44 protein-coding genes and 1 pseudogene are annotated in these 53,386 nt (G+C 70.3%); 18 read left to right on the top strand and 27 right to left on the bottom strand.

The features are described from left to right. The 5 genes from CS062_RS14685 to CS062_RS14665 form a co-directional block, all read left to right on the top strand. Window positions 1-540: efflux RND transporter periplasmic adaptor subunit (locus CS062_RS14685; protein WP_143742351.1), on the top strand; the 540-nt coding region annotated here is incomplete at its 5' end. Then, on the top strand, window positions 533-3,673 hold the full coding sequence (locus CS062_RS14680; protein ID WP_099862359.1) for an efflux RND transporter permease subunit: 3,141 nt from the start codon (window positions 533-535) through the stop codon (window positions 3,671-3,673). The genes CS062_RS14685 and CS062_RS14680, both read left to right, overlap by 8 nt. Then, window positions 3,670-5,346, top strand: a complete 1,677-nt coding sequence (locus CS062_RS14675; RefSeq protein ID WP_099862358.1) for a TolC family protein — start codon at window positions 3,670-3,672, stop codon at window positions 5,344-5,346. Before CS062_RS14680 ends, CS062_RS14675 begins: the two co-directional genes overlap by 4 nt. Window positions 5,347-5,399: 53 nt before the next feature. Beyond that, window positions 5,400-6,080: a response regulator transcription factor gene (locus CS062_RS14670; protein ID WP_099862357.1), complete on the top strand. Its 681-nt coding sequence runs from the start codon at window positions 5,400-5,402 to the stop codon at window positions 6,078-6,080. Continuing rightward, entirely contained in the window at window positions 6,073-7,578 is a 1,506-nt protein-coding gene (locus CS062_RS14665) for a sensor histidine kinase (protein ID WP_099862356.1), read from the top strand. The genes CS062_RS14670 and CS062_RS14665 overlap by 8 nt, the downstream gene beginning before the upstream one ends. Window positions 7,579-7,600: 22 nt before the next feature. On the opposite strand, the gene CS062_RS14660 is transcribed toward CS062_RS14665, so the two are convergent. The 9 genes from CS062_RS14660 to CS062_RS14620 form a co-directional block, all read right to left on the bottom strand. Then, a complete protein-coding gene (locus CS062_RS14660; RefSeq protein ID WP_099862355.1) occupies window positions 7,601-7,951 on the bottom strand; it encodes a GFA family protein in 351 nt (116 codons plus the stop codon). 62 nt (window positions 7,952-8,013) lie between these two features. Further along, window positions 8,014-8,793, bottom strand: coding sequence for an HDOD domain-containing protein (locus CS062_RS14655; RefSeq protein ID WP_158238793.1), 780 nt, complete (start codon window positions 8,791-8,793; stop codon window positions 8,014-8,016). A gap of 123 nt (window positions 8,794-8,916) precedes the next feature. After that, window positions 8,917-9,669, bottom strand: a complete 753-nt coding sequence (locus CS062_RS14650) for a Crp/Fnr family transcriptional regulator (RefSeq protein WP_099862353.1) — start codon at window positions 9,667-9,669, stop codon at window positions 8,917-8,919. Window positions 9,670-9,793: 124 nt separating this feature from the next. Continuing rightward, window positions 9,794-11,203, bottom strand: coding sequence for a glycerate kinase type-2 family protein (locus tag CS062_RS14645; protein WP_099862352.1), 1,410 nt, complete (start codon window positions 11,201-11,203; stop codon window positions 9,794-9,796). Window positions 11,204-11,229: 26 nt separating this feature from the next. Continuing rightward, entirely contained in the window at window positions 11,230-12,132 is a 903-nt protein-coding gene (gene glxR / locus CS062_RS14640) for a 2-hydroxy-3-oxopropionate reductase (RefSeq protein WP_099862351.1), read from the bottom strand. Window positions 12,133-12,145: 13 nt separating this feature from the next. Beyond that, complete coding sequence (gene garL, locus CS062_RS14635; protein ID WP_099862350.1) at window positions 12,146-12,931, bottom strand: 2-dehydro-3-deoxyglucarate aldolase; 786 nt, start codon at window positions 12,929-12,931, stop codon at window positions 12,146-12,148. Window positions 12,932-12,953: 22 nt separating this feature from the next. Beyond that, a complete protein-coding gene (locus tag CS062_RS14630; protein WP_099862349.1) occupies window positions 12,954-13,967 on the bottom strand; it encodes a Bug family tripartite tricarboxylate transporter substrate binding protein in 1,014 nt (337 codons plus the stop codon). A 34-nt stretch (window positions 13,968-14,001) separates the two neighbouring features. Then, the gene (locus CS062_RS14625; protein WP_099862363.1) at window positions 14,002-15,288 is read right to left on the bottom strand and encodes an enolase C-terminal domain-like protein; all 1,287 of its coding nucleotides are present in this window, start codon (window positions 15,286-15,288) and stop codon (window positions 14,002-14,004) included. Between the two features lie 97 nt (window positions 15,289-15,385). Continuing rightward, on the bottom strand, window positions 15,386-16,384 hold the full coding sequence (locus tag CS062_RS14620) for a Bug family tripartite tricarboxylate transporter substrate binding protein (protein WP_099862348.1): 999 nt from the start codon (window positions 16,382-16,384) through the stop codon (window positions 15,386-15,388). A gap of 291 nt (window positions 16,385-16,675) precedes the next feature. On the opposite strand from CS062_RS14620, the gene CS062_RS14615 reads away from it, so the two are divergent. Both CS062_RS14615 and CS062_RS14610 read left to right on the top strand, forming a co-directional pair. Further along, window positions 16,676-16,978, top strand: coding sequence for a DUF4258 domain-containing protein (locus CS062_RS14615; RefSeq protein WP_099862347.1), 303 nt, complete (start codon window positions 16,676-16,678; stop codon window positions 16,976-16,978). 8 nt (window positions 16,979-16,986) lie between these two features. After that, window positions 16,987-17,469: a hypothetical protein gene (locus CS062_RS14610; RefSeq protein WP_099862346.1), complete on the top strand. Its 483-nt coding sequence runs from the start codon at window positions 16,987-16,989 to the stop codon at window positions 17,467-17,469. A gap of 17 nt (window positions 17,470-17,486) precedes the next feature. Here the strand turns inward: CS062_RS14610 and CS062_RS14605 are convergent, their stop codons facing one another. The 10 genes from CS062_RS14605 to kduI form a co-directional block, all read right to left on the bottom strand. Then, window positions 17,487-18,233, bottom strand: coding sequence for a FadR/GntR family transcriptional regulator (locus tag CS062_RS14605; RefSeq protein WP_099862345.1), 747 nt, complete (start codon window positions 18,231-18,233; stop codon window positions 17,487-17,489). A gap of 124 nt (window positions 18,234-18,357) precedes the next feature. Beyond that, the gene (gene kdgR, locus CS062_RS14600) at window positions 18,358-19,161 is read right to left on the bottom strand and encodes a DNA-binding transcriptional regulator KdgR (protein ID WP_099862344.1); all 804 of its coding nucleotides are present in this window, start codon (window positions 19,159-19,161) and stop codon (window positions 18,358-18,360) included. 29 nt (window positions 19,162-19,190) lie between these two features. Further along, the gene (locus tag CS062_RS14595) at window positions 19,191-21,506 is read right to left on the bottom strand and encodes a pectinesterase family protein (RefSeq protein ID WP_099862343.1); all 2,316 of its coding nucleotides are present in this window, start codon (window positions 21,504-21,506) and stop codon (window positions 19,191-19,193) included. After that, a complete protein-coding gene (locus tag CS062_RS14590; protein ID WP_099862342.1) occupies window positions 21,503-22,654 on the bottom strand; it encodes an oligogalacturonate lyase family protein in 1,152 nt (383 codons plus the stop codon). The genes CS062_RS14595 and CS062_RS14590 overlap by 4 nt, the downstream gene beginning before the upstream one ends. A gap of 27 nt (window positions 22,655-22,681) precedes the next feature. Then, window positions 22,682-24,025 (bottom strand): ABC transporter substrate-binding protein, encoded by a 1,344-nt coding sequence (locus CS062_RS14585; protein WP_099862341.1) that lies wholly within the window; start codon window positions 24,023-24,025, stop codon window positions 22,682-22,684. Then, complete coding sequence (locus tag CS062_RS14580; protein WP_099862340.1) at window positions 24,022-25,182, bottom strand: ABC transporter ATP-binding protein; 1,161 nt, start codon at window positions 25,180-25,182, stop codon at window positions 24,022-24,024. The genes CS062_RS14585 and CS062_RS14580 overlap by 4 nt, the downstream gene beginning before the upstream one ends. 13 nt (window positions 25,183-25,195) lie before the next feature. Continuing rightward, window positions 25,196-26,239: a carbohydrate ABC transporter permease gene (locus tag CS062_RS14575; RefSeq protein ID WP_199174247.1), complete on the bottom strand. Its 1,044-nt coding sequence runs from the start codon at window positions 26,237-26,239 to the stop codon at window positions 25,196-25,198. Then, window positions 26,236-27,123: a carbohydrate ABC transporter permease gene (locus CS062_RS14570; RefSeq protein ID WP_099862339.1), complete on the bottom strand. Its 888-nt coding sequence runs from the start codon at window positions 27,121-27,123 to the stop codon at window positions 26,236-26,238. Before CS062_RS14570 ends, CS062_RS14575 begins: the two co-directional genes overlap by 4 nt. A gap of 97 nt (window positions 27,124-27,220) precedes the next feature. After that, entirely contained in the window at window positions 27,221-27,991 is a 771-nt protein-coding gene (gene kduD / locus CS062_RS14565) for a 2-dehydro-3-deoxy-D-gluconate 5-dehydrogenase KduD (RefSeq protein WP_259373110.1), read from the bottom strand. 36 nt (window positions 27,992-28,027) lie between these two features. Beyond that, window positions 28,028-28,864, bottom strand: coding sequence for a 5-dehydro-4-deoxy-D-glucuronate isomerase (gene kduI / locus CS062_RS14560; RefSeq protein ID WP_099862338.1), 837 nt, complete (start codon window positions 28,862-28,864; stop codon window positions 28,028-28,030). 216 nt (window positions 28,865-29,080) lie between these two features. Between kduI and CS062_RS14555 the strand changes: the two genes are divergently transcribed. From CS062_RS14555 to CS062_RS14540, 4 genes are all read left to right on the top strand, one after another. Beyond that, window positions 29,081-29,413, top strand: a complete 333-nt coding sequence (locus tag CS062_RS14555; protein WP_099862337.1) for a cupin domain-containing protein — start codon at window positions 29,081-29,083, stop codon at window positions 29,411-29,413. Window positions 29,414-29,607: 194 nt separating this feature from the next. Then, on the top strand, window positions 29,608-32,637 hold the full coding sequence (locus CS062_RS14550; RefSeq protein ID WP_099862336.1) for a TonB-dependent receptor: 3,030 nt from the start codon (window positions 29,608-29,610) through the stop codon (window positions 32,635-32,637). 98 nt (window positions 32,638-32,735) lie between these two features. After that, window positions 32,736-33,533: a rhamnogalacturonan acetylesterase gene (locus tag CS062_RS14545; protein WP_099862335.1), complete on the top strand. Its 798-nt coding sequence runs from the start codon at window positions 32,736-32,738 to the stop codon at window positions 33,531-33,533. Between the two features lie 30 nt (window positions 33,534-33,563). After that, window positions 33,564-34,499, top strand: coding sequence for a sugar kinase (locus CS062_RS14540; RefSeq protein WP_099862334.1), 936 nt, complete (start codon window positions 33,564-33,566; stop codon window positions 34,497-34,499). 36 nt (window positions 34,500-34,535) lie between these two features. Here the strand turns inward: CS062_RS14540 and CS062_RS14535 are convergent, their stop codons facing one another. The 3 genes from CS062_RS14535 to uraH all read right to left on the bottom strand — a co-directional run bounded on the left by CS062_RS14535 (window position 34,536) and on the right by uraH (window position 37,112). Further along, window positions 34,536-35,786, bottom strand: a complete 1,251-nt coding sequence (locus CS062_RS14535; RefSeq protein WP_099862333.1) for a urate hydroxylase PuuD — start codon at window positions 35,784-35,786, stop codon at window positions 34,536-34,538. A 118-nt stretch (window positions 35,787-35,904) separates the two neighbouring features. Next, window positions 35,905-36,750 carry a xanthine dehydrogenase accessory protein XdhC gene (xdhC, locus tag CS062_RS14530; protein WP_099862332.1) on the bottom strand — a complete coding sequence of 282 codons (846 nt, stop codon included), beginning with the start codon at window positions 36,748-36,750 and terminating at the stop codon, window positions 35,905-35,907. Window positions 36,751-36,758: 8 nt separating this feature from the next. Next, on the bottom strand, window positions 36,759-37,112 hold the full coding sequence (gene uraH / locus CS062_RS14525) for a hydroxyisourate hydrolase (protein ID WP_099862331.1): 354 nt from the start codon (window positions 37,110-37,112) through the stop codon (window positions 36,759-36,761). Between the two features lie 71 nt (window positions 37,113-37,183). Here uraH and CS062_RS14520 point away from each other — a divergent pair, with 71 nt between their 5' ends. From CS062_RS14520 to CS062_RS14495, 6 genes are all read left to right on the top strand, one after another. Further along, window positions 37,184-37,867, top strand: coding sequence for a GntR family transcriptional regulator (locus tag CS062_RS14520; RefSeq protein WP_099862330.1), 684 nt, complete (start codon window positions 37,184-37,186; stop codon window positions 37,865-37,867). Window positions 37,868-37,880: 13 nt separating this feature from the next. Then, complete coding sequence (gene puuE / locus CS062_RS14515) at window positions 37,881-38,837, top strand: allantoinase PuuE (protein ID WP_099862329.1); 957 nt, start codon at window positions 37,881-37,883, stop codon at window positions 38,835-38,837. Between the two features lie 33 nt (window positions 38,838-38,870). Further along, entirely contained in the window at window positions 38,871-40,685 is a 1,815-nt protein-coding gene (gene uraD, locus CS062_RS14510; RefSeq protein ID WP_099862328.1) for a 2-oxo-4-hydroxy-4-carboxy-5-ureidoimidazoline decarboxylase, read from the top strand. A gap of 93 nt (window positions 40,686-40,778) precedes the next feature. After that, window positions 40,779-42,029, top strand: a complete 1,251-nt coding sequence (locus tag CS062_RS14505; RefSeq protein ID WP_099862327.1) for a M20 family metallopeptidase — start codon at window positions 40,779-40,781, stop codon at window positions 42,027-42,029. A 216-nt stretch (window positions 42,030-42,245) separates the two neighbouring features. Next, window positions 42,246-42,644, top strand: a complete 399-nt coding sequence (locus CS062_RS14500) for a DUF2946 domain-containing protein (RefSeq protein ID WP_099862326.1) — start codon at window positions 42,246-42,248, stop codon at window positions 42,642-42,644. A 139-nt stretch (window positions 42,645-42,783) separates the two neighbouring features. Then, complete coding sequence (locus tag CS062_RS14495; protein WP_368372857.1) at window positions 42,784-45,138, top strand: TonB-dependent receptor; 2,355 nt, start codon at window positions 42,784-42,786, stop codon at window positions 45,136-45,138. On the opposite strand, the gene CS062_RS14490 is transcribed toward CS062_RS14495, so the two are convergent. Then, window positions 45,135-45,425, bottom strand: a complete 291-nt coding sequence (locus CS062_RS14490; RefSeq protein ID WP_158238792.1) for a type II toxin-antitoxin system RelE/ParE family toxin — start codon at window positions 45,423-45,425, stop codon at window positions 45,135-45,137. The genes CS062_RS14495 and CS062_RS14490 overlap by 4 nt on opposite strands. Then, entirely contained in the window at window positions 45,422-45,763 is a 342-nt protein-coding gene (locus CS062_RS26220; RefSeq protein WP_158238791.1) for a hypothetical protein, read from the bottom strand. The genes CS062_RS14490 and CS062_RS26220 overlap by 4 nt, the downstream gene beginning before the upstream one ends. Before the next feature lie 305 nt (window positions 45,764-46,068). Here CS062_RS26220 and CS062_RS14485 point away from each other — a divergent pair, with 305 nt between their 5' ends. After that, entirely contained in the window at window positions 46,069-48,267 is a 2,199-nt protein-coding gene (locus tag CS062_RS14485; protein ID WP_099862324.1) for a prolyl oligopeptidase family serine peptidase, read from the top strand. Between the two features lie 525 nt (window positions 48,268-48,792). On the opposite strand, the gene CS062_RS14480 is transcribed toward CS062_RS14485, so the two are convergent. The 3 genes and pseudogenes from CS062_RS14480 to CS062_RS26215 all read right to left on the bottom strand — a co-directional run. After that, entirely contained in the window at window positions 48,793-51,225 is a 2,433-nt protein-coding gene (locus tag CS062_RS14480; RefSeq protein WP_099862323.1) for a membrane-bound PQQ-dependent dehydrogenase, glucose/quinate/shikimate family, read from the bottom strand. A 161-nt stretch (window positions 51,226-51,386) separates the two neighbouring features. Further along, window positions 51,387-52,700, bottom strand: coding sequence for a class I SAM-dependent methyltransferase (locus CS062_RS14475; protein ID WP_099862322.1), 1,314 nt, complete (start codon window positions 52,698-52,700; stop codon window positions 51,387-51,389). A 25-nt stretch (window positions 52,701-52,725) separates the two neighbouring features. Further along, window positions 52,726-53,386 (bottom strand): annotated as a pseudogene (locus CS062_RS26215) (hypothetical protein); the annotation flags it as partial.

The following is a 53,386-nucleotide window of genomic DNA, read 5'->3' as shown; positions in this document are numbered from 1 at the left end:
GTCCGCGCGCCGCTCGCCGGACGGGTCATCGAGATGGGCGCCGCGCCGGGCGGCTACTGGAACGACGTCAATGCGCCGCTGATGACGATCGCGGACCTGAGCCGGGTCTCGGTGACCGCCGCCGTGCCGGAGAAGGACCTGGCGCGGATCTTCGTCGGGCAATCGGCGCAGGTCGTGCTGAACGCTTATCCCGACGATCCGCGCGCCGGCACGGTGCGCTACATCGGCGAAGTGCTCGACCCCGACACCCGCACCGTCAAGGTCCGCCTGATCCTGGACAACGCCGACGGCCGCCTGCGGCCCGGCATGTTCGTGAAGCTGCGCTTCGCCGGGCCCTCGCACCCGGCGCCGGTGGTGCCCGCGTCGGCGCTGCTGCAGGACGGCCTGTTCACCCGGGTCTTCGTCGAGCGCGCGCCGGGCCGTTATGTCGCCCGCGAAGTGACGGTCGGCGCCGCGATGGGCGACGAGGTGGAGATCGTCTCGGGCCTGCGGCCCGGCGAACGCGTGGTCGTGCGCGACGGGGTGCTCCTCCATGATTGAGCGCCTCGTCACCCTGTGCTTCGACCGCCGCGGCATCGTCTGGCTGGTCTTCGTCTTCGCCGCGCTCTACGGCGTCCACAGCTTCCGGCAGTTGCCCATCGAGGCCTATCCGGACATCGCCGACGTGACCTCGCAGATCGTCACCCAGGTCGACGGCCTGGCCGCCGAGGAGGTCGAGCAGCAGATCACCGTCCCGATCGAGCGCGCCCTGCTCGGCACGCCCGGCATGCAGGTGCTGCGCACCCGCAGCCTGTTCGGGCTGTCGCTGGTGACCGTGGTCTTTCAGGACGGGGTCGACGGCTACTGGTCGCGCGAGCGGCTGCAGGAGCGCCTGGCCGAGCTCTCGCTGCCCTACGGCGCGCGGCCGGGACTGGACCCCTACACCTCGCCCACCGGCGAGATCTACCGCTACACGCTGGAGAGCCCGACGCGCGGCCTGCGCGAGCTGTCCGAGCTGCAGACCTGGACCGTCATTCCGCGGCTGAAGAAGGTCGGCGGCGTCGTGGACGTCACCAACTTCGGCGGGCTGACCACCCAGTTCATGCTGTCGCTGGATCCCGCGCGGCTGACGCAGTACGGCCTGACGCTCGGCCAGGTCGTGGAGGCGCTGAACGCCAACAACAGCAGCGGTGGCGGCAGCGTGATCGACCGCGGCGAGCAGTCCTATGTCGTGCGCGGCGTCGGCCTGCTGCGCTCGCTGCAGGACATGGGCAACGTGGTGGTGAAGACGGCCGCCGGCGTGCCGGTGCTGGTCAAGGACCTCGGCGAACTGCGCCTGGGCGAGGTCGAGCGCCGCGGCATCCTGGGCAAGGACACCACCGCCGACACGATCGAGGGCATCGTGCTGCTGCTCAAGGAGGCCAACCCGTCGCGCACGCTCGAGGGTCTGCACGCGGCCGTCGACGAGCTCAACACGTCGCTGCTGCCGGGCGACGTCAAGGTCGTGCCTTACCTTGACCGCGCCACGCTGATCGAGGCGACGGCGCACACCGTCGGCCACACGATGGTGGAAGGCATGGTCGTGGTCACGCTGGTGCTGCTGCTGTTCCTGGGCAGCCCGCGCGCGGCGCTGGTGGTGGCGGTCACCATCCCGCTCGCGCTGCTGGCGGCCTTCATCTTCATGCACCACGCCCATGTGCCGGCCAACCTGCTGTCGCTGGGCGCGATCGACTTCGGCATCCTGGTGGACGGCGCCGTCGTGGTCGTCGAGCACCTGCTGCGCCGGCGCGAGCAGACGGCCGACCGGGCGCTGACGCCGCGCGACGCGGTCACTGCGACCTTGCAGGTGGCGCGGCCGATCTTCTTCGGCATGGCGGTGATCGCCGCGGCCTACCTGCCGCTGTTCGCCTTCGAGCGCATCGAATACAAGCTCTTCAGCCCGATGGCCTACGCCGTCGGCGCGGCGCTGGTGGGCGCGCTGCTGGTGGCGCTGACGCTGACGCCGGCGCTGGCCTGGCTGGCTTTCCGGCGGCCGCGCCCGGCCTTCCGCAACCGGCCGCTGGAGGCGCTGCAGGCCCGGTATGCCGCCTTCCTCGCGCGGGCGGTCGGCCGTGGTCGCTGGCTGGCCGTGGCGGTGGTGACGTCGGCCCTGGCGCTCGCGGCGCTGGCGGGCACGATCGGACGGGACTTCCTGCCCTACCTCGACGAAGGCTCGATCTGGTTGCAGGTCCAGATGCCGCCCGGCATCACCCTGGAGAAGGCCGCCGGGATGGCCGACGCGCTGCGTCGCGCGACGCTGGAGTTCCCCGAGGTCGCGCATGTGGTCACGCAGACCGGTCGCAACGACGACGGCACCGACTACTGGACGCCGTCCCACATCGAAGCCAGCATCAGCCTCACGCCCTACGACACCTGGACTGCGCCGGGCGGCAAGCAGGGGCTGATCCGGCGCCTGGCCGAGCGCTATGCCCGCATGCCGGGCTACACCGTGTCCTTCATGCAGCCGATGATCGACGGCGTGCAGGACAAGCTGTCGGGCGCGCACAGCGACCTGGTGGTCAAGGTCTTCGGCGACGACCTGGACGAAGGGCGTCGCATCGCCGCCCAGGTGGCCGAGGTACTGCGGACGGTGCCCGGCGCCGCCGACGTGGCGGTGGACGTCGAGCCGCCGCTGCCCAACCTGCGCATCGATCTGGACCGCGCCGCCGCGGCGCGGCTGGGCGTCAATGCGGCCGACGTCGCCACGCTGGTGTCCACCGGCATCGGCGGCGCGGCCATCGGCCAAGTCTACGTCGGCGAGAAGCGCTACGACATGACGGTCCGCTTCACGCCCGAGTCGCGCGCCAGTCCGCAGGCCATCGGCGATCTGCGCCTGACCGGGGCCAACGGCGCGCAGGTGCCGCTGTCGGACGTCGCGCAGATCCGCACGACGGTGGGCGAAAGCGTGATCGTGCGCGAAATGGGCCAGCGCCACCTGATCGTGCGGCTCAACACGCGCGGCCGCGACCTGTCGAGCTTCCTCGCCGAGGCCCGGCCGGCGCTGGAGCGGCAGGTCCGCTTCGACCGCCAGCGCTTCCGCCTCGAGTGGGGCGGGCAGTTCGAGAACCTGCAGCGCGCGCAGCAGCGCCTGGCGGTGATCCTGCCGCTGACGCTGGGGGTGATGCTGCTGTTGCTGTTCGCCGAGTTCCGCAACCTGCGCCAGCCGCTGCTGGTGCTGGGGGTGGTGCCGCTGGCGATGATCGGCGGCTTCGCGGCGCTGCACCTGCGCGGCATGACGCTGAACGTCTCCAGCGCCGTGGGCTTCATCGCGCTGTTCGGCGTGGCCGTGCTCGGCGGCGTGCTGATGGTGGCGCAGATCAACCGGCTGCGGCGCGACGACGGCCGGCCGCTGCGCGAGGCGGTGCTTGAAGGCGCTGCCGGCCGCATGCGGCCGGTGCTGATGACGGCGGCGGTCGCGGCCTTCGGCCTGACGCCGGCGATGCTGGCCACCGGCCTGGGCAGCGACGTCCAGCGACCGCTGGCGACCGTCGTCGTCGGCGGGCTGGTGACCGCGACGCTGCTCACGCTGCTGCTCCTGCCCGCGCTGTACCACGCGATCGAAGCGCGCGTGGAGCGGGCCGCCAACCGGCGTACCGCGCGCGCGCCGCTCGACCACGACCACGACCACGCCGCAGCCTCGGAGCCCCTGGCATGACGCGCCTCCTCTTCCTCACCCCTCGCCGCGAAGCTGCCGTCGTCGCCAAGGCCACTGGCCAGCGGCGGCGGACTGCTCCTCGTGGCGTCCTGGCCCTGGCGACCGCGCTGGTGACAGGCTCCCCGTTCACGTATGCGGCGACAACAGCGCCGAACGCGGCGACGGGGACTGCGACTGCGACTGCTGCTGCTGCTGCTGCGGCGGCGGCGGCGGCGACTTCGCCTTCGACGACCGCCCCGAACGCGCTGAGCGTGCTCAGCGCACCGGGCTCGTCGAAGGCTCCGATCGCCTCGGTCGTGCCCGCAGCGGGTCCCGACGCCGTGGCGAAGGCCAACGGCGTGTCCTTCGCCGCCTACCTGGACGCGGTGGGCCGCTTCAACAACGCGCTCGCCGCGCAGCGCGAGGCGGTGGCGGCCGCCCGCGCGGGCGTGCCGATGGCGGCGCTCCGGCCGGACCCGTCGTTGTCGCTCGGCGCCGGTCCGGCGGAACTGGGCCGGGAGGTGCATCCCAAGCCGCGCCTGGCGCAGAGCATCGGGCTGAGCTACACGATCGAGACCGGCGGCAAGCGCGAGCGCCGCGTCGATGCCGCGCGCAGCCAGGTCATTGCCAGCGAGGCGGCGCTGGCCGGCGCCGGCCGGCAGGCCGCCGCCGACGCTGCCGCCGCCTTCATCGAGGCCTGCCGCACCCACGAGGCGCTGCGGACCCAGGAAGCTTCGCTGGCCGCGCTGACCGACATCGTCCGGATGAACGAGCGACGCCATGGCGCCGGCGATCTGGGCGGCCTCGAACTGCTGCAATCCCGCAACGAGCGCGACCAGTTCCTCGCCACCGTCGTCCGCGCGCGGGCCGACGCGCGGTCCGCGATGGAAGGGCTGGCCGCGCCGCTGGGCCGCCGCTGGCGCGAGGTCTTCGGCGACGCATCGCCACTGTGTGCCTTCCAGGACGGGCGGGCGCCGGAAGGACTGGAGGGCCTGGAGAGACTGGGAGGGGTGGAGGGACCGGAAGCGATGGAGAGGATGGCGGGGCCCCGAGGCAGCGACAACGAGGGTGGCGCGCTCGATGCCCCCGATGCGCTCGACGCCCTGGTGGCGCGGGCGATGGACGAGCGCGACGACGTGCGCATCGCCCGGGCGGCGGTGGACAGCGCCCGCGCGGCCGCAGACCTGGTCCGTGCCAACCGCTGGGTCGATCCGAGCGTCAGCCTCAGCTACGGCTACACGCCCCAGGGCCGCCATGGCGTGTCGACGGACGGCACGGCGGTCGATCCCTCGCCGCGGTCCAACACGCTGTCGGTCTCGGTCTCGATGCCGATCCCGCTGTCGCGGCTGGACCGGGGCGACGTGGTCCAGGCGGAAGCCGCCGTCACCCAGGCCCTGCTGGCCCTGCGCCAGACCGAGCTCCAGGCGCAGGCCGATGTCCGCGCGACCCACGCCCAGTACCGTGCCGCGCTCGAGAACCTGACCCGCTATCGCGACGCGACCCTGAGCGACGCGCGGCGCGTGGTGGAGGGCCTGCGGACCTCGTACCGGCAGGGTGCCGCGTCGCTGCTGGAGCTCCTGGCGGCCCAGCGCGCAGCGGACGACACCGAGCTCGCCTACCTGCAGGCGCGCAGCGACCTGGCCGGCGCCACCGTGCGGCTGCAACTCAGCCTCGGCCGCGCGCCGGCGCCGTGATCCGGCCAGGCCTGGCGCCGCATGCGAGACTGCCGCCCATTCGGAGAGAGGCGATGAGGATTCTTCTGGTCGAGGATGACCGCAAGGCCGCGGGGCTGCTGGTGCGCGGGCTGCGCGAGGAAGGGTTCGTGGTGGACCACGCGGCCAGCCTGGCCGAGGCCGACGAGGCCGCCTTCGTGACCACCCACGACCTGATCGTGCTGGACGGCCTGCTGCCCGACGGCGACGGCGTCACCCTGTGCCGCACGCTGCGCGCGCGCGGCCAGCAGGTGCCGGTGCTGATGCTCACCGCCCGCGACGCGCTGTCCGATCGCGTCGACGGCCTGAACGCCGGCGCCGACGACTACCTGACCAAGCCCTTCGAATTCGAGGAACTGCTCGCGCGGCTGCGCGCGCTGCTGCGGCGCTCGGAGATGACCCGGCCGCCGGTGCTGGTCGCGGAGGACCTGCGGCTCGATCCGGCCGCGCTGCAGGTGACGCGCGCCGGGCGGCCCATCGAGCTGACGCCCAAGGAATTCGCCCTGCTGCAGGCGCTGATGCGGCAGCCCGGCGCGGTGGTCTCGCGCCAGCGCCTGGCCGAGCAGATCTGGCACGGCGACCCGCTGGCGATCGACAACCTCATCGACGCCCACATGAGCAAGCTGCGGCGCAAGATCGACGCGGCCGGCGCCCAGCCGCTGATCGAGACGGTGCGCGGACGCGGCTTCCGGCTGCGGGGACCGGCCGATGCTTAGCTTCCGTCGCCGGCTGGCGCTGCTGCATGTGGTCGTCGTCACCACGGTGCTGGCGGTGGCGGCGACGCTCACCTACCTGAGCCTGGTGGCCGCGCTGCGCGCGCAGCTGGACGGCGCGCTGCTGGTGCTGGCCGAGCAGGAGGCCAGCATCCTCGCCGCCAGCCCCGGCCTGCCGGTCGCCGTGCATGAGCCGGGCACCACCGCCGCGCCGCCGCCGTACGCGCGGCTGGACCGGCTGGTGCAGATCATCGGCCCGCGTGGCGAAGTGCTCGCGCGCAGCGCCAACCTCGGCGCCGCGGCGCTGCCGAACGATGCCGCCTTGCTGGCGCGCCTGGCCCGCGGCGAGACCGTCTTCGAGCACCTGGCCTTCGGCGACGAGCCGACGCGCCGCGTCTCGGTGCCGGTGCATGGCGGTCGCGCGCTGGCGGTGCAGGTGGCCGGCTCGCTGGACGACGTCGACCACGCCGTCGCTTCGGCGGGCTGGATGTTCCTGGTCATGGGGCTGGTGCTCGTCGTCGTGCTCACCGCCGCCGGCGCGCAGCTGACCGGCCGCGTCTTCGGCGCGGTCGACGACATCGTCCGGCAGGCCCGGCGCATCGGTGGCCGCACCCTCGCCGAACGGCTGCCGCATCCCGGCACCCGCGACGAGATCGGCCGGCTGATCGACACGCTCAACGACATGCTGGCCCGGCTCGAACACGCCTTCGAAGCGCAGCGCCGCTTCACCGCCGACGCCTCGCATGAGCTGCGCTCGCCGCTCTCCCGGCTGCGCACGGAACTCGAGATCACGCTGCGCCGGCCGCGCGGCGCCGACGAGTATGTCCAGGCGCTGCGCTCGGGACTGGAGGAAGTCGCGCGGCTGACGACGCTGGTGGAGGAACTGCTGACGCTGGCGCGCCTGGATGCCGGGCAGGACATGGCGCCGGTCGCGCCGGTGGCCATCGCCCCGATCCTCGAGGCGGTCGTGCGGCGCGCGCAACCCGCCGCCCAGGCGCGCGGCATCACGCTGACCCTGGCGGGCGCGGACGACCCCGGCGCGGACGCGTCGGGTGCGCACGCGTTTGCTGCACACGCGTCTGCTGCACACGCGCCTGCTGCACACGCGCTTGGCACGGACGAATCCAATGACGGTGGGCCCGGCGCGACGGCCCGGCTGCCGCGCGAGCTGCTGATGCGGGTCGCGACCAACCTGGTGGAGAACGCGGTCAAGTACAGCGCCGCGGGCGGCACGGTGCTGGTCTCGCTGGTCGTGCGGCCGGACGCCACCGAGCTGGTCGTCGAGGACGACGGCCCCGGCCTCCCCGCCGAGGAGCGCGAGCGGGTGTTCGAGCGCTTCTACCGGGGCGCCGCCGCGCGCGTGGCGGACATCGAAGGCACCGGCCTGGGCCTGGCGCTGTCCGACCTGATCGTCCGCGCCGCCGGCGGTCGCATCGAGGTGGGCGTCTCGCGCTGGGGCGGCGCGCGCTTCACGGTGCATCTGCCGGCCGGCGACGCCTGAGCGCCGCCGCACCGGCGCCCGGTCACAGGTCCCGGCCGTTGAAGTGCGTCACCGGAATGCTGTCGAGCTCGATGCCCTCCAGGCAGCGGACGTTGATCGCCGCCATCGCGTTGCCCTTCGGGTCGGAGCCCTCGGCATAGGGATGGATGCCGCACACCGTGCAGAAGCGGTGCTTGATGGCGTGCTTGTTGAACTCGTAGGTGGCGGCCGCCGCCTCGTCGGTCTTCAGCCGGAACTGGCCGCGCGGCACGAACCACAGCAGCGACCCCTTGCGCTGGCAGATCGAGCAGTTGCAGGCCATCGCCCCGTCGATCTCGCCATCCACCTCATAGGCCACCCGGCCGCAATGGCAGCTTCCCTGGTAGGTCGTCATCTCGTCTCCGCTCTGCTTTTGTGAAGCGGCCGACCTTACCTCAGCCCGGCCCGCGCCGGGCGTCACTTGAGCATCAGCTCGACATCCTGTCCCGGATCGCCGCAGCCATCCAGGCGCAGCCGCAGGAAGTCCAGGTCCATGTGCAGGTGCTCCACCAGTTCCGGCACCGCGAGCTCCAGCGCCGCGACGCGGTCGGACGACTGGTCGCAGGCATCGGCGAGCACCTCGGCCAGATGCAGGATCGCCGCCAGCATCGAGAACGGCCGGATCTCCAGCGGCGCGTTCGCGTCCTTGAAGGCCTCGACCAGGTCGGCCGGGAAGTGCCAGTGCGCCGCCAGCGCCGCGGTCACGTCGGCATGCGTGCAGCCGAAGCGATGCATCTCCAGCGAGAACCGGCTGCCCGGCTCGGCCGCATGGGCCTCGACGTCGGCGACCTGGTCCGGCTCGCTCATCGCCATCATCAGCTGCCCGGTGCGCAGCATCAGCCCGGCGAGGTAGGCGGTGTCGGCATCGCCCTGCAGCAGCTTGGCCAGCAGCCGTGCGTAGCCGGCGGTGCGCACGCTGTGGCGCCAGAAGCGCTGCCGGTCCAGGCCCTTCACCTCAGGAAAGGTGGCGGAGATGCTGGCCGCCATCGCGAGGTTGCGCAGCGTCTCCAGGCCCAGCGCCATCGCGGCGTCCTGCAGCGTGCCGATCGTGTGGGAGGGGCTGTAGCGCGCCGAGTTGGCGAGTCGCAGCACCTTGGCCGCCAGCGTCGAATCCTTGCCGATCAGCTCGGCGATCTGGCCGAGCGAGACGCCGTCGTCGTCCAGGCTGCGCAGCAGCTTGCGCCCGACCTCAGGCATCACCGGAAGGCTGGCGTGCCCCCCGAGAAAGCGTTCCGCGCTGGCGAAAACGGGAGTCGTGGGGGTCATGCTGGCAATCGTCACGGCGGCCTCCTCTGGACGCGACGGCAGGTGGAGGCGAGTCTATGCCGCCCGGCGGCAGCGCGCCAGCGCCAGCAGCGCCACCGGGTCCAGCAGGCCGATGCGGTAGCCCTGCACCGCCAGGACGCCGCGATCGGCCAGATGCCGCAGCGAGCGCGACAGCGTCTCCGGCGAGATCGACAGCCGTGCCGCCACGTCGCGCTTGCGCTCGGCCAGCCGCACCTCGGCCGAGCCGCCGGCCTGCGCCAGCAGCCAGGCGGCGACACGGGCGGTGGCGTCCTTCGTGGTCAGCCCGCGCAGCGCCTCCTGCGCCTCGCGCAGCTGCGCCGCGGTGGCGCGCAGCAGCGCGGCCAGCACCGGCGGCTGGGATCGCAGCCAGAGGGTCGCCGCCGCCATCGGCCACTCCATCACCAGCGCGGATGCCGAGACGACCCGCGCGTCCTCCTCGTAGCGCCCGTCCAGCCAGGCGGTATGCAGATCCAGCCAGCGCGGGCCGCCCAGCGGGCCCCGGGCCAGGACCCGGCCTTCGCAGAGCGCCACCATCGCCACCGCCGCATCGCCCCGGCGGATCGCCAGATCGCCGGCCCGGCAGCGGCGCACCCGCGTCATGCTGGCCAGCGCGGACCAGTCGTCGGCATCCAGCAGCACGTCGCCGAGCAGCGCGCGCCAGGGAACCGGATGCGCGGGACCGGGCATCAAGGCGGCGTTGTGCGCCGGATCGAGACCCGCGACAGCGGGCGGCGGGGTGCCACGGACGGCGCACGTGGCGGGATCGGACAGGAGGTCGGCGGTCACGGGGCATTCTCGGAAACCGGGGATGCCGGACTGTCGCGGGACTGGCCGGAAATTGCCTTGAGGGAGGTCAACATCCGCTCACTCGCCGCGGCACGCGCCCGGTGAGCGAGCGGAGGGGCGCCGATCAGCGGATCAACAGCGCGCGGAAGTCGTTGACGTTGGTCTGCGTCGGGCCCGTGATCAGCAGGTCGCCGAGCGCCTCGAAGAGCGCGTAGCCGTTGTTGGCGGCGAGCAGTTCGGCCGGCTTCAGGCCCAGCGCGCGGGCGCGCTGCAGCGTGCTGGGACTGAGGAAGGCGCCGGCGTTGTCTTCGACGCCGTCGATGCCGTCGGTGTCCGCGGCCAGGCCCCAGACGCCGTCCTGCCCGTCGAGCGCGATGGCGCAGCCGAGCACGAACTCGCCGGCACGACCGCCGCGTCCGGGCTGCGGCACCAGCGTCACCGTGGTCTCGCCGCCGGAGAGGATCAGGCAGGGCCTGGCGAAAGGCTCGCCATGCCGCGCCACCGAGCGCGCCAGCGCGGCATGCACCCGCCCGACCTCGCGCGACTCGCCCTCGATCTCGTCCGACAGCACATGCGCGGTCAGGCCGAGCGCGCGCGCCGCCTCGGCCGCCGCCTGCAGGCTCTGACGGGGCGCGGCGATGATGCGCTGCTCGTGACCGTCGAAGCAGGCGTCGCCCGGCTTGGGCGTCTCCCACTCGCCGCGCTCCAGCGCGTCGACCGCCACCGGCGGCAGCGCGATGCGGTAGCGGCGGCAGATCGCCAGCGCTTCGGCGCAGGTCGTCGCGTCGGGCACCGTCGGACCGGAGGCGATCACCTGCGGGTCATCGCCGGGCACGTCGGAAATCATCAGCGTGAGCACCTTGGCCGGGGCGCAGGCGGCCGCCAGCCGACCGCCCTTGATCGCGCTGAGGTGCTTGCGCACGCAGTTCATCTCGACGATGTTGGCGCCGCTGGCCAGGAGCGCGCGGTTCACCGCCTGTTTGTCCGCCAGCGTCAGGCCCGGTGCCGGCAACGGCATCAGCGCCGAGCCGCCGCCGGAGATCAGGCAGATCACCTGGTCGTCGGCGGTCGGCCGGAAGTCGCGCACCAACTGCAGCATCCGCGCCGCCGCCCGCTCGCCGGCGGCATCGGGCACCGGATGCGCGGCCTCGACCATTTCGATGCGCCGCGGCTGGTAGTCCGGCGGGATGTGGCCGTAGCGGGTGATCACCAGCCCCCTCATCGGCGCGGACGCGGGCCAGGCCGCCTCCATCGCCTGCGCCATCGAGCCGCCGCCCTTGCCCGCGCCGATGACCAGCGTGCGTCCCCGGGGCGGAGGCGGGAGATGGCCGGCGAGGATCTTTCCCGGCAGCGCGCGGTCGACCGCGACGCGATAGAGGTGCTTGAGCAGCGCGCGCGGGTCGTCGAGCAGCGCCTGGGCCTGCGGGTCCGGCGCGATCGATGGCGTCGAAGGCGCGGCGCCGGACGAGGGGGAGAAGGCGGCGCCGGCAGCGGCGGAAGCAGCGGCCCGCGCCGCGTCGGAGGATGAGCTCATGGGCGCCGATTGTGGGCAGGGGCCGTTCAGCCGGCGTCCGTAGTGCTACCGACCTCGTGGTTGCCCATCACCTCGAGCGCACGCACCAGCGCCGAGTGGTCGAGCTGGTCCCAGCCCTGCGCCGCGGCGGCCTGCATCAGCTGCGCGGTGCCCGCGGTGTTGGGCAGGGCCAGGCTCATCGCCTTGGCGCTCTGCAGCGCCAGGTTCAGGTCCTTCTGGTGCAGCGCGATGCGGAAGCCGGGGTTGAAGGTGCGCTTGATCATGCGCTCGCCATGGACTTCCAGGATGCGGCTCGAGGCGAAGCCGCCCATCAGCGCCTCGCGCACCTTGGCCGGATCGGCGCCGGCCTTGGAGGCGAAGACCAGCGCCTCGCCGACGGCGGCGATGTTCAGCGCCACGATGATCTGGTTGGCGACCTTGGTCGTCTGGCCCGCGCCGGCGCCGCCCACCAGGGTGATGTTCTTGCCCATCAGCTCGAACAGCGGCCTGATGCGGGCGAAGGTCGCTTCCTTGCCGCCGACCATGATGGACAGCGTGCCGGCCTTGGCGCCGACTTCGCCGCCGGACACCGGCGCATCCAGCCACTCGGCCCCCAGGGCCTCGATGCGCCGCGCGAAATCCTTGGTCGCCATCGGCGAGATGGAGCTCATGTCCACGACGGTCTTGCCGGCGCTCAGGCCGGCGGCGACGCCGCCCTCGCCGAACAGCACCCGCTCGACGTCCGGCGTGTCCGGCACCATCGTGAAGATCACGTCGGCGCGCTGCGCGACCTCGGTGGCGCTGGCGCAGACGGTGGCGCCAGCGGCGCTCACCTCCTCCCGGACCTGGCTGCGGGTGTGGACGAACAGCGCATGCCCGCCCTGCGCGAGGCGCACCGCCATGGGCGCGCCCATGATGCCCAGGCCGATGAAGCCGATCTTGATGCTCATGAGGTTCTCTCTTTCAGTCCTTGAACTTGTCGCGCAGGGCCTGCGTGGCGGCGCGGAACACGCCCAGGTCGCTGCCGACCGCGATGAAGGTCGCACCCTGCTCGAGGTAGCGGCGCGCGTCGGCCTCGACCGGCGCCAGGATGCCGACCGGCTTGCCGGCGGCGCGGCAGGCGGCGTGGATCGCCGCCATCGCGGCCTGCACCTCGGGATGCTGCGGATTGCCCAGGTGCCCGTAGCCGGCCGCCAGGTCCGAGGGGCCGATGAACACGGCATCGACGCCGTCGATCGCGGCGATCTCGGCGGCGGCGGCCACGCCGGCCGGGCTCTCGATCTGCACGATCACCGCGATCTGCTCATTGATGCCCTGGAAGTAGCCGGGCACGGTGCCGTAGCGGTTGTTGCGCTGCGAGACCGACACGCCGCGGATGCCCTGCGGCGGATAGCGCGTGGCGGCGACCGCGGCGGCGGCCTGCTCGGCGTTCTCGACGAAGGGCACCAGCAGGTTGGAGAAGCCCGCGTCCAGCAGCCGCTTGATCTCGACGGCGTTGTTGCTGCTGGGGCGCACGACCGGCGCGCTGACGCTGTCCTTGAGCGCCATCAGCTGCGGCACGAAGCTGCTGACCTCGTTGGGCGAATGCTCGCCGTCGAGCAGCAGCCAGTCGAAGCCGGCCACGCCCAGCACCTCGGTGCTGATCGGGTTGGCCAGCGAGCACCAGCAGCCGATCAGGCGCTCGCCGGCGCGCAGGCGCTGGCGCAGGGTGTTGGGAAAGCTCGAATAGGGCGTGGTCGGCGTCGGCATGACTGGACTCCTCTGTGCGTCATCAATCAAGCTTGAGCCCGCTCTTGGCCACGACACCCGCCCACTTCTTGCGCTCGGCATTGAAGAAGGTGTCCATCTCGGCCGCGTTCATCGTGTTGACCTCGGCGCCCTGCGCGGCCAGCCGCGCGCGCACGTCGGGCGAGCGGATGATGCTGATCAGCGCGGCGGACAGCTTGTCGACATGGGCCTTGGGCATGCTGGCCGGGGCCAGGATGCCCTGCCAGGTGCCGGACTCGAAACCGGTGGCACCCTGCTCCGCCAGCGTCGGGACGTTGGGCAGCAGCGGCACGCGGGTGGCCTTGCTCACGCCGATGACCTTGAGCTTGTTCTGCTGCACGAAGGGCAGCGTCGCCAGCATGCCGTTCATCAGCACCTGCGTCTGGCCGGCGATCGTGTCGGTGACGGCCTGCGAGCCGCCCTTGTACGGGATGTACTCCCACTTGGCACCGGTCAGGCTGGCGACCTGATAGCCCGCCAGATGCGGCGCGCTGCCCATGGCCGTCACCGCGAAATCGATCTTGGACTTCTTCGACAGTTCGACCAGTTCCTTGAGGTTGCTGGCCGGCACCGACGGATGCACCACCAGCATGTGGGGCGAGTACGCCAGCATCGCCACGCCGCGCAGGTCCTTGGACGGATCGAACGGCAGCTTGGTGTAGAGCGACGGGCTGATGGCCAGCGCACTGACGTCGCACAGCATGACGGTGTAGCCGTCGTTCGCCTTGGCGGTCTGGTCCGCACCCATGTTGCCGCTGGCGCCGGGCTTGTTCTCGACGATGACGGTCTGCTTGAGCTGCTCGGACAGCAGCGGCGACAGGATGCGCGCGATGATGTCCGACGAGCCGCCCGGCGTGTACGGGACGATGATCCTCAGCGGCTTGCCGGGCCAGCCGGCCTGCGCGAACGCGCCGGGCGCGACGCCGGCCAGCGCGGTGACGGCGGCGGTGGCGAGCACGGCGCGGCGGCCGATGCGGCCGATGCGGCCGGTCGCCGAAGGCTTGTTCCGATCTTGCATGTCTCTCTCCTTGTTGTCGGGATGTCGCGGGATCTCAGCGGACCATGCAAGGCCGCTTGGGATCGAACTTCCAGCCGGGGATCAGGTGCTGCATGGCGATCGCGTCGTCGCGCGCGCCGAGCCCGTGCTTCAGATAGCGCTGATGCGCGGCCTCGACGGCCTGCATGTCGAGCTGCACGCCCAGGCCGGGCGCGGTCGGCACGGCGACCTCGCCGTCGACGATCCGCAGCGGCTGCCGGGTGAGGAACTGGCCGTCCTGCCAGATCCAGTGGGTGTCGATCGCGGTGAGGCGGCCCGGCGCCGCGGCGGCCGCATGCGTGAACATCGCCAGCGAGACGTCGAAGTGGTTGTTGGAATGCGAGCCCCAGGTCAGGCCGAAGTCGCGGCAGGCCTGGGCGACACGGACCGCGCCCGACATCGTCCAGAAGTGGGGATCGGCCAGCGGGATGTCCACCGACTGCAGGCTCAGCGCATGGGTGAACTGGCGCCAGTCGGTGGCGACCATGTTGGTCGCGGTGGGCAGGCCGGTGGCGCGGCGGAACTCGGCCATCACCTCGCGGCCGGAGAAGCCGTCCTCGGCACCGCAGGGATCCTCGGCATAGGCGAGCACGCCGCCCAGGTCGCGCAGCAGGCGCACCGCGTCCTTGAGCAGCCAGCCGCCGTTCGGATCGAGCGTGACGCGCGCTTCGGGGAAGCGGGCCTTCAGCGCGCGGATGGCCTGGACTTCCTCCTCGCCGCGCAGCACGCCGCCCTTGAGCTTGAAGTCCTTGAAGCCGTAGCGGGCCTGCGCGGCGGCGGCCTGCTCGACGATCGCCTCGGGCGTCATGGCGACCTGGTGGCGGACCTTGAGCCAGGCGTCGGTCGGTTCGTCGCTGTCCGGCTCGTCGTCGGGCGTCTTGTAGGCCATGCCGGCCTTGGTGCGGTCGCCGACGAAGAACAGGTAGCCGAGCATGGCGACGCTGTCGCGCTGCCTGCCCTCGCCCAGCAGCTCGCAGATCGGCACGCCCAGGTGCTGGCCCAGCAGGTCCAGCAGCGCGCATTCGACGGCGGTCAGCACATGGATGGTGGTCCGCAGGTCGAAGGTCTGCAGGCCGCGGCCGCCGCTGTCCAGGCCCTGGAACTTCTCGCGGACCTGCGCCAGCAGCGCATTCCACTTCGCCACCGGTTGGCCGACGAGCAGATCGCCGGCCTGTTCCAGCGTCCTGCGGATCGGCTCGCCGCCGGGGATCTCGGCGATGCCGACGTGGCCGGCGTTGTCCTCGAGGATCAGCAGGTTGCGGGTGAAGAACGGCGCGTGCGCGCCGCTCAGGTTCATGAGCATGCCGTCATGGCCCGCGACGGGGATCGCGCGGGCGGACGTGACGAGGGGACTGCTTGCGCTCACAGGGAACTCCTGATCGGGATCGCGGGAACGGGGATCAATCGGCGGTGATCTTGCGGGTCTCGATGACCTGCTTCCAGCGGGCGAATTCGGCCTTCTGGAAGGTCTGTGCCTGGTCGGGCGTGTTGGCGACGGTCTCGATGCCGATGTCGGTGAACTTCTGCTTCACCGAGGGCTCATGCAGCGCCGCGACCAGGTCCTTCTGCAGCTGCGCGCGCACCGCGGGCGGCAGACCGCGCGGGGCGGCCACGCCCTGCCACGAGTACACGTCCGCGCCCTTGATGCCGGACTCGGCCAGCGTCGGCACGTTGGGCAGCACGGCCGAGCGCTTGTCGCCGGTGACGGCCAGCGCGCGGAGCTTGCCGCCGACGATGTGGGGCAGCACCGCGTTGACGTTCTGGAAGGAGGCGTCGACCTGCGCGCCGAGCAGGTCGGTGATGGCCGGCGAGCCGCCCTTGTACGGCACATGCAGGCCGTTGGTGCCGGTCTGCAGCCAGAAGAGCTCGGCGGTGAGGTGATCGGAGGACCCGTTGCCGGAGGAGGCGAAGGTCATCTTGCCGGGGTCCTTCTTCAGCGCGTCGATGACGTCCTTGACGCTCTTGAGCGGCGAGCTGGCCGGCACGACCAGCACGTTGGGCGCCTGGATGGCGACGGTGAGCAGGTCGATGTCCTTCAGGGCGTCGTACTGGACGGCCTTGAGCAGGTGGGGCGCGATGACGAAGGGGCCGAGCGAGGACACCAGCAGCGTGTAGCCGTCGGCGGGGGCGCGCCGGACCTGCGAGGTCCCGAGCGTGCCGGTGGCGCCGGGGCGGTTGTCCACGATGACGGTCTGGCCCCACTTCTTCTGAAGCTCGGCGCCCATGGCGCGGGCGAGCATGTCGGTCGAGCCGCCGGCGGGGAATGGGACGACGAGCGTGACAGGGTGGTCGGGGAAGCCGTTGGCATGGGCCAGAGAGGCGGCGCACAGGGACAGGGCGGCGGTGCCGAGGGCGGCGGCGGCCTTGATGACGGCCAGGCGGCGGGTCAGGACGGTCATGGTTTGTCTCCGGGAAGGAACCGTGGAAGCCGCTCTTGATGTGACCCGGACTTCGATCGGGACCGGCGGCGGCTTGTTGTCAGTCATCATACAAGTCGAGTTGCGCCGATGACAAGGCGTGAGGCGCCGCAGGGGATCGGGGAAAACGCGCAGAACTACTGATTGCGGTTGGGCGGAGACCCATAAAAACTATGGGCTTTCCGCCACATCGATTTAACGCCGCCGCCACGCGCGCCTCTAGGATTCAACCCATAAGAAATATGGGGAGCCAGAGCACGCGAAGGCGCGACCGTGACATTCAAGAAGTTTTCGATTCCGCAGCTGGAACGGCATATCCGCCGCATCGTCGCGCAACCCACCCGGGTCCTCTGGACCCGCCATGCGAAGCAACGCATGCGTCAGCGCCATGTGAGCCTGGAGGACGCGCTGGAATGCCTGCGCAAAGGGCGAATCGGCTTGCCGCCGGAGGTGGACATCCCGTCGGCACGTTTGATCTGCCGTTTGCAGTGGTACGGCGCCGCGCGGAATGTCCAGGTGTGCGTGGCCCTTGACGACGAGGATCCGGAACTCATCGTCGTGACGGTGATTGCTTAGGAGAGAACATGACGCTGTATCACTTCACCGAATGCGGACTGGACAACGTCTGGCTGAAGAACGGATTCACGGTCAAGGAGACGCCGTTCGGACCTGCGGTGTCCTTCGCCGCCCTGGACCAACTGCTCGACGAAATCGCCTCGCACCTGGTCCGGAAACCCGGGCGCCTCACCGGCAAGGAGTTCCGGTACTTGCGGTCGAAGATGCACCTGTCGCAGGCCGCTATGGCTACGCTCCAGGGCGTCAGCGAGCAGAACATCAGCCTCTGGGAACGCCGAGGCCGGGTGCCGAAATCGAATGACACCCTTCAGCGATTGCTTTACTTGAAGCACGCGGCGGGGGACGAAACCTTGAAGTCCGCGTTTGATCGAGTCATGACCGTCGAACGCCTCGTGCATCAGAAGATCGTCGCCACCGCCAGCCGCAAGGGCTGGAAGTTCACCGTGGAGGAAACCGAACCCACCGACGAGGCGCCGGCCGTCGCCGGCTGACGCCCCCGCCGATGCGCTCAGCGTTGCTCCTGCAGCGCCAGCGCGGCGCGCCGTCGGCGTTCGCGGCTGTTGGCCAGGTGGGTGCGCATCGCCGCGCGCGCCGCCTCGGCGTCGCGGGCGTCGATCGCGACGAGGATGCTCTCGTGCTCGGCATTCACGCGCAGCAGATAGTCGCGCTGCGCGATCGGATCCTCGTCGCCAGCGGCCTGCAGGCTCGCCAGGCGCGCGCGCGGGATGCTCGGCGCGCCGAGCGTCGCCATCAGTTGCTCGAAATGCGGATTGCCCGTCGCGCGGGCGATCTCCAGGTGGAACTGGAAGTCGGCGGCCACCGCGTCGCGGCCGGCCTGCGCCGCTTCCGCGAAGGCGCTCAGGGCCGCACGCATCGCGGTCAGGTGCGCGTCGGTGCGACGCTGCGCAGCCAGCGCCGCGGCCTCGGTTTCCACGCCGATGCGCAGTTCGAGCACCGCGACGACATCGTGCAGCGTCGCCATCTGCTCCGCGCCGATGCGGAAGGGCCCGCCCTCTCCCAGCCCCAGCACGAAGGTCCCGATGCCATGGCGCGTCTCGACCAACCCAGCCGCCTGCAGCTTGGAGATCGCTTCGCGGACCACCGTCCGGCTGACCTCGAACTCGGCCATGATGGCCGCCTCGGTCGGCAGCTTGTCGCCGCTGGCCAGCGCGCCCGCGCGGATGCGGTCCTCCAGCGCCCGGACAAGTCCGAGGGCCAGCGATTTCGGGCGGGTACGGGTCAGCGGCACATTCATCACGGGCTCAGTTGTACGACAACATCGGGTCGAGCGACAACCGCGTTATCGCGGTGTCGCGTCGATACGGCGCGAAGGGAAACGAACAGGGACGGCGATTGTCCCGTGCCGGAACGGCCCGAGTTCAGGTGTCGAGCGGGAACTTCGTGCAGCCCAGCCGCGCCGAGATGTCGCGACTGGCCGCTTGCAGCATCGCCACCACCTCGGGCGCCTTGGCGTCGTCGTAGCGGAAGGTGGGGAAGCTCACGCTCATGCCGGCGATCGGCTGTCCCAGCCGGTCGAAGATCGGCACCCCCAGGCAGCGGATGTGGTCGTCGAACTCCTCGCGGTCCTCGCCGAAGCCCTGGGCCTTGACCCGTTCCAGCTCCGCCTGGAAGGCGGCCGGCTCGGTGATGGTCTTGTCGCGGAACCGTTGGAACTCCGCGCCCGCCAGGATGCGCGCGCGGCGCTCCGGATGTTCCCAGGCCATCAGCACCTTGCCGATGGCGGTGCAGTGCAGCGGCGCACGCCGGCCGATGCGCGAGTACATGCCCAGCATGTGCTTCGAGTCGACCTTGTGGACGTAGATGATCTCGCTGTCGATCAGCGTGCCCAGGTGGACCGTCTCGCCGGTGGCGTCGGCCAGCATCTGCATGTGGTGCTTGGAGAGATCGACCAGGTCCGGGTACTGCAGCGCCTTGGCGCCGATCTCGAAGACCTTCATCGCCAGCCCGTAGCGCTCGCTGTCGCTTTCCTGGTGCACGTAGCCCAGCGTCTTCATCGTCTGCAGGAAGCGGTAGACCGTCGCCTTGGGCATGGCCAGTCGCACCGACAGCTCCGAGATGCCGGTGTCGCTGCGTTCCGACAGGGCCTGCAGGATGGCAAACACCTTGAGCACCGCGGCCACCGACTCGGGCTGCTGCTTGCCATCGTTCAGATCGTCATCCATGCGCAACGTGTTCCTGGAAAGGGAAGATTTCACCACAGCCGGCCGGTGCCCGCGCCCGCGCGAACCCGGGCCGGCACCGCGGTCGCGGGGTCGATGGACAGGCGGTACGGCGGCGTCCAGCCGGCTTCGCCGGCGACCGCCCGATCCGGATTCGCGGCACGGAGCATGCCCGCCAGGTCGATCGGCTCGCCATTGAAGCGCGAGCCGCGGTCCTCGAGCCGGTCGCCCTTGAGCAGCCGCGCCACGCGCCCGGGCGCGATGCCGGCGGCCGCCTCCCAGGCGTTGGCCTCGCTCAGCACCTGCGATTCGAGGCCCGCGCCGATCGAGTAGGCGTAGGGATAGTCCCCCCCCGGCGTCGCGAGGTAGAGGTTGTTGACCACATGCACCTGGCCATAGCGCACGCGCGGGGTGCGCTCCTTCACCTGCTCCCACAGGTTGTGGTGCAGCGTGACGCGCAGGTGTCCGCGATCGTCGCGATGGCCGTCGCCGCCGCCGATCAGCATGGTCTTGTCATGGCGGCGGAAGACGTTCCAGGACACGGTCACGAAGTCGGAGCGCCGCGTGATGTCCAGCAGCCCGTCGTGCCGCTGCATCCGCTGGCCCAGCACCACCGGCTCGGCGGGATCGGGCCGCGCGCCGTCGTCGAAGGCGCAGTGGTCGACCCAGACATGCGTCGCCTCGCGCAGCGACACGGTGTCGTATTCGGAGTTCCATTCGCCATGCCCGTTGTCGTTCGGGTCCCAGGCGGGGAAGAAGTCGTAGGCATCGGAGAAGCGCAGGTTGCGCAGGATCACCTGCGAGACCTTCTCCAGCATCAGCGATCCGCCATCGAAGCCCGCATCGGGGACGACGCCGACGATCGTCGTGTTGGACGGCACCTTGACGACCACCTGCGCCGCCTGGCGGCGCGCCGAGCGCCTGCGGGCGTCCTCGAGCGGCCCCTCGGGCGCCCGTCGACCCCAGCTCGCGGGGTCGTACTGGCGGGCGAAGGCCTCGAGGTCGAAGTCGGGGTCGCGGAAGTCATCGATGCCCAGGCGCTTCCCGGCCGCATCGGCGGCGAGGTCGATCCGTCCGGCCACCGCGATGAGCTTGGGCGTGTCGCCGAGCGCGAGCGCCGCATCCAGTTCCGCGCGCGTGCGCACGACGCGGACCGCGTCCGGCGCCGCACGCGCGCCGCCGGCGGTGCCGCCGTTCATCGAGGCCCAGCCGTCACCGGGCGCGATCGCGTCGAACGCGGCGGCGGGCACGCCGATGGGCAGCCAGACGTTGCGGACCTCGGCCATGCGGTTGGCCGCCTCGCCCTTGGTGCTGAAAGGACGGCGAGACGTGGAGGCCGACCACGACGCCAGGTGGGCGCCCAGCAGGTTGTCGCGGACCAAGGCCTGCCCATTGGGCACCGAAGGCGAGGCGCGCCATTCGCCGCGCGCCACGCCACGGTCCCACGCGCGGCCGAGGCTGACGCTGCCCGGGGCCACGCCCGGCTCGGCCAGCCAGCGCGAACGCTGCACCAGGAAACCGTTCGCCACGGCCTGCGGCGTGCTCGGCGCGAGCACGTGCCCGCCGTGTCCGGGCGTGCGTCGGCCGGCGCGGCTGACGATCAGGCTGTCGTCGATGAGCAGCGTCGCGCCGCCGAAGATGAAATCGACATCGCCGCGGATTTCGCTGCGGCGAACGAGCACGCGCGCGGCCCGCGCCGGATCCTCGCTCGCGCGCTCGGCATAGAAGGTGTCCTGATGACCCAGCAGCCGGACCTGCTCGAGTTGCAGCCGGTCGCCGCGGGTCATCAGCGCCACCGCCTGCGCGCCGCCGCTCTCGCCCACGCCGGCGGGATAGCCCTGCCCATCGCGCACGCCGTCCATCGCATCGTTCACGACGGTGAGCCGCGCCAGCTGCGCGTCGTCGCTGAAGAGCATCACGCTGGCGCTGCCCGGCGTCCCGTGGGTCTCGGCGTCGAGCAAGGGCAGGCAGCGATGCGCGGGCTCGCCACGGCGCTTGGGCAGCGCGTTGTAGCGGCCCTCGACGATGACGACCTCGCTCGGATCGCCCGCGCCGTAGAGCGCGAACGGCGCCTTGTCCTGGATGCACAGCGGCTCTCGGTAGGTGCCGGGCTTCACCAGCACGTAGCTGCGCGCGGAACCGCCCTTGCCCGGGAGCGCATCGATCGCCGCCTGCAGGGTGCGATGCGTGCCGCTGCCGTCGGCCGCGACGATGAAGGTCGGCGTCCAGCGCGACGGGTCCAGCGGCGCGGGCGTCCAGTCGCCCAGGTGTTCGGCGCCGGACGCCAAGGACGACGCGGCCAGACCCAGCACCGTCAGCACCCGCGCGACACGCAGGGTCCCGCTCACAGGTCCGCCAGGTACAGCGCCGGCTCGCCTTCGGCGTCCGCGCTGAAGAGCACCTGCTTCTCGTCCGGCGTGAAGGAGGGATGCGGATGCGTGACCTGCCGGTTGCCCTTGTAGACCCGCCAGGAGCTGTCATGCCGGGCGACACGGCGCTCGGTGCCGGCCTTCAGGTCGAAGAGATGCAGGAAGGGATCGGTCGCGATCTGGTGGCTGCCGGTGTCGGCGACGTCGGCCGGCGAATCGCAACCGTCGCCGATCAGCAGCGTGCCGTCGTGGTTGCTCATCAGGTGCGAGCACGGCGGCATCCTCGTCAGCCGCTTCGACGCGAGGCTGACCGGATCCAGCGAGCAGATCCAGCGGTCGCGCTGGCCCTTCAGGTACGAGACGTAGATCATCGCGGAGCCGTCCGGCACCCAGAACTCGTGGGTGCAACTCTCGCCCGGATCATGGCGACGGCCGCAGCGCAGGTTGCGGCCGTCCTCGTCGACGAACCACATGCGCGCGTCGACCAGGTCGTGCGGCCCCTCATGGCAATAGGCCACCGTGTGGTCGTCCCCGGGCCGGTACTGCGGATGCCCCAGCCAGCCCTGCTGCTCGAGGATCACCTCGCGCGCGCCGGTCGCCAGGTCGATGCGGATCAGCCGGCAGCGCGGCTTCGCATGGAACATCTGATGGAACTTCTGCCAGTCGCTGAGCGGGAACCAGTCGCTCGCGGCGATCTCGATGCCGACCATCTTCGTGCAGGCACTGTTCGACACCCAGGTGCCGTAGCCCACCCAGCCCTCGGGCACGGTGTAGACGACCTCCTCGCTCAGGTCGCTCAGCGCCAGGCGGATCAGGCGCCGCTCCGCGCGGACGAAGTACAGGTGCCGGTCGTCCGGACTCAGGAAGCCGCCGAAGGTGTTCTCGCCCGCCTGGTCGGTGAGCTGCGTCGCGACCTGCGAGCCGAGGTCCAACAGGTGGTAGTTCCAGCTCGATCCGGGCCCGAACTCGGCGCCGAAGATCAGCCGCTGGCCATCGTTGGTGAAGCACTTCTGATAGAAGTAGTTGCGGTGGCAGGTCACGTCGGTCGGGGTGAGCCGGGTGACGCGCGCGCCGGTGTCGGCGTCCTGACGGGTGACGAAGCGCAGCTGGCGTTCGGTGGCTTTCATGGTCGCTCTGATCCTCGGGGGACGGGTTCACTTGATCCGTTGCAGCAGGGCCTGGCCTTCCGCGACCAGGCGGCGCGCGGCGTCGACTTCGGTGGTCTTGCCGTAGGCGACGGTCTCGAAGACCTCGCGCATGAACTTATGCAGCCGCGCATGCTCGAACAACGGCGCCGGGCGCCTGAGCCGACCCGACTCGCGCTGCACCTTGATCTGCTCATGCGCCGCGACCTCCAGCGGCGGCAGCGTGCCGGCCGCCTTCAGCTGCTCGAAGGGGCCGCGCGCCGACGGCAGGCCGCGGGTGCGGCCGAGCAGGGTCGCGGCCTCCGGGTCGGTCAGCAGGAAGTTGACGAGCCGAGCGGCGAGTTCGGCCCGGCCGTTCTTCTCGGCATGGCGGCTCACCGCGTACATCACCGTGGGCCGGCCGAACATGCCGCTGTCCAGCGCGCCGGGCAGCGTCGGGAACTTGCCGAGCACCAGCTTCTGCCGCTTGTCCAGCGTCGACGCGCGCAGCCCAATCACCGAGTCCCAGGTGTAGTTGCCCGCCCAGCGGCCGACGACCCAGTCGGGTTGCTGCTCGGTCGGCTTCTCGGCGCCGCCCAGGCTCGCCCGCAGCGGCAGCGGCGTGGCGACATGCTCGGTGACGAGCCGCTTGTAGATGCGGACCCAGTCCAGCGCGGCCGCCTCGTTCATCGCCACGCGCGGCGACGCGGGGTCGACATAGGGCGTGCCATGGCGCTGCTGCACCCAGGCCTGGGAGAGCAGCATCATGTCGTACAGCTCGCCGTCCAGCGGATAGGCGTCCTGGCCCAGGATCCGGCGGAAGGCCGGCCCGGTGGCGAAGAGTTCGTCCCAGCTGCGCGGCAGCGCGAGGCCGGCGCGATCGAAGGCCGCCTGGTTCCACAGCATCACCCGCGCGCTGAAGGAGACCGGCAGCGCATTGAGCTTCCCGGCGACATCGCCATAGGCCAGGTCCTCGCGGTCGAATTGCGCCAGATCCAGCAGCGCCGCGTGCCGGCGCAGGTCGGCGAAGCCGTTGCCGCGCTTGCTGAACATCGCCAGCCAGGCCCAGTTGATCTGCATGACTTCGGGCTCGGAGCCGCCGGCGATCTGCGTCGTCAGCCGCTCGAGGTAGCCATTGAAGCCCATGTACTCGGCCTTCACCCGCACGCCGTGACGGCGCTCGAAGAGCGCCAACGCCTTCAGCGTCGCCTCATGCCGACCCGCGCCGCCCCACCAGGCGAAGCGGAGCACGGTGCCCTTGTCCTGCGCGCGCAGCACCGCCGGTGCCGTCAGCGCGGCGCCCAGGCCCGCCGCGGCCGCGACCGCGGCGCCACCCGCCGCCAGGCCCAGCACCTGTCGTCGGGGCAGGCTCATGCGCGGGCCCCCGGCACGGCGGACATCAGGTTCACGCCGCTGCGCGCGTCGAAGAGGTGGCAGGCCGACAGCTGCAGATGCAAGGTGAGCGCATCGCCCCGCGCCAGGCCCTGCAACGCGACCGCCTGCTCGGCCGGGATCCGCGCCGTGACCGGCAACCCGCCCAGCTCCGCATGCAGGTAGACCTCCGAGCCCATGTGCTCGGTGAAGCGCAGCCGCGCCGTCACGCCGATGCTGTCGCCCTGCGGGCGCGGCGCCAGGCCGATGTGCTCCGGCCGCAGTCCGAAGGTCACCGCCGCGTCGGCCAGCCGTGGCAACGCCGCGATCCCCGACGCCTTGTCCGCGGGCAGCGGCAGCCGCGCGCCGCCGACCTCGACCGCCAGCCCGGTGTCGGTGGCCTGCAGGCGGGCGTCGAGCAGGTTCATCTCCGGTGACCCGATGAAGCCGGCAACGAAGGCGTTGGCCGGCCGATCGTAGAGCGCCGTCGGCGTGTCGACCTGCTGGATCACGCCCTCCTTGAGGACACAGATGCGCTCGCCCATCGTCATCGCCTCGACCTGGTCATGGGTGACGTAGATCGTGGTGGCGGGCTGCTGGCTGTCGCGCAGCGTGCGATGCAACTCGGTCAGCCGCACCCGCATCGCGGCCCGCAGCTTGGCGTCGAGGTTGGACAGCGGCTCGTCGAAGAGGAACACGTCCGGCTTCTTCACGATCGCCCGGCCCACCGCCACGCGCTGCGCCTGGCCGCCGGAGAGCTGCTTCGGATAGCGGTCCAGCAGGTGCTCCATCTCCAGCAGCTTCGCGGCGTGGCGCACCCGCTGGTCGAGTTCCGCCTTGGGCGTGCCGGCCAGCTTCAGGCCGAAGGCCAGGTTGTCGTAGACCTTCATGTGCGGATACAGCGCGTAGTTCTGGAACACCATCGCGATGCCGCGCTGCTTCGGCGGCAGCGCGTTGACGGCGCGGTCGCCGATGCGCAGCTCGCCGCCGGTGATGCTCTCCAGCCCCGCGATCATCCGCAGCAGCGTCGACTTCGCGCAGCCCGACGGGCCGACGAAAACCATGAACTCGCCGTCGCGCACTTCGAGGTCCACGCCGTGCACCGCCTTGAATCCGTTGGGGTACACCTTCTCGACCTTGTTGAGGCTCAGTCTTGCCATGCCGATGTCCTTGTCAGCCCTTGACACCCGAGGACGTCGCGCCCTCGATGAAATGCTTCTGCGCGGCGAAGAACACCGCCACCGACGGGATCAGCGCCACCACCGAGATCGCGATCACGTTGGCCCACTCGACCTCCTCGGTCGCGCCGATGCTCATCTTCAGCGCCAGCGACACCGGGTACTTCTCGACCGAGGCGAGGTAGATCAGCGGGCCCATGAAGTCGTTCATCGTCCAGATGAACTGGAAGACGATCACCGAGATGATGGCCGGCTTGAGCAGCGGCACGATGATGTGCCACAGCAGCTGCAGCGCATTGCAGCCGTCGATCTGCGCGGCCTCTTCCATGTCCCGCGGGATGCCGCGCAGGAACTGCACCAGCATGAAGACGAAGAAGGTGTCCGTCGCGAAGGCCGAGGGCACGATCAGCGGCAGGTAGGAGTCCAGCCAGCCGATCTCACGGAACACCAGGTACTGCGGCAGCCGCAGCACGATCAGCGGCAGCATCATCGTCGCGATCATGATGCTGAAGAGCAGCTTTCGGCCCCAGAACTCGAAGCGGGCGAAGGCATAGGCCACCAGCACGCAGGAGATCACCGTCACGACGATGCGCGGGATCGTGATCAGGAAGCTGTTCAGGAAATAGGTGGCGAAGGTGTATTCGGTGCTGGTCTTCCAGCCCTTGGCGTAGGCGCCGAAGTCCAGGCGGTCCGGCCAGAAGCCGGCGGAGCTGAAGATCTCGGCGTTGCTCTTGAAGGACGCGCCGATCAGCCACAGCAACGGATAGAGCATCACGATCGCGACCGCGGCCAACGCCAGGTAGCGCAGCGGGCGGTTGCCGCGGTCGCGACCGAGGACAAGCGTGGGACCTTCACCCCTGCCCTCTTCCGCAAGCCGGAGAGGGAGTGCGGCGCCCGCGGTGACGTTGGGCGTGGCGCTGGGCGTGGTGGTGGAGGTGGCGTTGGGCGTGATGGTGGGTGGGGCGTGGAGCGTGCCGTTGGGCGGTGAGGCGGACGCGGCGTTGGGCGGCGCGCTCGGCGCCATCGGAGGGCGGCTCATCGCTTCGCCTCCTTCTCGCCGGAGTAGAAGACCCAGTACTTGGAGCTCCAGAAGGACAGCGCGGCCAGTCCTCCCACCAGCGCGAACAGCACCCATGACAGCGCGGCGCCGTAGCCCAGGTTGAAGAAGCGGAAACTCTGGTCGTAGATGTAGAGCGCCAGCACGTAGGTCGAGTGCAGCGGGCCGCCCTCGGTGATCATGTACGGGCCGTTGAACTCCTGGAACGCGTGGACCATCTGCATGATCACGTTGAAGAAGATCACCGGCGTGATCAGCGGCACGGTGATCTTCCAGAACTGCTGGGCCTTGCTGGCGCCGTCGCACTCGGCCGCCTCGTAGAGCGAGATCGACACGTTCTGCAGCGCCGCCAGGAAGATCACCATTGCCGAGCCGAACTGCCAGGTGAACAGCAGCACGATGGTCCACATCGAGTAATGCTCGTCGGCGAGCCACGCGATCGGCTCCAGGCCCAGCTTCATCAGCACGAGGTTGACGAGCCCGTTCTTCGCGAACACGAAGCGCCACAACACCGCCACCGCGATCGAGCCGCCGAGGATGGACGGGATGTAGAACGCGGCGCGGAAGAAGTTGATGCCGCGCAGCTTGAAATTCAGCACATGCGCGATGAACAGCGCGAAGCCCACCCGCAGCGGCACCGCCAGCAGCGCGAAGAGCAGCGTCACGCCCAGCGACTTGCGGAACAGCGGATCCGCCGTGGCCAGTTCCTCATAGTTGCGCAGGCCCACGAACTGGGGCGGGTCGATCAGGTCGTACTGGGTGAAGCTCAGCGCGAAGCTCATCACGAAGGGGAAGAGCTTGAACAGCAGCACGCCCAGCACGAACGGCAGGACGAACAGGAAGCCCAGCTTTTTGTTCTCGTACATGCACCGTGTCTCCGTCGGCGGGCGCGCGCGGCCTCTGCGGGCCGCGTCGCGCCGGTACTCGTGTCGGGTCGGGTTGGCGTGGGGTCGGGCCCGGCCCTCAGCGCGCCAGCCAGCCGCCGTCGACCGCGACGGTATACCCGTTCACATAGTCCGAGGCCTTGGAGGCGAGGAACACCACCGGTCCCGCCAGGTCGTCCGGCACGCCCCAGCGACCGGCCGGGATGCGGTCCAGGATGGCGGCGTTGCGGCTCTCGTCCTGGCGCAGCGCGGCGGTGTTGTTGGTGGCCATGTAGCCGGGTGCGATCGCGTTGACATTGATGCCATGGGCCGCCCACTCGTTGGCCATCAGCCGGGTGATGCCCATCACGCCGCTCTTGCTGGCGGTGTACGAGGGCACCCGCACGCCGCCCTGGAAGGACAGCATCGACGCCACGTTGATGATCTTGCCGCCGCCGCCCTGCGCGAGGTATTGCCGGGCCACCGCCTGCGAGAAGAAGAACACCGTCTTGAGGTTGAGGTCGACGACGTCGTCCCAGTCCTTCTCGCTGAAGCGGATCGCATCCTCGCGCCGGATGATGCCGGCGTTGTTGACCAGGATGTCCACGCGGCCGGTCAGCGACTTCGCCTCGGCCACCAGGCCCTCGATGCAGCTGATGTCGCCGAGGTTGGCGCGCAGGTCCAGGAAGCGCCGGCCCAGGCGCTCGACCTCGGCCCGGGTCTCGACCGGGTCGGACACGTTGACGCCGACGATGTGCGCGCCGGCCTGCGCCAGCGCCACCGCCATGCCCTGTCCCAGCCCGGTGTTGCAGCCGGAGACGATGGCCACGCGGCCATCGAGTTGGAAGTTGTCCAGGATCATCTCGTTCATTCCCTTGATCGGGGTGGGACCGCGAGGCGCCGCGCTTCAGCGCAGCGTCGTCATCGGCACGTGGTCCATGTCCTTGAAGACCTGGTTCTCGCCGACCATGCCCCAGATGAAGGTGTAGGCCTGGGTGCCGACGCCGGAATGGATGGACCAGCTCGGGCTGATCACCGCCTGCTCGTTGCGCACGACCAGGTGGCGGGTCTGCGTCGGCTCGCCCAGCATATGGAACACCACCGCGTCGGCCTTCATGTCGAAGTAGAAATAGACCTCCATGCGGCGGTCGTGCTGGTGGCACGGCATCGTGTTCCAGAGGCTGCCCGGCTCCAGCTGCGTCATGCCCATCAGCAGCTGGCAGGTGGGCAGCACGTCCGGCACGAGGAACTTGTAGATGGTGCGGCGGTTGCTGGTCTCCGGCGCGCCCAGCGTCTCGGGCGAGGCCTCGGCCAAGGTGACCTTGCGCGTCGGATAGGCGGTGTGGGCCGGCGCGCAATTGAAGTAGAGCTTCGCCGGGTGGGCGCCGTCGACGCTCTTGAACTCGACGATCTTCGCGCCCTGCCCGATGTAGAGCGCCTCGCGCGGGCCGATCTCGTATTGCGTGTCGTCGACGAAGACGCGGGCCGCGCCGCCGATGTTGATCAGTCCCAGCTCGCGGCGCTGCAGGAAGTAGTCGGTGCCGGTGTGCTTGCCCAGCTCCGCGGAGAAGGTCACCGGCTGGGTCACCGGCATGATGCCGCCCACGATGATCCGGTCGATCTGGCTGTAGGTCAGCGTCGCGCGATCGGGCTGGAACAGGTCCTCGACCAGGAACTGGCGGCGCAGGCCTTCGGTGTCCAGCGTGCGGGCGTGCTCGCTGTGGATGGGTTGGCGGATGTCCATGTCTTCCTCGGTGCGGTGGGCCGTCCTCGGGGGCTTCCCGGGACTGATGGGAGCGAAGCGTACGGGCCTGCGGACTTTCCCGGAACTATGGTTTCTATGTAGTGAACCGCTGTTTCATTTTTTCGTCTCCTCGCTATAGTTGTCCGCAACGACGGCCGGGAGCCTCCCGGCGCCAGGCGCACCGGCGCTTGTGGAGATCGCGAGGAGACCGCCCCGATGAATCCGTACTTCCTGAACGACGCCGAGCCCTGGACCGAGCTGGGCGACGGCATCCGCCGCAAGATCGTCGGTCACACGCCGGAGCTGATGTCGGTGCTGGTGCAGTTCGACGAAGGCGCGATCGGGACGCCGCATGCGCACGACGCGCATGACCAGATCGCTTTCGTGCTGAGCGGCTCCTTCGCCTGCGAGGTCGGCGGCGTGAAGCGCACCCTCATGCCCGGCGACGCCTTCGTCGCGCCGCGGCTGACGACGCATGGCGTCGTCGCGCTCGAGCCCGGCAGCACGCTGCTGGACCAGTTCTCGCCGCGGCGCGGGGACTACCTCTGATCCCGACCTGACCCCCAGGGTCCGCGCGCGGCGCGGATCGCAGACATCCGCAGTACCGAGGCGGCGATCGCACTGCAGCGACGGCCGCTCCCGACCTGCCGGCGCCCTGCGTGCGCCCGCGACCGACCGATGCCGCGAGAGCGAGGGCCACGATCCCGAGCCCGCGGCCGCAGAAGCACCTTGGAGACAACGTCATGCCCCACCGTCATGGGACTCGCCTCGGGACGTCCTCGTCCGACCCTCAGCGCCGCGCGCGCCGCGCCGCGCCGCCGACACCCCGCCTGACCCGCCTCGCCGCCTGCCTGCTGGGCACGGCGACGCTGTCGCTGCCCGCCTGGAGCCAGGACCAGGCCGCTCCGGCGCCCGCGACGCCGGCCGCCTCCGCCGCCGCCACCGACAAGGCGCTCGAGACGGTGGTCGTCACCGGCATCCGCGCGTCGCTGGAAAGCGCGCTCAATGCGAAGCGCCAGGACCGCGGCATCGTCGACGTCATCAAGGCCGAGGACATCGCCAAGTTCCCCGACACCAACCTGGCCGAATCGCTGCAGCGCATTCCCGGCGTGGTGATCGACCGCGACGCCGGCGAAGGCCGCAACATCACGGTGCGCGGCCTGGGCGCCGACTTCACCCGGGTGCGCATCAACGGCATCGAGGCGCTGGCCACCACCGGCGGCACCGACAGCTCCGGCGGCGCCAACCGCTCGCGCGGCTTCGACTTCAACGTCTTCGCCTCGGAGCTGTTCAACACCATCACCGTGCGCAAGAGCAGCTCGGCGGAAGTGGACGAAGGCTCGCTCGGCGCGACGGTGGACCTGCAGGCGGCGCGGCCGTTCGACTTCAACAAGCGGGTGATCACCGCCTCGGTGAAGGCGCGCTACAACGACCTGGCACGCGAGACCGATCCCCGCGCCGCCTTCCTGATCAGCGACGTCTTCCTGGACAAGCGGCTGGGCGTGCTGGTTTCCGGCGCGTACTCGAAGCGCCGACTGTTCGAGGAAGGTTTCTCCACGGTGCGCTGGGACAACGGGCCGTCGTCGGGCGGCTGGTGCTCGCCGCAGGGCACGACGCCGGCCAATCCGGCCACCACCGCGGCCACCTGCGGCCCGGCCGCGCAAGGCGTGCCGCGCCTGCCGGCGTCCGCCGGCGCCAGCGCCGCCTACAGCCTGGCCAGCAGCGCCGACAACTTCCACCCCCGTCTGCCGCGCTACGGCCGGCTCACCCATGACCAGGACCGGCTGGGCCTGACCGGCTCGGTGCAGTTCAAGCCGACCGACCGCACGCTGCTCACCTTCGACATGCTGTATTCGAAGCTGGACGCGACGCGGCGCGAGGACTTCCTCGAGGCGATCTCCTTCAGCCGCACCGCGAGCCAGGGCGGCAAGCCGCAGACCAGCGTGGTCGAGGCGCAGTACGCGCCCAACGGCGCGCTGCAGTACGGCGTCTTCAACGGCGTCGACGTCCGCGCCGAGTCGCGCTACGACGAGCTCACCACCACCTTCCGCCAGCCCAGCCTGACGCTGGAGCAGGAGCTCACCGACCACCTGAAGCTCAACGCCAAGGTGGGTCGCGCCGACTCGAAGTTCCGCAACCCGGTGCAGACGACCGTCACCCTGGATGCGCTCAACGTCAACGGCTACACGCTGGACTTCCGCAACGACGACCGGCTGCCGACCATCAAGTACCCCTTCGATCCGACGGTCCAGAACGGCGCGCTGCAGATCGTGGGCGTGCCGCAGGTCACCACCGGCACCCAGCCGACCACGGTGGCCAACACGACCACCAGCGAGGTCCGCATCCGGCCGCAGGGCGCCAACAACCGCAACGACATCGCCCACCTGGATCTGGCGTGGGAGGTGCTGCCCGATGCGCTGACCCTCAAGGCGGGCTACGACTACAAGAAGTACAGCTTCGACACCTACGAATTCCGCCGCATCAACCAGAACGACACGATCTTCTCGCCGGCGGCCGGATCGGGCGTGCTGACGACGATGCTGAACAACTTCGGTCGCGGGCTGAGCCTGCCGGCGGGCACGCCGACGTCCTGGGTCATTCCCGACCTCAACGCCATCGCGGCCGCCTACGACATCTACTGCAACTGCCTCAAGAGCGGCCCCGCGGGCGGACCCGGCGACTTCACCCTGTCCTCGATCACCAACGGCAATGCGCGCGGCAACAACCGCGCGGTGGTGGAGCGCGACCGGGGCGGCTTCCTGCAGGCCGACTTCGAGGGCCGCCTGCTGGGGCTGCGGATGCAGGGCAACGTCGGCGTGCGCTACGTCGTCACCGAGCAGGAAGCCACCGGCTACCTGGCCACCGGCGGCGGCACCGAGGTCGTCATCGGCCAGAAGTACAAGGACTGGTTGCCGGCGCTGAATGTCTCCGCCAACCTGACCAAGGACCTGATCGCGCGCTTCGCCGCGGCCAAGGTGATGGCCCGTCCGCAGCTGGGCAACCTGAATCCGGGCGGCACGATCAGCACCACCGGCACCCTGTCGATCACCACCGGCAACCCCTACCTCAAGCCCTTCCGCGCCAAGACCTTCGACGGCAGCCTGGAGTGGTACTTCGGCCGCAACGCCTTCATCGGCGTTGGCCTGTTCCAGAAGAACATCGACACCTACATCCAGAGCCTGCGCACCAACGCGCCGTACAACCAGACCGGCCTGCCGCTGTCGCTGCTGCCGTCCAACTTCACCGGCGAGGAGGTCTTCCAGCTCACCACGCCGATCAACACCCCGGGGGGCAAGCTGCGCGGCATCGAGCTGAACTACCAGCAGCCGTTCACCTTCCTGCCGTCGTGGGGCCGCAACTTCGGCACGGTGCTCAACTACACCTACGTGAAGTCCAAGATCACCTACCTGGTCTCGCCGACCAGCAACGCCACCATCACCGACGACCTGCTCAACATGTCGCCCAAGTCGTGGAACGCGACGCTGTACTACGACGACGACACCTTCAGCGCGCGGGTGTCGGCCTCCAAGCGCTCGTCCTTCCTGACGCGGGTGCCGGGGCAGAACAACAACGACGTCGAGGGCAAGAACGCCACGCTCAACGTGGATGCGTCGATCTCCTACAAGGTCAACGACCGGCTCACGATCACGCTGGAAGGCGTCAACCTGACCAACGAGGCGAACGACCAGTTCATCAGCCGCGCCCGCAACAGTCCCGTCGTTTATCACGTGACTGGACGCGAGTACCTGCTGGGAGCGAGCTACAAGTTCTGACTTGACGGCGGGAGGCCGGGGGCCGACGCTCCTCGCGGCATGGGGGATCTCTCGCGGACCCCCATGCCGCGTTCCGGTCGCATCACCACGGAGGACTCATGAAGCAGGCAGGGCTCGCGGCCATCGTCGTCGTGGCGGTCATCGCGCAGACACGGGCCGAGGCGCAGGCACCGGCACGGGCGGCAACCTCGTCGCCATCGGCGTTGCGGGTGATCCTCGTCGGGGATTCGACGATGGCCACGAAGAGCGGCTATGGCGACGCGCTGTGCGCGCGCTTCCAGCCCGAGGTGAGCTGCCTCAACCTGGCCAAGGGCGGACGCAGCACGAAGAGCTTTCGCGCGGAGGGCCTCTGGGACCAGGTGATGGCGCTGCTGCGGGCCCGGCCGGCCGGACAGACCGACGTGGTGCTGATGCAGTTCGGCCACAACGACCAGCCGGGCAAGCCGGGCCGCTCGACCGACCTGCAGACCGAGTTCCCCGCCAACCTGGCCCGCTACATCGACGACCTCGCGCCGACGGGCGCGCGCCTGGTGATGCTCACGCCGCTCACGCGGCGCAGCTTCGACACCCAGGGCCGGCTCGACAACGCACTGCGTCCCTGGGCCGACGCGACGATCCGCGTCGCCGCCGAGCATCGCGTGCCGGTGATCGACCTGAACGCGGTCAGCCACGCCGCCGTGCAGGCGATGGGGGAAACCGAGGCCGACACGCTGGCGATGGCACCGAAGCCGATCGATGCGCCCGCGCTGGGCGCCTCCGCGCCCGAGCGCGCCGGCGCGGCCAATCCGGTCTTCGATCGCACCCACCTGGGCCCCAAGGGCGCGCAGGTGTTTTCATCGATGGTGGCCGACCAGCTGGCCCTCACAATGCCGGAGCTCAAGCGCTGGATGCGATGAGCCTTGCAGCAGGAACAACGAAGGAAGCGGATGAGCAAGCGCGTGGCCGTGATCGGCGAATGCATGCTGGAACTCAAGGGCGAGGCCTTCGGCGCCATGACCCTGGGCTACGGCGGCGACACCTTCAACACCGCCGTGTACCTGAAGCGCTGCGGTGCCGCGGCCGGCATCGAGGTGTCGTATGCCACCGCGCTCGGCGACGATGGCCTGAGCACCGGCTTGCTGGACCGCTGGCACGACCAGGGCATCGACACGCGGCTCGTGCAGCGCCTGCCGGGCCGGATGCCCGGTCTCTACATGATCGAGCTGGACGGCGCCGGCGAGCGCAGCTTCCACTACTGGCGCGACACCGCGGCGGCCAAGGCCTACTTCGACGCGCCGGTGAGTCCGCTCGAAGCGCAGGCCGCCGACTTCGATGCGCTCTATCTCAGCGGCATCACGCTGGCGATCCTTCCGCCCGCGGGCCGCGAGCGGCTCTATGCGCTGATGGCCGCGATGCGCGAGCGCGGCGCCCAGGTGATCTTCGACAACAACTTCAGGCCGCGTCTCTGGCCCGATCGATCCGCGGCACGTGCCGCCTTCGACCGTGCGTTCTCGCTCGCGACGATCGCGCTGGTGACCGCGGACGACCATCAGGCACTGACGGGCCTCGACACCCTGGAGGCCGCCCTCGCCCACGCGCGATCGCTGCCGTCGCCGGAGCTGTTGATCAAGCGTGGCGCATCGCCCACGCTGGTGCGGAGCGCGCAGGCGCCCGAACGGTGGACCGAGGCAGCGACCGAGGCTGTGGCTCGCGTCGTCGACACCACCGCCGCGGGCGATGCCTTCGCGGGCGGCTATCTGGCGCGGCGCCTGGCAGGCGCGGACGCGACGAGCGCGGCGATCTTCGGCAATCGCGTGGCGGCGCGGGTGATCCAGCATCCGGGCGCGATCATCCCGATCGAAACGATGGACGACCTGCGCTGAACCCGAGCCTGCGACCGGGCCCTGGATCGCAGGCGGTCAGCGCTCCTTGAACCAACGCCCGAGCGTGGCCCGCTCCTCGTCGGTGATGCCGGTGGCGTTGTTGAGGGGCATGCTCTTCTGCACGACCACCTGCTGGTAGATCTCGGCCGCGTGCTGCTCGATCAGCCGCGGCTCGTGGAACTGGATGCGCTTGGGCGCCAGGGCCGCGTTGTGGCAGGCCAGGCAGCGCGCGTCGACGATGCGCTTCACGGTCTCGAAGCTCACCGGGCCGGTGCCGTCCTCGGGAGCCACGGTGGCCGCGCTGGCTGCGGTGGCCGTGGTGGCCGTGGTGGCCGGCGCCGCCGTCACCGGCACCATCGTCGGGGTTGGCGCGAGCCAGGCGATCAGCACCGCCAGCAGCATCGCCACCGCCACCAGCAGCGGCCAGGCGTCCACGCCCTTGTGGCGCTTCACGAACCAGGTCCGCACCAGCGCTCCCACCAGCATCAGCAGCACCAGCACCAGCCAGTTCTGCGGATGGCTGTAGAGCATGCCGTAGTGGTTGGACAGCATCGCGATCAGCACCGGCAGCGTGAAGTAGGTGTTGTGCACGCTGCGCTGCTTGCCGCGCTGGCCATGGACCGGGTCCACCGGCCGGCCGGCCCGCATGTCGGCGATCACCTGCTTCTGTCCGGGAATGATCCAGAAGAAGACGTTGGCGCTCATCATCGTGGCGATGGTCGCGCCGGTGATCAGGAAGGCCGCGCGCCCGGCGAAGAGCTGGCTCGCGCCCCAGGCCGCGGCCACGATCGCCACGGCGACCAGCCCGAGCACCACGCCGTCGTTGCCGATCGAACCATCGGCCTTGCGGCCGAAGCGGCGGCAGATCTGGTCGTAGACGATCCAGCCGCCGGCCAGGAAGCCCAGCGCCGCGGCCACCGCGGCGCCGGCGCTCCAGTCATGGACGCGCTTGTCGATCAGGTAGGTGTCCGCATTGAACAGGTAGAGCAGCGCGAACAGCGCAAAGCCGCTCATCCAGGTCCAGTAGCTCTCCCAGTAGAACCAGTGCAGTTCCCGCGGCAGGTTGGCGGGCGCCACCATGTACTTCTGAGGGTTGTAGAAGCCGCCGCCATGCACCGCCCAGAGCTCGCCATCCACGCCCTTGGCCTTCAGGTCCTCGGCCTGCGGCTTGAGCAGGTGGTTGTCCAGCCAGACGAAATAGAAGGAGGCGCCGATCCAGGCGATGGCCACGATCACATGCAGCCAGCGCAGCAGCAGATTGGCCCAGTCAAGCAGGTAGCTGTCCATCAACGAACGTTGAGCAAGTTCCGGACCACCACTGCGGGCGCTGTGAACCGGCAAGCGTCGCGCTGAGAAAACCTGGGCGCCGCGGCGACGTCAAGGGGCGAAGTGTATACAGAGACCCTCACCCCTGCCCGCTCCGGCGAGCGGGCAAGGGAGCGACCGGGCGGTCCTGCATCACCTGCGCGACGACGGACAGCGCGACCATCTCGGGTTGCTTGCCGGGAATGCCGGGGATGCCGATCGGGCAGGTGACGTGCGCCAGTTCGTCGGCAGTGAAGCCGCGGTCCTCGAGGCGATGGCGGAAGGTCGCCCACTTGCTCTTGCTGCCGATCAGGCCGATGTACGGCAGGTCGCCGGCCTCGCGCTGGCGCTTCAGGCAGGCGGCCAGGATGTCGAGGTCCTCCGCATGGCTGAAGCTCATGATCAGCACCTGCGAGCCGGCCGCGAGCGTCGGCACCGCGCCCTGCACCGGCTCCGACTGCTCGGCGCGGACGTTGTCGGGGAGCGGCTCGGGGAACATGCCCTCGCGGCTGTCGATCCAGTGCACCTGCGCCGGCAGCCGCGCCAGCAGGTCCACGATCGCGCGGCCGACATGGCCGCCACCGAACAGCGCGATCCGTCGCCAGTCGCGCTGGTCGCCCAGGCGCTCGGCCAGCCCGGCGATCGAGCGGGCGTCCAGCCATTCGAAGCCCAGCCACACGACGCCGCCGCAGCACTGGCCCAGCGACGGCCCGAGCGCGAAGCGCTGGCGCGCCTCGATCACCCGCCCCGTCGCCAGGGCCGCGCGCGCCTTGGCGATCGCATCGAATTCCAGTTGGCCGCCGCCGATGGTGTTCACCACCTCCGACGCGGTGACCGCCATCCAGGCGCCGACCTCCCGCGGACCGCTGCCCTGCAGCGTCTCGACGCGCACCAGCACCGCCGGCTCGCGCGCGAGCCTCAGGGCCAGGATCTGCCAGGACCGCATCGGAAGCCTCAGCTGCCCCGGTAGGTCGAGTACGACCAGGGGCTGGCCAGCAGCGGCACGTGGTAATGCGCTGCCGGATCGGCGATGCCGAAGTCCAGCGGGACCTCGTCCAGGAAGGCGGGCTCCGGCAGCTCGACACCCCGGCCGCGGAAATAGGCGGCGACCTCGAACACCAGCCGGTAGCGGCCCGCGCGCAGTGCCTCGTCCGCCAGCAGCGGCGCGTTCGCGCGGCCATCGGCATTCAGCGTCAGCGCCTGCAGCAGCTGCGGCCCGCCCGCTTCCAGCCGGTACAGCCGCACGGTCATGCCGGCCGCCGGGCTGCCATGCATCGTGTCCAGGACATGTGTCGTGAGCTTGCCCATCGGCGCCTTCAAGGAGTGGGAGGAATGAAACCGCAAAGTGTATACACTCCGGGACACACCGCCAGCCCGCCATGAACGCCCGCGACCTCGACGCCAGCGCCTCCGTCACCGAGCGCATCACCGCCGCCATCACGCAGGCCATCGTCGAGCGTCGCCTGATGCCGGGCACCAAGCTGGTCGAGCAGCAGCTGGCGGACATCTTCGACTGCTCGCGCACGCTGGTGCGTCAGGCGTTGAACCAGCTCAGCCGGGACCGCCTGGTGAAGCTGGAGCCCGCCCGCGGCGCCTTCGTCGCGCAACCCAGCGTCGAGGAAGCGCGCCAGGTCTTCGAGGTGCGCAAGATGCTGGAGGCGGCGATGCTCACCGACCTCTGCCAGCGCATCACCCCGGCGCAGATCAAGCAGCTGCGCAGCCATCTGAAGCAGGAGCGCGACGCCGTCGGCCGCACCGACGTGCCGGGCCGCACGCGGCTGCTGGCGGACTTCCATGTGGTGCTGGCCCGCATGCAGGGCAACGAAGTGCTCGCGCAGCTGCTGACCGATCTGCTGTCGCGCAGCTCGCTGATCGCGCTGATGTACCAGAGCTCCCATTCCGCCGCCGAATCGCAGTCCGAGCACGAAGCCATCGTGGACGCGCTCGAGGCCCGCGACAAGCGCGCGGCACTGAAGTTGCTCGAGGCGCACCTCGGCAATGTCGAGGCCAACCTGCGGCTCGATCCGCGCGTGCAGGACCTGAAGTCGGTCCTCCAACCCTGAACCCGCCACCTCCATGAAGCCCGTCGTCTCCCCTGGCTATCCCCGTGACCTCGTCGGCTACGGCGAACACCCGCCGCATGCGCAGTGGCCCGGCCAGGCGCGCATCGCGGTCCAGTTCGTCCTCAATTACGAGGAAGGCGGCGAGAACTCGGTGCTGCACGGCGACGCCGGCAGCGAGCAGTTCCTGTCCGAGATGTTCAATCCCGCGGCCTACCCGGCGCGCCACCTGAGCATGGAGGGCATCTACGAGTACGGCTCGCGCGCCGGCGTATGGCGGCTGCTGCGCGAATTCGAGAAGCGCGCCATGCCGCTGACCGTCTTCGGCGTGTCGATGGCGCTGGAGCGGCATCCGGAACTGACGCGGGCCTTCGTCGAGCTGAACCATGAGATCGCCTGCCACGGCTGGCGCTGGATCCATTACCAGCATGTCGACGAGGCCACCGAGCGCCAGCACATGGACATCGGCATGGACATCATCCAGCGCCTGACGGGCGAGCGGCCGTCGGGTTGGTACACCGGCCGCGACAGCCCGCACACGCGCCGGCTGGTCGCCGATTTCGGCGGCTTCGAGTACGACAGCGACTACTACGGCGACGACCTGCCCTTCTGGCTCAACGTCCGCAAGACCGACGGCACGTTGACGCCGCACCTGGTCGTGCCCTACACGCTGGACTGCAACGACATGCGCTTCGCGCTGCCGCAGGGATTCAGCCATGGCGACGAGTTCTTCGAGTACCTGCGCGACAGCTTCGACGTGCTCTACGCCGAGGGCGCCGAGTCGCCCAGGATGATGAGCATCGGCATGCACTGCCGGCTGCTCGGCCGGCCGGGCCGCATGCGCGCGCTGCAGCGTTTCCTCGACCACGTCGAGAAGCATGACCGCGTCTGGATCGCCCGCCGCATCGACATCGCCCGCCACTGGCGCGCGACGCACCCGTTCGATGCGGACAAGGCCTTCGTCTGGGGCTGACGCCCCGGATCCTCCGAGTCTTTCGAGCCGCCGATGAGCACCACCGCCGTTCCGCCCTCCCCCGTCCTGTCCCTGTCCCTGCTGAACGCGGCCGACGAGGACGCCTTCGTCGCGCTGCTGGACGGCGTCTATGAGCATTCGCCGTGGATCGCGCGCCGGGCCTTCGCCGCGCGGCCCGCCGACGGCTTCGCGAGTCTGGCCGCGCTCAAGCATGCATTGGCCAGCGTGGTCCGCGAGGCCGCGCTCGACGAGCAGTTCGGCCTCATCCGGGCGCATCCGGAACTCGCCGGCAAGGCGATGGTCGCGAAGACCCTGACCGCCGAATCCACGGGCGAGCAGCGTGCGGCCGGCCTCACCCAGTGCACGCCGGAGGAGTTCGCCCGGCTCCAGCAGTTGAACGCCGACTACAACGCGCGCTTCGGCTGGCCCTTCATCCTGGCGGTGCGCGGCCCGCGCGGCGAGGGGCTCACGCGCCCGCAGATCATCGACACCTTCGCGCGCCGCCTCAACGCGCATCCGGACATCGAGCGGGCCGAATGCCTGCGCAACGTCCACCGCATCGCGGAGATCCGGCTCAACGACAAGTTCGGCGTCGAGCCCCGACTTGGCAACCAGGTCTGGGACTGGGCGGAATCGCTGGCGCGCTTCTCCGACCCGGGCTTCGCCGAGAACGGCCAGCTCACGGTCCTCTACCTGACGCAGGCGCACCGCGCGGTCGCGGCGCAGCTCGCCGACTGGATGCGCGAGTGCGGCTTCGACGAGGTCGGCATCGATGCCGTCGGCAATGTCGTCGGCGTCTATCACGGCGAGGACCATGGGCAGCCCGGCGAAGCGCCGCGCCTGCTCACCGGCAGCCATTACGACACGGTGCGCAACGGCGGCAAGTACGACGGCCGACTCGGCATCCTCGTGCCCATGGCCTGCGTGCGCGAGCTGCATCGCCAGGGCCGCCGGCTCAAGCACGGCCTCGAGGTGGTCGGGTTCTCGGAGGAGGAAGGCCAGCGCTACAAGGCGACCTTCCTGGGTTCCAGCGCGCTCGTCGGTCGCTTCGATCCGGCCTGGCTGGACCAGGCCGATGCCGACGGTGTCGTGCTGCGCGACCTGATGCGCGACGCCGGCCTGCCGGCGACGATGGACGCGATCCAGGCGCTGCGACGCGATCCGGCGCGCTACCTCGGCTTCGTCGAGGTCCACATCGAGCAGGGACCGGTGCTCAACGAGCTCGACCTGCCGCTGGGCATCGTCACCTCGATCAACGGCAGCCTCCGCTATGTCGGTGAAGTGCGCGGCCTGGCCTCGCATGCAGGCACCACGCCGATGGGACGGCGCCGCGACGCCGCCGCCGCGGTCGCCGAGCTGATCCTGTATGTCGAGGAACGCGCCGGCGCGGTGCCCGAGGTGGTCGGCACGGTCGGCCAACTGCAGGTGCCCAACGGCTCGATCAATGTCATTCCCGGCCGCTGCCGATTCAGCCTCGACCTGCGCGCGACCACCGATGCCGCTCGCGATGCGCTGGACGCCGATGTGCGTGCGCGTCTGGCGGAGATCTGCGAGCGGCGCGGCCTGAGCTTCACCCTCGAACGCACCGAGGCCGCCGCCGCCGCCCCGAGCGACGCGCACTGGCAGTCGCGCTGGGAGCGCGCCGTGGGCGTGCTGGGCCTGCCGGTTCACCGGATGCCGTCCGGCGCTGGCCATGATGCGATGAAGCTCCACCAGGCCCTGCCGCAGGCCATGCTGTTCCAGCGCGGCCTGAACCTCGGCATCAGTCACAACCCGTTGGAGGCGATCAGCAACGACGACACCGAGCTCTGCGTGCGCGCCTTCCAGGCGCTGCTCGACGAACTCTGAGGCCCGTCCGGCCGTCTCGTCCGATCGTCCGCCACCGCCCATTCCGCCGCCTCGGCTTCTGCCACCGCTCCGCGCTTCAGGATTGCCACACCCATGACCGCTTCCCCGCCTTCCCTTCACGACGCGCTCGACGCCTGGATCGATGCCCACTTCGACGACGAGGTGCGCTTCCTCCAGGCGCTGGTGCGCGTTCCCACGGACACGCCGCCCGGCAACAACGCACCGCATGCCGAGCGCACGGCCGAGCTGCTGGCCGGGATGGGCTATGTCGCCGAGCAGCACCCGGTGCCGCAGGCCGAGGTCCGTGACTACGGCCTGGAATCGCTCACCAACCTGATCGTGCGACGCCGCTTCGGCGATGGCGGTCCGGTGATCGCGCTGAACGCGCATGGGGATGTCGTGCCGCCGGGCGAGGGCTGGACGCATGACCCGTACGGGGCTGAGATCGTCGATGGCCGGCTCTATGGGCGCGCGTCGGCGGTCAGCAAGAGCGACTTCGCGACCTACACCTTCGCGCTGCGTGCGCTCGAGGCCTTGGGGGCGCCGCTGCACGGCGGCGTCGAGCTGCACTTCACCTACGACGAGGAATTCGGCGGCGAGCTGGGCCCGGGCTGGTTGCTCCGGCAAGGACTGACGAAGCCGGACTACCTGCTGGCGGCCGGCTTCAGCTACCAGGTGGTCACCGCGCACAACGGTTGCCTGCAGATGGAAGTGACGGTGCACGGCAAGATGGCGCATGCCGCGATTCCGGACACCGGCATCGATGCGTTGCAGGGCGCGGTCGCGATTCTGGACGCGCTGTACGCGCGCAATGTGGCGTACCGGCGGATCACGTCGGGGGTGGAGGGCATCCAGCATCCGTATCTGAATGTGGGCCGCATCGAAGGCGGCACCAATACGAACGTGGTGCCGGGCAAGGTCACCTTGAAGCTGGATCGCCGGATGATTCCCGAGGAGGATCCGGTGGTGGTCGAGGCCGAGGTCCGCGAGACGATCGCGACGGCGGCGGCGTCGTACCCGGGCATCGAGGTCGAGGTGAAGCGGTTGCTGCTGGCGCGCTCGCTGAAGCCTCTGCCGTCCAACCGTCCGCTGGTCGAGGCTTTGCAGCGCCACGGCGAGATCGTGTTCGGCGAGCCGATCCCCACATCCGGCACGCCGTTGTACACCGACGTCCGACTCTATGGCGAGCACGGCATTCCTGCCGCGATCTACGGCGCCGGCCCCCGCACGGTGCTCGAGTCGCATGCCAAGCGTGCAGACGAGCGCGTCGACCTGGCGGATCTTCGTCGTGCGACGAAGGTGGTTGCCCGCACCCTGCTCGACCTGCTCAAGAAGCCGGACTGACCCCCTCGGCCCGCCCGACCTCACCGCTTCGCCCCCCACGGTCTCCGAGGCGGGCATGGCGGGGGCCGGCGGCGAAGCCGAGCGTTCCATCTGACTGGAGCGCCGTCTGTTTGAGCGTCGCGAGCCGCAGGTGAGCAGAGCGAGTTGGCGCGTCCGCTCGGCTTCGCCGCCGGCCCCCGCCATGCTCGCGCGCTCGGTCCTAGAATCCGCCGCGTCATGCGCCTGCATTCCCCCCCTGCACTCACCCGCTGGATGGCCGTTCTGGTCTTCTGGCTGGGCGCTGTGCTGCCTGCTGCCTCCATGGCGGCGCAGGCGTTGAGCGGCGATCTTGCGCCCTGGACGCAGATTTGCCGTTCCAGCGTGGTGGGTCCGCGCGCTGCGGAGTTGCGTGTGGGTCTGGCGGACGGTGGGGTGGAGGATCAGGATCACGGCCTGTTCCAGCACTGTGCGTTCTGTCATCTGCACCAGGATGCGCTGCCGTTGCCGCTGGTGGCGGATCTTGTGCCGCTGCGCTCTGAGTTGCGCCATGGTTTGCCGGAGCGATTCCTCAGCGCGTCGGTCACTGCGCATGCCTGGCGCAGCGCGCCGGCCAGGGCGCCTCCTTCGACGGTCTGAAGCCGCCGCATCGGCGCCGTTCTGCACGCGGGGGACCGCGTCGCGCCAGGGTTCCTTCCCTCGGCCGTCTTTCTCCCGCTCTGAAGCTCTGCAGCCAACGGCTTGTCCGGTGCTCCTTCATTCCGTTGGAGTTCCAGTCATGCAACGACCTTTCCGCGTGCGCCGCCTGCAAGCCGGCGCGCTTGCAATGCTCGCGACCGCATCTGCATCCGCGATCGCAACCGCATCCATATCCGGGCCCGCCACCACGGCGGCGGCCGGCACAGACGACAGCGTCCCACGCGCAGCTTCCCTCGGCATCGTCCGCGTCGACGGCACGGCGCCGACGTCCCTCCCCAGCCGCATCCCCACCACGATGGAGGGCCTCTCCGGCGAGGACATCGCCCGCGACATCAATGCCACCGACGCCGAGGATGCGCTCAAGTACCTGCCCAGCCTGCTGGTGCGCAAGCGCTACATCGGCGACTACAACCACGCGGTGCTGTCCACCCGCGCATCGGGCACCGGCAACAGCGCACGCTCACTGGTCTATGCGGACGGCATCCTGCTGTCCAACCTGCTCGGCAACGGCGCGAGTTTCGCGCCGCGCTGGGGCCTGGTGTCGCCGGAGGAGATCGCGCGCGTCGACGTGATGTATGGCCCGTTCTCCGCAGCCTTCGGCGGCAATGCGGTCGGCGCGGTGGTCGATTACCAGACCCGCATGCCCACGCGTTTCGAAGCGCATGCGCGCATGGGTTACAGCCATCAGCCCAACACCCTGTTCGGTCAGGAGCACCGCTTCGACGCCAAGCAGGCCAGCGCTTCCGTGGGCAGCGCCGAGGGCCCGTTCTCGTGGTGGCTGCACGCAGGCCGCACCGACAGCGAGGGCCAGCCGCAGACCTTCGCGAACCGGACCTTGAGCACCGCCGCACCAGCGGTCGGAGCAATCCCGGTCACCGGCGCGGTGCCCGGGCTCAACCGCAGCAACCAGCCTTGGCTGATCCTGGGCAGCGGCACGCAGTACGCGACGGTGCAGGACCAGGCGAAACTGAAGCTCGCCTATGAGTTCGACGGCGGCTTGCGCGCCATGGCGATCTTCGGGCTCTGGAGCAATCGCTCGGACGGGCGCTCGCGCAGCTTCCTGACCGACGCGGATGGTCGGACCATCGACCATCGCAGCAACGGCGGGCTCAGCCAGCCCATCAGCATCGATGGCAAGGGCTACCTGCTGGGAGCGAGCGACTTTCCGCAGACGCGCGATGAACTGGAACATCGCATGCATGCGGTCTCGCTCAAGCGCCGCCTGCGGGACGGGCTGGGATGGGAGTTGTCGGGCAGCTTGTACGACTACCTCGCCGACCGCTCCCGCGCCGCAGCGCCGACCGACGCGTCGCATCAAGGCGGTCGGCTCACCGACCAGGCGGGCACCGGCTGGAACACGCTGTCCGCGAAGCTCACCTGGGCGCCAGCCGGCAGCGATCACACGATCGACGCCGGGCTGTCACAGGAACGCTACCGCCTGCGGACCCGCGTGTATGCGCTGGGCGACTGGCGCGACGGCGCCGCGGGCGCGCTGACGTCGCGCTTCGACGGCGACACGCGGGTGCGGGCAGTCTTCGCCCAGGATGCGTGGGCCTTCGCGCCGGAGTGGATCGCCGTCCTGGGACTGCGTGGCGAGCATTGGCAGTCCTTCGACGGAGTGACGCAGTCGGCGCGCAATCTGAAGATGCATCCCTCCCGCGCGCAAACGGCGTGGTCGCCGAAGGCGGCGCTGTCGTACGGACTGAGCGAGCGCTGGGTCCTCAAGGTCAGCACCGGACGCGCGGTGCGCTTCCCCACGGTGAGCGAGCTGTTCCAGGGCGGCTTCAACGCCGCGGGGCAGTTCATCAACAACGACCCGACGCTGAAGGCCGAGCGCAGCTGGACCAGCGAGTTCAGCGCCGAGTGGACCGGCACCGGCCGCGATGCGCTGCGGCTGACTGTCTTCCATGAGGACAGCCGCGACGCGCTGTATGCGCAGTTGAACGTCGCGACCAATGCGAGCACCGTGCAGAACATCGACCGCATCCGCACGCGAGGGATCGAGGCCAGCGGCACGGTGGGCCTGCCGCGGCGGGTCATGCTGACGGGCAGCGTGACCTTCGCGGATTCGATCATCCTGGCCAACGCCGGTCAGGCGGCCCGGCCGGGCGACACGCTGGGCAAGTGGCAGCCCCGCGTGCCGCGCTGGCGGGCGACGCTGCTGGCGCAGTGGCAGGCGCGGGACGACCTGAGCCTGAGCCTGGGCGCGCGCTACAGCGGCAAGCAGTTCAGCACGCTGGACAACAGCGACGTCAACGGCTTCGCGTACATGGCGGCGAGCAAGTACTTCACCGTCGATGCGCGCGCGCAGTGGAGGGTCGACAAGCACTGGACGCTCGCGGCGGGCGTCGACAACCTCAACGACTACCAGTACTGGAACTTCCATCCGTATCCGGGACGGACGTTCCAGGTGGAGGCGAGGTGGGATTACTAGCCTGAGCCGAGCGCATGCGACCGCATCCTGGCCACATGCACGACGCGCGTGATCCAGATGGTCGACCCTGCGGGCCGGTAGACGATCCGGTAATTGCGCTGGAAGGTGAACTCGAGAGTGCCCGCGCCGTCGGCCCGCGTGCCGATGCCGGGCATTGCCGCCAGCGTGCCAAACGTCCTTCGGAACAACCGGCCGTAACGCTCCGCCGCGAGGGGGTTCTCCGCGCGGATGCGATCGAGGATGGCGGCGAGGTCGTGGAAGGCTTGCGTCGATAGCGCGAACCTCAAGGTTCGCGCGGGGATCCCCGATCCGCCGTCCCGTGGTTGTCGGCCAGGAACCGGTCGAGTTCCTCCTCCGAGACCAGTTCGCCTCGCAGGGCTTGCAGCCGCCCGAGCTCTGCGGCCCGGTACGCGACGGTCCGGGGATGGCAGGGGTCCGCGAACTCGGGAGAGTTGCGGAACAAGGTCTCACGGATCATCTGGTCGACCAGGTCGTCCAAGGAGAAGTGCACCTCCGCCGCGAAGGCTTCGAGCCTGCGCATCAGCTCAGCGTCGATGCGCACGGTCAGCGTGGTCGGGGAGGTCATGGACGGAACAAGATCGATGCGTTCGAGGAGTGCGTTCATTCTGCACCTGCGCTTTCCAAGAAGGGGAATGCAGGATTCTGAGAACGGTCCCGGCGGGTCGATCTCGACGCCCGGCCCAAAACAACTGGGACGAGTCAGCGCTAGCGGAAAGTCGATCAGTTTGAGCCAGCGTCGCATGCCACCGGCCGGCTCCACGCCGGACGCCGGCGCCCTCGCCTGCCGCCCCGGTATTTCCCCGCCCTGACCAAAGGCACCCCCGGATGGGCCGGGCACAATCCCGGCGCACCGCCCCGCCCGGCCACGAGTCGCGCGGGGCGGCTCCCCGACTCTCAGGAGCACACCGCATGCATTCCCGTCTCACGCTGACCGCCGCGCTGGTGGTCGGACTCGGCGCCGGCGCGGCCGCCACCGCTCAATCCCCCGCACCCGCCGCCGCTCCCTCCACCACCGCCTCGCAGGGCCTGAGCTATCCGGCCACGCGCAAGGTCGAGCAGACCGACAACTACCACGGCACCACCGTGGCCGACCCCTACCGCTGGCTCGAGGACGACAACAGCGCCGACACCAAGGCCTGGGTCCAGGCCGAGAACGCGGTCACCGACAAGTTCCTGGCCGCGATGCCGCAGCGCCTGCCCGCGCGCAAGCTCTACACCGACCTCTACAACTTCGAGAAGTTCGGCGTGCCCTACAAGGAAGGCGGCCGCTACTTCTGGACCCGCAACGACGGCCTGCAGCAGCAGGCGGTGCTCTACACCGCACGCAGCCTGAAGGACACGCCGCAGGTCGCGCTCGATCCCAACACGCTGTCCAAGGACGGCACCGTCGCCCTGACCGGCGGCGCCGTGTCGCGCGACGGCAAGCTGATGGCCTACGGCACCGCCGGCGCCGGCTCCGACTGGCAGACCTGGAAGGTCCGCGACCTGGACACCGGCAAGGACCTGCCCGACACCATCGAGTGGGTGAAGTTCTCCGGCGCCTCCTGGACGCCCGACGGCAAGGGCTTCTTCTACTCGCGCTACGACGCCCCCAAGGAAGGCGCGGCCCTCACCGGCGCCAACTACTTCCAGAAGGTCTACTACCACCGCCTGGGCACGGCCCAGTCCGCCGACGTGCTCGTCGCCGAGAACCCGGCCGAGAAGGAATGGGGCTTCAACGTCGAGGTCACCGACGACGGCCGCCTCGCGTTGATCAATGTCTGGAAGGGCTCGGCCCGCAAGAACGGCCTGATGCTGCTGCCGCTGGACGGCCAGGGCGGCTATGCCGGCGCCAAGCCCATCCCGCTGACGCTGAGCTTCGACGCCGAGTACAGCCCGGTCGTGCTCGACGGCCAGCGCCTGATCGTCAAGACCGACAAGGACGCGCCGCGCGGCCGCCTGATCGCGATCGACCTGGACAAGGACTGGCAGGCCAAGGACGCCAAGACGTGGACCACGCTGGTGCCCGAGACCAAGGATGCGCTGACCGCCGCCAACGGCGTCGGCGGCCAGCTGGTGCTGAGCTACCTGCAGGATGCCTCGACGCTGGTCCGCATCCACGCCCCCGGCGGCAAGCATGTCCGCGACCTGCAGCTGCCGGGCGTCGGCACCGCCGCCGGCTTCGGCGGCAAGTGGAACGATCCCGAGACCTTCTTCAGCTACACCAGCCTGACCACGCCGGGCGAGATCTGGCGCCTGGATGCGAAGACCGGCCGCGCCGAGCTGTTCAAGCGCACCCAGACCGCTTTCGACGCCAGCCAGTTCGAGAGCAAGCGCGTCTTCGTCACCAGCAAGGACGGCACCAAGCTGCCGATCTTCATCGCGCATCGCAAGGGCCTGAAGCTCGACGGCAGCAACCCGACGCTGCTCTACGGCTATGGCGGCTTCAACGTGCCGATGACGCCGGGCTACGGCGTCACCGCCGCGACCTGGATGAAGATGGGCGGCGTCTACGTGCTGGCCGTGCTGCGCGGCGGCGGCGAGTACGGCGCCGCCTGGCACGAGGCCGGCACCAAGCTCAAGAAGCAGAACGTCTTCGACGACTTCATCGCCGCTGGCGAATACCTGGTCGCGAACAAGTACACCCAGCCGGCGAAGCTCGCCATCAACGGCGGCTCCAACGGCGGCCTGCTGGTCGGCGCGGTCGTGAACCAGCGTCCGGAGCTGTTCGGCGCGGCGGTGCCGCAGGTCGGCGTGATGGACATGCTGCGCTTCCACAAGTTCACCATCGGCTGGGCATGGACCTCCGACTACGGCAGCTCGGAGAACGCCGACGAGTTCAAGGCGCTGCTGGCCTACTCGCCGCTGCACACGATCAAGAGCGGCCCCGGCGTGCGCTACCCGGCGATCCTGGTGACCACCGGCGACCATGATGACCGGGTCGTGCCGGCCCACAGCTTCAAGTACACCGCGACGCTGCAGGCCGCCGAGACCGGCCCCGCGCCCAAGCTGATCCGCATCGAGACGCAGGCCGGCCATGGCGCCGGCAAGCCGACCTCCAAGATCATCGAGGAGCGCGCGGACATCCTGGCCTTCATCGCCAACACCTTCGGCATGGACGTCAAGTGAGCTGAGGACCGCCGCGTCCCGATCGGCGCGCCCCGCGCGCCGTCCCCGCAGCCCGGCCCGTCGTCGACGCGCCGGGCTGTTTCATTGCTGGGGTCTCATTCCCGGGCATCGGCGCCGGTGAGCGCGCCCCGGCGCCGTGCGACTGGAAATGGCGGTGAAATCCGGCCAGTTGTTTGGCCGGATTTGGGGGCTGTTCTTCGCGGCTCGCCCTCGCGCCCGGCGGCGATGATGCGAAGCATGAAGACACGTCGCACGCCCGCCTGCCCGCAGACCACGCTCCCGCGTCCCTGCTCGCATCCCTGCCCGGCCAGGCCCGCCCCGGCGCGGTCGCGACGCGACTGACGTCCTCCCCGATCCTCGCGCCCAGGCCGCGTCCCCTCGCGGGTCGCCTCATGGCCGGCGCGCACGCGCTTCCGAATCGCCACGCCGCAGCGCCACGCCCTCGCAGTCAGGGTGTCCAGGCGGCGTCCCAGCGCTCTTGCCCGGCCCTTCCCACGAGGGGCCGGGCTTCTTTTCTTCCAGCCCTCAGCGTTTCTCCAGCGCATAGGCGCGCACGTGATCGCCGGGCTTCGTGCCGGTCGACCCGTGCCCGCCAGCGACTACCAGCAGGTACTGCCGCCCGTCCGCGCCGAGGTAGGTCATCGGCGTGGCTTGGCCGCCGGCCGGCAGCCGGCTTTCCCACACCACGCGGCCGTCATTGACGTCGTAGGCGCGGACATAGTCGTCCATGCTGCCCGACAGGAAGGCCAGGCCGCCGGCGGTCATCAGCGGTCCGCCCAGGCTGGGCACGCCCAGCCGTAGCGGCAGGGGCAGCGGCGAGAGATCGCGCACCGTGCCGTTGCGGTGGCGCCAGACGATCCGACCCTCGTTGAGGTCGACGCCGGCCACCGTGCCCCACGGCGGCGCCTGGCACGGCACGCCCAGCGGCGAGGTGAAGGGCTTCATCCGCGAGGCGAAGGGCGCGCCGAAGTTCTCGTTCAGCGCCGGCAGCGAGCCGCTGGGCTTCCCCTCGTCCTGCACCAGCTGCGAGGTGTCGTCATGGCGCGGCACCAGCTGCGAGGTGAAGGCCAGCACCGCCGGCGTGGTGAAGGCGATGCCCCGCACCGGATCGACGGCGATGCTGCCCCAGTTGAAAACGCCGAAGTTGCCCGGGTTGATCAGCGAGCCCTGGGTCGACGGCGGCGTGAACCGGCCCTCGTAGCGCAGGCGGTGGAAGGCGATGCGGCACCAGAGCTGGTCGAACATCGTCACGCCCCAGAGATCGCGCTCGCGCAGCACCGGCGGGTTGAAGGAGATCGCCGAGACCGGCTGCGTCGGCGCGGTGAAGTCGCCCGCCGCGGCGCCTTGCGGCGCCGGCGTCTCGGTCACCGGAAACACCGGCCGGCCGTCGCGGCGGTCGAGCACGAACAGCTCACCCTGCTTGGTCGGCTGCACCAGCGCCGGCACCCGGGCGCCGCGCACCGTCAGGTCCACCAGCACCGGCTGCGCGGGCACGTCGTAGTCCCACAGGTCGTGGTGGACCGTCTGGAAGACCCACCGTAGGCGGCCGGTGGCCAGATCGAGCGCGACCACCGAGGAGGAATGCCGCTCGACCGCCGCCGAGCGCTTGCCGCCCCACTGGTCGGGCGGCTGGTTGCCCATCGGCAGGTAGACCAGGCCGAGGTCCTCGTCGACGCTGGCCACCGACCAGCTGTTGGGCGAATTGGCGGTGTAGGTCTGTCCGGCGGCCAGCGGCGCGGTCGCGTCCGGATTGGCCGAGTCCCAGTTCCACACCAGCGCGCCGGTCTCGATGTCGTAGGCGCGGATCACGCCGGACTGTTCCTTCGTCGACGCGTTGTCCAGCACCGTGCCGCCGACGATGACCAGCCGCCGGGTCACCACCACCGGCGAGGTCGAGTAGTACGCGCCCGGCTTGGCGTTGGGCATGCCGGCCCACAGGTCCACCGCGCCCTGCCGGCCGAAGGCGGGACAGGGCTTGCCGGAAGCCGGATCCAGCGCGATCAGGCGCGCGTCGGCCGTCGGCATGAAGAGCTTGGCGGCGCAGGCCGGCGGCTGCGCACCGGCGGCGGCCATCGGATCGGGCGGCGGCTGGTAGGACAGTCCCCGGCAGGTCAGGTGCTGCAGCGCGAGTTCGCCGCGCACCTGCGGGTCGAAGCGCCACAGCTCGCGACCCGTCGTCGCGTCCAGCGCCAGCACCGTCTGGTGCGGGGTGCAGAGGAACAGCCGCTCGCCGACCTTGAGCGGCGTGACCTCGAAGGTGGTCTCCTTCGGATCGCCGGGCCGGCCGCGGACATCGCCGGTGCGGAACTCCCAGGCGAGCTTGAGATCGCCGACATTGGCCGGCGTGATCTGCGCCAGCGGCGACCAGCGCTGGCCGAAGCCGGTACGACCGTAGGCATGCCATTCGCCATCGGGCACCGCCGCGGCGCCCGACGCCGCCGCGCCCGGCGGACGCGCCGCACCGTTGGCCGGCATCGTGCCTTCGAGCGCATGCCGGTCGCGGGTCCAGGACACGACCGCCACGACGACGAAGGCGCCCAGCGCCGCCGCCAGCGCCAGCGCCTGGGGACTGCGCCACGCGACGCGCCGCGGGTCGTCCACCGGCAGGTGGCGACGCATCGTCGGCACCAGCGCCAGCAGCACCCCGCCGAGGAGGAAGGGCACGCCCAGGCGCGCGCCCAGCGGCCACCAGTCCAGGCCCGCCTCCCACAAACTCCAGGCCAGCGTGGCCAGGAAGTAGAGCGCGTAGCCGAGCACCGCCTCGCGCAGCCGGCCCCACATCAGCGCGCCGATGACGGCCCAGGCCAGGCCCGACAGCGCATAGAACCAGCTGCCGCCGAGCGAGGCCAGCAGGCCGCCGGCGGCCAGCATGACAAAGCCCAGGATCACCAGCACCACGCCGAGGACGCGGGCGAGCCAGGGGACGGGCGCGGGAATGGGGGCGAGGACATTCGACATGCCGCGGGAACGGCAATCGACATGCCGATTGCCCACGCCCGCTGTGGACAAGTCGTGGGAAAAGCTGAGGCCGACGCGCTCAAGCCCTTGATCCTCCAGGACCTTTCTTGCGCTGCCTCAATTTCAGGCAGCGTCGCGCGCTGCGGTCGCAATGAGGGGCTTCACGCCCGCTTGACGTCGCCGTCGACCTCGAGTCGCCCTTCGACGCGCAGCAGCGTCTCCAGCGCCTGGCTGCGCAGGCCGTAGAAGCGCTTGATCTCGTCGAGCTGGGACAGCAGCTCCGCGCGCCGCGACGGGGACGGGTCTTGCGGCCGCTTCACCGCCAGCACCATCTTGTTCTTGCTGGTGTGCTCCAGTGCGATGAACTCGATGACCTGCGTGTCGTAGCCCATCAGCTCCAGCAGCAGCGCGCGCAGCGAGTCGGTGACCATCTCCGCCTCCTGGCCGAGGTGGATGCCGTGCTGCAGCAGCGGCCGCAGCGCGGCGGGCGTGTTCATCTGCGGGCGGATCTCCTTGTGGCAGCAGGGCGCGCACATGATGATCCGCGCGCCGCTGCGCAGGCCGAAGTGCATCGCGTGGTCGGTGGCGATGTCGCAGGCATGCAGCGCGACCATCACGTCCAGCGGCTGGTCGCCGCGCTCGCGCACGTCGCCGTGCTCGAAGCTCAATCCCGCCAGCCCGTGCCGGGCCGCGGCCGCGTTGCCCAGCGCCACCATGTCCTGCTTGAGCTCCACGCCCTGCACCTGGGGTGCCAGGCCTTGCGCGCGCAGCCAGTCATGCATCGCGAAGGTCAGGTAGCCCTTGCCGGAACCGAAGTCGGCCACCCGCACCGGACGACCCTCGCCGGACGGCGTGTCCAGCCCCGCCTTGCGGACGGCGGCGCCGAAGATCTCGATGAACTTGTTGATCTGCTTCCACTTGCGCGCCATCGCCGGGACCAGCGCGGCCTGACCCTTGAGCTCGTGCGTGACGCCGAGGTCGCGCCAGAAGGGCTGTGCCATCGACAGTTCGCGCGGCTTGGCACGGTCATGCCCGCCCGGCGGGTTCGCGGCGCCCTCGCCCTCCGGGCCGCCCGCCGCGGCCGCCGTCTTCTTGCCGACCTGCAGCAGCGGCTTGCCCTTGCGGCTGAAGCGCAGCTGGACTTCCTCGCCTAGCGTGTCCAGGTGGGCCTGCTGGAAATCGCGGCCCAGCAGTTGCTCCACCAGCGCCAGGCCTTCGTCCAGCGGATGGTTCTTGGTGACGTCCTTGGTCTTGTGCCGCCACAGGAAGCTCAGCGCGCGCTCGCCGCGCAGCTCGATGTCGCGCACCGTCAGCCGCTCGATCGAGGCGTCCTCGCCCTCGTGGCGGCCCAGCAGCAGGCGCTGGAAGCGGCGCTCGGCCAGCGCGGTGCGCAGCAGGCGCAGGAAGCGCTGGCGCTCGTCGGGCGCGGGCGCGTCGGGGACAGGGGCACTGAACAGGGGATTTCCGGCGGACATGGGGCCGGATTGTCCCCTGTCCGGCTCAGGCCGGCCGGTCCAGGACCTTTCGGGCGCGCTCGAGCGCCTGCATCAGGTCGCTCACCGCCAGGCGGTGGCACAGCGCGTCGATCCGCGTCCGATAGGCCGCCTCGCTGAGCCCCAGCGCCTCGGCCTGCTGCTCCGGGCGCGGGCGGCCCAGCAGGCCGAAGAGCAGTTCCGCGTCCGACTGCGGCAGGTCCAGCGCCTTGGCCAGGGTCGCGATGCTGGCGGCCTCGTCGGCCTCGCGCAGGACCAGCAGCCAGTGGCCGTCGCCGATGACCTCGACGTCCGCCGCCATCAGCGCGAAGCTCAGGCGCTGCCGCGGCGCGCCGGAAGGCGGTGCCACGGTGAGCGAGGACGGCGGGGCGCCCGCGCGGCGCCGCAGCGCCTCGCGATGCAGCCAGGCCAGCACCTCGGGCGGCAGGCGCGCGTGATCCGACCATGGCGGCGGGAAGTAGGCGGCCATCAGCGCCCGCGCCTGCGGCGTCTGCCAGGCGCAATGGCCGTCGCGCTCGCGCACCGTCATGCTGGCCGTCGGGCGGCGCGGGGCCGCCGCGCCGGTCTCCCGCGTCGGATGCAACAGGCGCTCGATCCGCGTCAGCAACTCGCTCATCCGCACCGGCTTGATCAAGCACTCGGCGGCGCCGGCGGCCAGCAGCGCGGCG

The organism is Roseateles chitinivorans (assembly GCF_002761755.1).
Classification (GTDB): Bacteria; Pseudomonadota; Gammaproteobacteria; order Burkholderiales; family Burkholderiaceae_C; genus Roseateles; species Roseateles chitinivorans.
The sequence above is the reverse complement of the archived record's forward strand: the minus strand, read 5'-3'. Positions and strand labels throughout refer to the sequence as shown.

Excerpts from the sequence above, each read along its gene's own strand:
- CS062_RS14575 (WP_199174247.1), bottom strand. The coding sequence starts at position 26,239 with ATGAGCCGCCCTCCGATGGCGCCGAGCGCGCCGCCCAACGCCGCGTCC.
- CS062_RS14485 (WP_099862324.1), top strand. The coding sequence starts at position 46,069 with ATGCATTCCCGTCTCACGCTGACCGCCGCGCTGGTGGTCGGACTCGGC.
- CS062_RS14540 (WP_099862334.1), top strand. The coding sequence starts at position 33,564 with ATGAGCAAGCGCGTGGCCGTGATCGGCGAATGCATGCTGGAACTCAAG.
- CS062_RS14495 (WP_368372857.1), top strand. The coding sequence starts at position 42,784 with ATGCAACGACCTTTCCGCGTGCGCCGCCTGCAAGCCGGCGCGCTTGCA.
- CS062_RS14665 (WP_099862356.1), top strand. The coding sequence starts at position 6,073 with ATGCTTAGCTTCCGTCGCCGGCTGGCGCTGCTGCATGTGGTCGTCGTC.
- CS062_RS14500 (WP_099862326.1), top strand. The coding sequence starts at position 42,246 with ATGCGCCTGCATTCCCCCCCTGCACTCACCCGCTGGATGGCCGTTCTG.
- glxR (WP_099862351.1), bottom strand. The coding sequence starts at position 12,132 with ATGAGCATCAAGATCGGCTTCATCGGCCTGGGCATCATGGGCGCGCCC.
- CS062_RS14535 (WP_099862333.1), bottom strand. The coding sequence starts at position 35,786 with ATGGACAGCTACCTGCTTGACTGGGCCAATCTGCTGCTGCGCTGGCTG.
- garL (WP_099862350.1), bottom strand. The coding sequence starts at position 12,931 with ATGCCGACGCCGACCACGCCCTATTCGAGCTTTCCCAACACCCTGCGC.
- xdhC (WP_099862332.1), bottom strand. The coding sequence starts at position 36,750 with ATGCGGTCCTGGCAGATCCTGGCCCTGAGGCTCGCGCGCGAGCCGGCG.
- uraH (WP_099862331.1), bottom strand. The coding sequence starts at position 37,112 with ATGGGCAAGCTCACGACACATGTCCTGGACACGATGCATGGCAGCCCG.
- kdgR (WP_099862344.1), bottom strand. The coding sequence starts at position 19,161 with ATGGATGACGATCTGAACGATGGCAAGCAGCAGCCCGAGTCGGTGGCC.
- CS062_RS14655 (WP_158238793.1), bottom strand. The coding sequence starts at position 8,793 with ATGCCTGAGGTCGGGCGCAAGCTGCTGCGCAGCCTGGACGACGACGGC.
- CS062_RS14630 (WP_099862349.1), bottom strand. The coding sequence starts at position 13,967 with ATGCAAGATCGGAACAAGCCTTCGGCGACCGGCCGCATCGGCCGCATC.
- CS062_RS14605 (WP_099862345.1), bottom strand. The coding sequence starts at position 18,233 with ATGAATGTGCCGCTGACCCGTACCCGCCCGAAATCGCTGGCCCTCGGA.
- CS062_RS14645 (WP_099862352.1), bottom strand. The coding sequence starts at position 11,203 with ATGAGCTCATCCTCCGACGCGGCGCGGGCCGCTGCTTCCGCCGCTGCC.
- CS062_RS26220 (WP_158238791.1), bottom strand. The coding sequence starts at position 45,763 with ATGAACGCACTCCTCGAACGCATCGATCTTGTTCCGTCCATGACCTCC.
- kduD (WP_259373110.1), bottom strand. The coding sequence starts at position 27,991 with ATGAACGAGATGATCCTGGACAACTTCCAACTCGATGGCCGCGTGGCC.
- CS062_RS14680 (WP_099862359.1), top strand. The coding sequence starts at position 533 with ATGATTGAGCGCCTCGTCACCCTGTGCTTCGACCGCCGCGGCATCGTC.
- CS062_RS14555 (WP_099862337.1), top strand. The coding sequence starts at position 29,081 with ATGAATCCGTACTTCCTGAACGACGCCGAGCCCTGGACCGAGCTGGGC.
- CS062_RS14580 (WP_099862340.1), bottom strand. The coding sequence starts at position 25,182 with ATGGCAAGACTGAGCCTCAACAAGGTCGAGAAGGTGTACCCCAACGGA.
- CS062_RS14670 (WP_099862357.1), top strand. The coding sequence starts at position 5,400 with ATGAGGATTCTTCTGGTCGAGGATGACCGCAAGGCCGCGGGGCTGCTG.
- CS062_RS14590 (WP_099862342.1), bottom strand. The coding sequence starts at position 22,654 with ATGAAAGCCACCGAACGCCAGCTGCGCTTCGTCACCCGTCAGGACGCC.
- CS062_RS14550 (WP_099862336.1), top strand. The coding sequence starts at position 29,608 with ATGCCCCACCGTCATGGGACTCGCCTCGGGACGTCCTCGTCCGACCCT.
- CS062_RS14620 (WP_099862348.1), bottom strand. The coding sequence starts at position 16,384 with ATGACCGTCCTGACCCGCCGCCTGGCCGTCATCAAGGCCGCCGCCGCC.
- CS062_RS14520 (WP_099862330.1), top strand. The coding sequence starts at position 37,184 with ATGAACGCCCGCGACCTCGACGCCAGCGCCTCCGTCACCGAGCGCATC.
- CS062_RS14475 (WP_099862322.1), bottom strand. The coding sequence starts at position 52,700 with ATGTCCGCCGGAAATCCCCTGTTCAGTGCCCCTGTCCCCGACGCGCCC.
- CS062_RS14625 (WP_099862363.1), bottom strand. The coding sequence starts at position 15,288 with ATGCTCATGAACCTGAGCGGCGCGCACGCGCCGTTCTTCACCCGCAAC.
- CS062_RS14480 (WP_099862323.1), bottom strand. The coding sequence starts at position 51,225 with ATGTCGAATGTCCTCGCCCCCATTCCCGCGCCCGTCCCCTGGCTCGCC.
- CS062_RS14610 (WP_099862346.1), top strand. The coding sequence starts at position 16,987 with ATGACGCTGTATCACTTCACCGAATGCGGACTGGACAACGTCTGGCTG.
- CS062_RS14660 (WP_099862355.1), bottom strand. The coding sequence starts at position 7,951 with ATGACGACCTACCAGGGAAGCTGCCATTGCGGCCGGGTGGCCTATGAG.
- uraD (WP_099862328.1), top strand. The coding sequence starts at position 38,871 with ATGAGCACCACCGCCGTTCCGCCCTCCCCCGTCCTGTCCCTGTCCCTG.
- kduI (WP_099862338.1), bottom strand. The coding sequence starts at position 28,864 with ATGGACATCCGCCAACCCATCCACAGCGAGCACGCCCGCACGCTGGAC.
- puuE (WP_099862329.1), top strand. The coding sequence starts at position 37,881 with ATGAAGCCCGTCGTCTCCCCTGGCTATCCCCGTGACCTCGTCGGCTAC.
- CS062_RS14675 (WP_099862358.1), top strand. The coding sequence starts at position 3,670 with ATGACGCGCCTCCTCTTCCTCACCCCTCGCCGCGAAGCTGCCGTCGTC.
- CS062_RS14585 (WP_099862341.1), bottom strand. The coding sequence starts at position 24,025 with ATGAGCCTGCCCCGACGACAGGTGCTGGGCCTGGCGGCGGGTGGCGCC.
- CS062_RS14545 (WP_099862335.1), top strand. The coding sequence starts at position 32,736 with ATGAAGCAGGCAGGGCTCGCGGCCATCGTCGTCGTGGCGGTCATCGCG.
- CS062_RS14570 (WP_099862339.1), bottom strand. The coding sequence starts at position 27,123 with ATGTACGAGAACAAAAAGCTGGGCTTCCTGTTCGTCCTGCCGTTCGTG.
- CS062_RS14505 (WP_099862327.1), top strand. The coding sequence starts at position 40,779 with ATGACCGCTTCCCCGCCTTCCCTTCACGACGCGCTCGACGCCTGGATC.